This is a genomic window from Rhodococcus sp. NPDC019050 (assembly GCF_055664235.1).
Map to the genome: position 1 here is coordinate 287,000 of NZ_JBVOON010000003.1, position 56,489 is coordinate 343,488.

Annotated in this window: 59 protein-coding genes (2 of these 59 running past the window's edge); 20 read left to right on the top strand and 39 right to left on the bottom strand. The window is 67.2% G+C overall.

Annotated elements, in window-relative coordinates:
* The 6 genes from AC0B44_RS05930 to AC0B44_RS05955 all read right to left on the bottom strand — a co-directional run.
* On the bottom strand, window positions 1-70 hold the beginning of the coding sequence (locus tag AC0B44_RS05930) for a lipid-transfer protein (RefSeq protein WP_471901993.1). Its footprint begins 1,097 nt before the window's first position; only the first 70 of its 1,167 coding nucleotides appear in the window; its start codon is at window positions 68-70; its stop codon lies off the left edge, out of view.
* Window positions 67-471: a MaoC family dehydratase gene (locus AC0B44_RS05935; protein WP_471901994.1), complete on the bottom strand. Its 405-nt coding sequence runs from the start codon at window positions 469-471 to the stop codon at window positions 67-69. The genes AC0B44_RS05930 and AC0B44_RS05935 overlap by 4 nt, the downstream gene beginning before the upstream one ends.
* Complete coding sequence (locus AC0B44_RS05940) at window positions 468-1,481, bottom strand: bifunctional MaoC family dehydratase N-terminal/OB-fold nucleic acid binding domain-containing protein (protein WP_471901995.1); 1,014 nt, start codon at window positions 1,479-1,481, stop codon at window positions 468-470. The genes AC0B44_RS05935 and AC0B44_RS05940 overlap by 4 nt, the downstream gene beginning before the upstream one ends.
* Window positions 1,478-2,629, bottom strand: coding sequence for an acyl-CoA dehydrogenase family protein (locus tag AC0B44_RS05945; RefSeq protein ID WP_471901996.1), 1,152 nt, complete (start codon window positions 2,627-2,629; stop codon window positions 1,478-1,480). The genes AC0B44_RS05940 and AC0B44_RS05945 overlap by 4 nt, the downstream gene beginning before the upstream one ends.
* Window positions 2,614-3,663: an acyl-CoA dehydrogenase family protein gene (locus tag AC0B44_RS05950; RefSeq protein ID WP_471901997.1), complete on the bottom strand. Its 1,050-nt coding sequence runs from the start codon at window positions 3,661-3,663 to the stop codon at window positions 2,614-2,616. Before AC0B44_RS05950 ends, AC0B44_RS05945 begins: the two co-directional genes overlap by 16 nt.
* A 66-nt stretch (window positions 3,664-3,729) precedes the next feature.
* Window positions 3,730-5,865: an acyl-CoA dehydrogenase gene (locus tag AC0B44_RS05955; RefSeq protein WP_471901998.1), complete on the bottom strand. Its 2,136-nt coding sequence runs from the start codon at window positions 5,863-5,865 to the stop codon at window positions 3,730-3,732.
* A 91-nt stretch (window positions 5,866-5,956) separates the two neighbouring features.
* On the opposite strand from AC0B44_RS05955, the gene kstR reads away from it, so the two are divergent.
* Together kstR and otsB are read left to right on the top strand one after the other, a co-directional pair.
* Complete coding sequence (kstR, locus tag AC0B44_RS05960) at window positions 5,957-6,610, top strand: cholesterol catabolism transcriptional regulator KstR (protein WP_471901999.1); 654 nt, start codon at window positions 5,957-5,959, stop codon at window positions 6,608-6,610.
* Window positions 6,611-6,683: 73 nt separating this feature from the next.
* The gene (otsB, locus tag AC0B44_RS05965; RefSeq protein WP_471902000.1) at window positions 6,684-9,242 is read left to right on the top strand and encodes a trehalose-phosphatase; all 2,559 of its coding nucleotides are present in this window, start codon (window positions 6,684-6,686) and stop codon (window positions 9,240-9,242) included.
* Between the two features lie 7 nt (window positions 9,243-9,249).
* Here otsB and AC0B44_RS05970 read toward each other — a convergent pair whose 3' ends face one another.
* Window positions 9,250-10,356: a LacI family DNA-binding transcriptional regulator gene (locus tag AC0B44_RS05970; protein ID WP_471902001.1), complete on the bottom strand. Its 1,107-nt coding sequence runs from the start codon at window positions 10,354-10,356 to the stop codon at window positions 9,250-9,252.
* A gap of 198 nt (window positions 10,357-10,554) precedes the next feature.
* On the opposite strand from AC0B44_RS05970, the gene AC0B44_RS05975 reads away from it, so the two are divergent.
* From AC0B44_RS05975 to AC0B44_RS06010, 8 genes are all read left to right on the top strand, one after another.
* Entirely contained in the window at window positions 10,555-11,571 is a 1,017-nt protein-coding gene (locus AC0B44_RS05975; protein WP_471902072.1) for a metal ABC transporter solute-binding protein, Zn/Mn family, read from the top strand.
* Between the two features lie 26 nt (window positions 11,572-11,597).
* Entirely contained in the window at window positions 11,598-12,464 is an 867-nt protein-coding gene (locus tag AC0B44_RS05980) for a metal ABC transporter ATP-binding protein (RefSeq protein ID WP_471902002.1), read from the top strand.
* Window positions 12,461-13,351 carry a metal ABC transporter permease gene (locus tag AC0B44_RS05985; protein ID WP_471902003.1) on the top strand — a complete coding sequence of 297 codons (891 nt, stop codon included), beginning with the start codon at window positions 12,461-12,463 and terminating at the stop codon, window positions 13,349-13,351. Before AC0B44_RS05980 ends, AC0B44_RS05985 begins: the two co-directional genes overlap by 4 nt.
* A gap of 396 nt (window positions 13,352-13,747) precedes the next feature.
* Window positions 13,748-15,142: a S8 family peptidase gene (locus AC0B44_RS05990; protein WP_471902004.1), complete on the top strand. Its 1,395-nt coding sequence runs from the start codon at window positions 13,748-13,750 to the stop codon at window positions 15,140-15,142.
* A gap of 9 nt (window positions 15,143-15,151) precedes the next feature.
* The gene (locus AC0B44_RS05995; protein ID WP_471902005.1) at window positions 15,152-15,373 is read left to right on the top strand and encodes a hypothetical protein; all 222 of its coding nucleotides are present in this window, start codon (window positions 15,152-15,154) and stop codon (window positions 15,371-15,373) included.
* A 95-nt stretch (window positions 15,374-15,468) separates the two neighbouring features.
* On the top strand, window positions 15,469-16,227 hold the full coding sequence (locus AC0B44_RS06000) for a LamB/YcsF family protein (RefSeq protein WP_471902006.1): 759 nt from the start codon (window positions 15,469-15,471) through the stop codon (window positions 16,225-16,227).
* Window positions 16,228-16,237: 10 nt separating this feature from the next.
* Complete coding sequence (locus AC0B44_RS06005) at window positions 16,238-16,846, top strand: 5-oxoprolinase subunit B family protein (protein WP_471902007.1); 609 nt, start codon at window positions 16,238-16,240, stop codon at window positions 16,844-16,846.
* Window positions 16,847-16,927: 81 nt separating this feature from the next.
* Window positions 16,928-17,791, top strand: coding sequence for a 5-oxoprolinase subunit C family protein (locus tag AC0B44_RS06010; RefSeq protein ID WP_471902008.1), 864 nt, complete (start codon window positions 16,928-16,930; stop codon window positions 17,789-17,791).
* 22 nt (window positions 17,792-17,813) lie between these two features.
* Here AC0B44_RS06010 and AC0B44_RS06015 read toward each other — a convergent pair whose 3' ends face one another.
* Together AC0B44_RS06015 and AC0B44_RS06020 are read right to left on the bottom strand one after the other, a co-directional pair.
* Window positions 17,814-18,512 (bottom strand): ABC transporter ATP-binding protein, encoded by a 699-nt coding sequence (locus AC0B44_RS06015; RefSeq protein WP_471902009.1) that lies wholly within the window; start codon window positions 18,510-18,512, stop codon window positions 17,814-17,816.
* Window positions 18,509-19,636, bottom strand: coding sequence for an ABC transporter permease (locus tag AC0B44_RS06020; protein ID WP_471902010.1), 1,128 nt, complete (start codon window positions 19,634-19,636; stop codon window positions 18,509-18,511). The genes AC0B44_RS06015 and AC0B44_RS06020 overlap by 4 nt, the downstream gene beginning before the upstream one ends.
* A gap of 362 nt (window positions 19,637-19,998) precedes the next feature.
* On the opposite strand from AC0B44_RS06020, the gene AC0B44_RS06025 reads away from it, so the two are divergent.
* Entirely contained in the window at window positions 19,999-20,679 is a 681-nt protein-coding gene (locus AC0B44_RS06025; RefSeq protein ID WP_471902011.1) for a TetR/AcrR family transcriptional regulator, read from the top strand.
* 11 nt (window positions 20,680-20,690) lie between these two features.
* Here AC0B44_RS06025 and AC0B44_RS06030 read toward each other — a convergent pair whose 3' ends face one another.
* Window positions 20,691-21,731 (bottom strand): alpha/beta hydrolase, encoded by a 1,041-nt coding sequence (locus AC0B44_RS06030; protein ID WP_471902012.1) that lies wholly within the window; start codon window positions 21,729-21,731, stop codon window positions 20,691-20,693.
* A gap of 10 nt (window positions 21,732-21,741) precedes the next feature.
* Window positions 21,742-22,284, bottom strand: a complete 543-nt coding sequence (locus AC0B44_RS06035) for a hypothetical protein (RefSeq protein WP_471902013.1) — start codon at window positions 22,282-22,284, stop codon at window positions 21,742-21,744.
* Between the two features lie 168 nt (window positions 22,285-22,452).
* Between AC0B44_RS06035 and AC0B44_RS06040 the strand changes: the two genes are divergently transcribed.
* On the top strand, window positions 22,453-23,439 hold the full coding sequence (locus AC0B44_RS06040) for a lipase family alpha/beta hydrolase (RefSeq protein ID WP_471902073.1): 987 nt from the start codon (window positions 22,453-22,455) through the stop codon (window positions 23,437-23,439).
* A gap of 60 nt (window positions 23,440-23,499) precedes the next feature.
* Here the strand turns inward: AC0B44_RS06040 and rlmB are convergent, their stop codons facing one another.
* The 5 genes from rlmB to AC0B44_RS06065 are packed head-to-tail and all read right to left on the bottom strand — an operon-like array spanning window position 23,500 to window position 27,588.
* Window positions 23,500-24,468, bottom strand: a complete 969-nt coding sequence (gene rlmB / locus AC0B44_RS06045) for a 23S rRNA (guanosine(2251)-2'-O)-methyltransferase RlmB (RefSeq protein ID WP_471902014.1) — start codon at window positions 24,466-24,468, stop codon at window positions 23,500-23,502.
* The gene (gene cysS / locus AC0B44_RS06050) at window positions 24,468-25,862 is read right to left on the bottom strand and encodes a cysteine--tRNA ligase (protein WP_471902015.1); all 1,395 of its coding nucleotides are present in this window, start codon (window positions 25,860-25,862) and stop codon (window positions 24,468-24,470) included. Before cysS ends, rlmB begins: the two co-directional genes overlap by 1 nt.
* A gap of 11 nt (window positions 25,863-25,873) precedes the next feature.
* Complete coding sequence (gene ispF, locus AC0B44_RS06055) at window positions 25,874-26,350, bottom strand: 2-C-methyl-D-erythritol 2,4-cyclodiphosphate synthase (RefSeq protein WP_471902016.1); 477 nt, start codon at window positions 26,348-26,350, stop codon at window positions 25,874-25,876.
* 6 nt (window positions 26,351-26,356) lie between these two features.
* The gene (gene ispD, locus AC0B44_RS06060) at window positions 26,357-27,064 is read right to left on the bottom strand and encodes a 2-C-methyl-D-erythritol 4-phosphate cytidylyltransferase (RefSeq protein WP_471902017.1); all 708 of its coding nucleotides are present in this window, start codon (window positions 27,062-27,064) and stop codon (window positions 26,357-26,359) included.
* A 35-nt stretch (window positions 27,065-27,099) separates the two neighbouring features.
* Window positions 27,100-27,588, bottom strand: a complete 489-nt coding sequence (locus AC0B44_RS06065) for a CarD family transcriptional regulator (RefSeq protein ID WP_072702544.1) — start codon at window positions 27,586-27,588, stop codon at window positions 27,100-27,102.
* Window positions 27,589-27,864: 276 nt separating this feature from the next.
* Here AC0B44_RS06065 and AC0B44_RS06070 point away from each other — a divergent pair, with 276 nt between their 5' ends.
* The 3 genes from AC0B44_RS06070 to dinB all read left to right on the top strand — a co-directional run bounded on the left by AC0B44_RS06070 (window position 27,865) and on the right by dinB (window position 31,262).
* Complete coding sequence (locus tag AC0B44_RS06070) at window positions 27,865-28,479, top strand: copper chaperone PCu(A)C domain-containing protein (RefSeq protein ID WP_471902018.1); 615 nt, start codon at window positions 27,865-27,867, stop codon at window positions 28,477-28,479.
* Window positions 28,480-28,561: 82 nt separating this feature from the next.
* Complete coding sequence (gene radA / locus AC0B44_RS06075) at window positions 28,562-29,953, top strand: DNA repair protein RadA (protein ID WP_471902019.1); 1,392 nt, start codon at window positions 28,562-28,564, stop codon at window positions 29,951-29,953.
* Between the two features lie 34 nt (window positions 29,954-29,987).
* Window positions 29,988-31,262: a DNA polymerase IV gene (dinB, locus tag AC0B44_RS06080; RefSeq protein WP_471902020.1), complete on the top strand. Its 1,275-nt coding sequence runs from the start codon at window positions 29,988-29,990 to the stop codon at window positions 31,260-31,262.
* Window positions 31,263-31,285: 23 nt separating this feature from the next.
* Here dinB and AC0B44_RS06085 read toward each other — a convergent pair whose 3' ends face one another.
* The gene (locus tag AC0B44_RS06085) at window positions 31,286-31,849 is read right to left on the bottom strand and encodes a PaaI family thioesterase (RefSeq protein WP_471902021.1); all 564 of its coding nucleotides are present in this window, start codon (window positions 31,847-31,849) and stop codon (window positions 31,286-31,288) included.
* A 99-nt stretch (window positions 31,850-31,948) separates the two neighbouring features.
* Here AC0B44_RS06085 and disA point away from each other — a divergent pair, with 99 nt between their 5' ends.
* A complete protein-coding gene (disA, locus tag AC0B44_RS06090; RefSeq protein ID WP_471902022.1) occupies window positions 31,949-33,031 on the top strand; it encodes a DNA integrity scanning diadenylate cyclase DisA in 1,083 nt (360 codons plus the stop codon).
* Window positions 33,032-33,039: 8 nt separating this feature from the next.
* Here the strand turns inward: disA and AC0B44_RS06095 are convergent, their stop codons facing one another.
* Window positions 33,040-33,783 carry a hypothetical protein gene (locus AC0B44_RS06095; RefSeq protein WP_471902023.1) on the bottom strand — a complete coding sequence of 248 codons (744 nt, stop codon included), beginning with the start codon at window positions 33,781-33,783 and terminating at the stop codon, window positions 33,040-33,042.
* 57 nt (window positions 33,784-33,840) lie between these two features.
* Window positions 33,841-34,467: a carbonic anhydrase gene (locus AC0B44_RS06100; protein ID WP_471902024.1), complete on the bottom strand. Its 627-nt coding sequence runs from the start codon at window positions 34,465-34,467 to the stop codon at window positions 33,841-33,843.
* A 93-nt stretch (window positions 34,468-34,560) separates the two neighbouring features.
* On the opposite strand from AC0B44_RS06100, the gene AC0B44_RS06105 reads away from it, so the two are divergent.
* The gene (locus AC0B44_RS06105) at window positions 34,561-35,484 is read left to right on the top strand and encodes an HhH-GPD family protein (protein ID WP_471902025.1); all 924 of its coding nucleotides are present in this window, start codon (window positions 34,561-34,563) and stop codon (window positions 35,482-35,484) included.
* Here AC0B44_RS06105 and AC0B44_RS06110 read toward each other — a convergent pair.
* Window positions 35,468-36,205 (bottom strand): alpha/beta fold hydrolase, encoded by a 738-nt coding sequence (locus AC0B44_RS06110; protein ID WP_471902026.1) that lies wholly within the window; start codon window positions 36,203-36,205, stop codon window positions 35,468-35,470. The two genes, AC0B44_RS06105 and AC0B44_RS06110, sit on opposite strands and share 17 nt — an antisense overlap.
* A 33-nt stretch (window positions 36,206-36,238) precedes the next feature.
* On the opposite strand from AC0B44_RS06110, the gene AC0B44_RS06115 reads away from it, so the two are divergent.
* Window positions 36,239-36,544, top strand: coding sequence for an antibiotic biosynthesis monooxygenase family protein (locus AC0B44_RS06115; RefSeq protein WP_471902027.1), 306 nt, complete (start codon window positions 36,239-36,241; stop codon window positions 36,542-36,544).
* A complete protein-coding gene (locus AC0B44_RS06120) occupies window positions 36,544-37,056 on the top strand; it encodes a DUF1990 family protein (RefSeq protein WP_471902028.1) in 513 nt (170 codons plus the stop codon). Before AC0B44_RS06115 ends, AC0B44_RS06120 begins: the two co-directional genes overlap by 1 nt.
* On the opposite strand, the gene AC0B44_RS06125 is transcribed toward AC0B44_RS06120, so the two are convergent.
* Complete coding sequence (locus AC0B44_RS06125; protein WP_471902029.1) at window positions 37,032-37,733, bottom strand: DsbA family oxidoreductase; 702 nt, start codon at window positions 37,731-37,733, stop codon at window positions 37,032-37,034. The genes AC0B44_RS06120 and AC0B44_RS06125 overlap by 25 nt on opposite strands.
* Window positions 37,734-37,787: 54 nt before the next feature.
* On the bottom strand, window positions 37,788-38,228 hold the full coding sequence (locus AC0B44_RS06130; protein WP_471902030.1) for an OsmC family protein: 441 nt from the start codon (window positions 38,226-38,228) through the stop codon (window positions 37,788-37,790).
* A gap of 167 nt (window positions 38,229-38,395) precedes the next feature.
* On the opposite strand from AC0B44_RS06130, the gene AC0B44_RS06135 reads away from it, so the two are divergent.
* Window positions 38,396-38,998, top strand: a complete 603-nt coding sequence (locus AC0B44_RS06135) for a TIGR03086 family metal-binding protein (protein ID WP_471902031.1) — start codon at window positions 38,396-38,398, stop codon at window positions 38,996-38,998.
* Window positions 38,999-39,073: 75 nt separating this feature from the next.
* On the opposite strand, the gene AC0B44_RS06140 is transcribed toward AC0B44_RS06135, so the two are convergent.
* From AC0B44_RS06140 to hpt, 17 genes are all read right to left on the bottom strand, one after another.
* Window positions 39,074-41,614 (bottom strand): ATP-dependent Clp protease ATP-binding subunit, encoded by a 2,541-nt coding sequence (locus AC0B44_RS06140; RefSeq protein ID WP_471902032.1) that lies wholly within the window; start codon window positions 41,612-41,614, stop codon window positions 39,074-39,076.
* Between the two features lie 258 nt (window positions 41,615-41,872).
* On the bottom strand, window positions 41,873-43,303 hold the full coding sequence (locus AC0B44_RS06145; protein ID WP_471902033.1) for a phospholipase D-like domain-containing protein: 1,431 nt from the start codon (window positions 43,301-43,303) through the stop codon (window positions 41,873-41,875).
* Between the two features lie 153 nt (window positions 43,304-43,456).
* Window positions 43,457-43,816, bottom strand: coding sequence for a histone-like nucleoid-structuring protein Lsr2 (locus AC0B44_RS06150; RefSeq protein ID WP_471902034.1), 360 nt, complete (start codon window positions 43,814-43,816; stop codon window positions 43,457-43,459).
* Between the two features lie 100 nt (window positions 43,817-43,916).
* Window positions 43,917-45,428 carry a lysine--tRNA ligase gene (lysS, locus tag AC0B44_RS06155; RefSeq protein ID WP_471902035.1) on the bottom strand — a complete coding sequence of 504 codons (1,512 nt, stop codon included), beginning with the start codon at window positions 45,426-45,428 and terminating at the stop codon, window positions 43,917-43,919.
* 66 nt (window positions 45,429-45,494) lie between these two features.
* A complete protein-coding gene (locus AC0B44_RS06160; protein ID WP_471902036.1) occupies window positions 45,495-45,944 on the bottom strand; it encodes a rhodanese-like domain-containing protein in 450 nt (149 codons plus the stop codon).
* Between the two features lie 92 nt (window positions 45,945-46,036).
* Window positions 46,037-46,867, bottom strand: a complete 831-nt coding sequence (locus tag AC0B44_RS06165) for a type III pantothenate kinase (RefSeq protein ID WP_471902037.1) — start codon at window positions 46,865-46,867, stop codon at window positions 46,037-46,039.
* 2 nt (window positions 46,868-46,869) lie between these two features.
* A complete protein-coding gene (gene panD / locus AC0B44_RS06170; RefSeq protein ID WP_471902038.1) occupies window positions 46,870-47,307 on the bottom strand; it encodes an aspartate 1-decarboxylase in 438 nt (145 codons plus the stop codon).
* A gap of 37 nt (window positions 47,308-47,344) precedes the next feature.
* Window positions 47,345-48,283, bottom strand: a complete 939-nt coding sequence (panC, locus tag AC0B44_RS06175; protein WP_471902039.1) for a pantoate--beta-alanine ligase — start codon at window positions 48,281-48,283, stop codon at window positions 47,345-47,347.
* Window positions 48,276-49,211 carry a Rossmann-like and DUF2520 domain-containing protein gene (locus AC0B44_RS06180; protein WP_471902040.1) on the bottom strand — a complete coding sequence of 312 codons (936 nt, stop codon included), beginning with the start codon at window positions 49,209-49,211 and terminating at the stop codon, window positions 48,276-48,278. The genes panC and AC0B44_RS06180 overlap by 8 nt, the downstream gene beginning before the upstream one ends.
* Window positions 49,212-49,368: 157 nt before the next feature.
* On the bottom strand, window positions 49,369-50,277 hold the full coding sequence (locus AC0B44_RS06185) for a DUF6779 domain-containing protein (protein ID WP_471902041.1): 909 nt from the start codon (window positions 50,275-50,277) through the stop codon (window positions 49,369-49,371).
* A 99-nt stretch (window positions 50,278-50,376) separates the two neighbouring features.
* A complete protein-coding gene (locus AC0B44_RS06190) occupies window positions 50,377-50,850 on the bottom strand; it encodes a DUF3180 domain-containing protein (RefSeq protein ID WP_471902074.1) in 474 nt (157 codons plus the stop codon).
* Window positions 50,850-51,386, bottom strand: coding sequence for a 2-amino-4-hydroxy-6-hydroxymethyldihydropteridine diphosphokinase (folK, locus tag AC0B44_RS06195; protein ID WP_471902042.1), 537 nt, complete (start codon window positions 51,384-51,386; stop codon window positions 50,850-50,852). Before folK ends, AC0B44_RS06190 begins: the two co-directional genes overlap by 1 nt.
* A complete protein-coding gene (gene folB / locus AC0B44_RS06200; RefSeq protein WP_471902043.1) occupies window positions 51,383-51,751 on the bottom strand; it encodes a dihydroneopterin aldolase in 369 nt (122 codons plus the stop codon). The genes folK and folB overlap by 4 nt, the downstream gene beginning before the upstream one ends.
* Entirely contained in the window at window positions 51,748-52,569 is an 822-nt protein-coding gene (gene folP / locus AC0B44_RS06205) for a dihydropteroate synthase (protein WP_471902075.1), read from the bottom strand. Before folP ends, folB begins: the two co-directional genes overlap by 4 nt.
* Before the next feature lie 32 nt (window positions 52,570-52,601).
* Window positions 52,602-53,219 (bottom strand): GTP cyclohydrolase I FolE, encoded by a 618-nt coding sequence (gene folE / locus AC0B44_RS06210; protein WP_072702772.1) that lies wholly within the window; start codon window positions 53,217-53,219, stop codon window positions 52,602-52,604.
* A 74-nt stretch (window positions 53,220-53,293) separates the two neighbouring features.
* Window positions 53,294-55,741, bottom strand: a complete 2,448-nt coding sequence (ftsH, locus tag AC0B44_RS06215; protein WP_471902044.1) for an ATP-dependent zinc metalloprotease FtsH — start codon at window positions 55,739-55,741, stop codon at window positions 53,294-53,296.
* Between the two features lie 261 nt (window positions 55,742-56,002).
* A protein-coding gene (gene hpt / locus AC0B44_RS06220; RefSeq protein WP_471902045.1) for a hypoxanthine phosphoribosyltransferase crosses the window boundary here: on the bottom strand, window positions 56,003-56,489 show its 3' portion. 68 nt of this gene lie beyond the right edge of the window; the window shows 487 of its 555 coding nt (coding positions 69-555); the start codon falls outside the window, past its right edge — the gene reads right to left on this strand; the stop codon is at window positions 56,003-56,005.

The following is a 56,489-nucleotide window of genomic DNA, read 5'->3' on the forward strand; positions in this document are numbered from 1 at the left end:
GCCCGGAATCCTTCGAGAAGTCGGTGGCGCCGATGCCGGCGATCACCGCCTTGCGTGACAACTCGCTCATGCGGCGTCTCCGATCACGAAGGACGCCTTCGCGGTGATGTGGTCGCCGAGTGCGTTGCGCCCGACGACATCGACCGTGACGAGGCCGTCGTCGACAGCCGCGACCGTGCCGGTGAGAGTGAGGGTGTCGTACGCGTACCAGGGCACGCCGAGTCGCAGCGAAATCGACTTCACGATCGCACGCGGGCCCGCCCAGTCCGTCACGTAACGCTGAACGAGACCGGTGTCGGTGAGGATGTTGACGAAAATGTCCTTGGAACCGCGCTCCCGGGCCTTGTCACGGTCGTGGTGCACGTCCTGGAAGTCGCGGGTGGCCAGCGCAGTCGAGACGACGAACGTCGGGTCGGCGTGGATCGACAGTGGCGGAAGCGTATGTCCGACCGTCACCGCATCGATACTCACGAATCCTCCTCGAGGGGCTTCCAGGCGTACAGGGTCCACGGCGCTCCGCCGGTGTCGTCGTCGCCGGGGAAGTCGAGATATATTGCCTCGACCGGCATTCCGATCTTCACATCCTGCGGTGCGACTCCGCGGAGTTCCCCGAGCATGCGCACACCTTCGTCGAGTTCCACGAGCGCGACGACGAACGGGACCTGTCGGCCCGGCACCTTCGGCGCGTGGTGCACGACGAAACTGAACACACTCCCCCGGCCCGACGACACGATGTACTCGGTCGTCTCGTCCTTCTCGAGCCACAGGGCAGGAACGGGCGGGTGCTGCAGCGCGCCGTCGGGCCGACGCTGGATACGCAACTCGTGGGCGGCGACACCGTCCCAGAAGAACTGCGTGTCGCGCGACGCGGACGGCCGCATCAGCCGGGACGGGTCCAGATCCTCGGGCACCGTCACGCGCGGAGCATCCGCGTCCGAGCGACCGGGAGGGGCGAATTTCAGTATGCGGAACAACATTTCGGCGACGACTTCGTCGCCCACCCGCCACAGGTTGCGGGTGGTGAAGAACCAGCCCTCGCCGAGGCCGGTCTTCTTCGGCCCGACCACGTCCTCGAGGGTGGATTCGATGGTCACCTGTTCGCCCGGCCGCAGGTAGCGGTGGTAGATCTGGTCGCAGTTGGTCGCGACCACGGAGGTGTACCCGGCGTCGTCGAGGATCTGCGTCATCCGGCCGAGCGGGTCGTCCTTCTCCCGTTCGGCGCCGAGGCCGCGCATCGTCCATACCTGGGCCATGGCGGGCGGTGCGACGAGGCCGCCGTGTCCTGCCGCCACCGCAGCGGATTCGTCGGTGTAGATCGGGTTGTCGTCACCGATCGCTTCGAGCCAGTTCCGAATCATGGGCATATTGACCGGATCACGGCCGAGCCGGGGCGCGGAGGGGCCGTCGTTGCGCACGCGTTCGGCGGCGGCAAGGATCTCCGCCGCGCCGCTCGCCGGATCGGTGTTCGGCGTGCCCGTCATCGCGGCACCCGGGGCATACCCAGACCCGCCGTGGCGATGAGTTCGCGCATGACCTCGTTGACACCACCACCGAAAGTGATGACGACGTTCCGCTTGGCCATCATGTCGAGCCAGCGAAGCAGGTCGGCGGTGTCGGCATCGGCAGGATCGCCGTGCCGTCCGACGATCTCCTCCGCCAGGCGGCACACCCGTTGGATGCGTTCGGTGGCAAAGACTTTCGTGGCCGACGCGTCAGCGATGTCGACGGCATCGTTTTCGCTCGCCGCGACCTGCCAGTTGAGAAGTTCGTTGAGCCGATGCGTCGCGTGGATTTCGCCGAGTGCACGACGCACGTCGGGCTCGTCCAGCAGGTCGTGGCGTCGCACCCACGCGTGCAGTTGCTCGTAGATGCCCTCGACCCGGCCCGCGGGTCCGAGCATCACGCGCTCGTGGTTGAGCTGTGTGGTGATGAGCCGCCAGCCCTTGTTCTCCTCGCCCACCAGCATGTTCGCCGGCACACGCACGTCGTTGTAGTAGGTGGCGTTGACGTGGTGCGCGCCGTCGCAGGTGATGATCGGCGTCCAGCTGAAACCGGGATCGGTCGTGTCGACGATCAGGATGGAGATCCCGCGGTGCCGCGAGTCGGCAGAACCGGTGCGGGCCGCGAGCCAGATGAAATCGGCGTCGTGCCCGCCGGTGGTGAAGATCTTCTGGCCGTTGATCACGTAGTCGTCGCCGTCCCGGACCGCGGTGGTGCGCAACGCGGCGAGGTCGGTACCCGCATCGGGCTCGGAGTAGCCGATCGCGAAATGGACTTCACCGGCGAGGATCGCGGGGAGGAACTTCCGCTTCTGCTCGTCGGTTCCGTACACCTGCAGGGTCGGGCCGACGGTCTGCAGGGTGACACCGGGCAACGGCACGTCGGCGCGCATCGCTTCGTTGGCGAAGATCTGCTGCTCGACGTCGCCGAACCCGCGGCCACCGAATTCGACCGGCCAGCCGACCCCGAGCCATCCGTCCTTGCCCATCCGGCGGACCACCTCGCGATAGGTGGGTCCGTGCCGTTCGGTGCGCATGATCGCGGCTTCGTCGGCAGAGACGAGAGTGGAGAAATAGCTGCGCAGTTCGGCTTGCAGCGCACGCTGGTCGTCGGTCAGATCGATAAACACCGGGCCCCCACGAGGTCGAGACGGTACGAAGCGCCGCCGAGCAGGCGGGCGAGATCCTTGGCGGTCGACGAATACCTGTGCAGCGGATACGTCATGTCCACGCCGATGCCGCCGTGCAGGTGGTGCAGCACCCGCATGGCCGGGGGAAGTTCCGCGGCGATCCAGTACGCCGTGACATCGAGATCGCCTGCCGCGTCGAGCCCTTCGGAGACGCGCCACACCGAGGACAACGCGGCGACGTGGAGTGTCCGGGCGGTGACATAGACGTCTGCGATCTGCTGGGCGACGGCCTGGAAAGTGGCGAGCGGCTTTCCGAACTGGTGCCGCTCACTGACGTGATGTGCGGTGAGTTCGGTTGCGCCCGAGAGCAGTCCGTCCGAGTATGCGGCGATGCAGGCGAGCGCGAGCCGGTAGAGCGTCGCCACGGCATCGGCGCCGTCGGTGCCGTCTCCGAGCAGGATCCCCACCGCACCGTCGAGCCGCATGGAGAACTCGGGATCACCGACCGCAGAGGGACTGGCCCTCAGCGTGACGCCGTCCGCCGCCGGATCGACCGCGACGACACCGGCGTCCGTGGGCAACAGGACGAACCGCGCGCGATCGGCGTACGGCACGGCGACGAACGATCCGGTGACGGCATGGCCACCGTCGACGGCGGTCGCGGTGGCTCCGGGCCGGCCGGGAAACGGCCGGCCCGGCTCGGCGAGCGCAGCGGAGAGGACCGCGCCGCCGGAGACACCGTCGAGCAAGGTGTTCTGCTGGCTCTCGGTGGCGAGCGCGAGAACCGGGAGGATGCCGAACCCGATCGTCGTCAGCGCGGGGATCCGCGCCGCCGTACGACCGACCTCGGTGAGCACGGTGGCGGCCTCGGCGACACCGAGGCCCGATCCCCCGAGTCGCTCAGGCAGGGCCAGTGACAGCAGGTCGGCGCCGGCCATCGCCCTCCACAGGTCTTCGTCGCCCAGGTCGCGGGCGAGCAGGTCGGCCGCGACGCCGGCCACGTCGTCCTGCGTCTCGTCACGTGCGAAGTCCACCGTTACCACCTCTTGCTAGAACGTGTTCCAGTTGTAGCACTTCGCGGTGTCCCGCGGGAAGCGCACCTAGTCCCGGGGCAGCCCGAGAAGCCGTTCCGCCGCGACCGTGAGGAGGATCTGCTCCGTGCCACCGGCGATCGTCAGGCATCGGGTGTTGAGGAATTCACGGGTGAGCGCGCCCTCCACCCAGCCCGCCTCGCCGGCAAGGTCCATCGCGAGTTCGGCGGTGTTCTGCCGCTGACGCACCCCGACGAGTTTGCGCACGCTCGAAGCCGCACCCGGATCGTGCCCGCCCAGTTGCGCGAGCGTTGTGCGCAGGTCCAGCAGCGACCCGGCGGTCGCCTCGCCGATCTGGACGGCGATGCGGTCGTTCGCGACGGCGTCGCCGGGATCGGACAACTCCAGCAGTTCTTCGATCGCCGCGCCGAAGGACGACTTGCCGCCCATGGCGACCCGTTCGTTCGCGAGGGTGGTGCGGGCGAGTTTCCATCCGCCTCCGAGGGTGCCGACCACGCAGTCGTCCGGCACGAAAACCGAGTCGAGGAACACCTCGTTGAACAGGGCGTCACCGGTGATCTCCCGCAGCGGTGACACGGCGATGCCTTCGGACTTCATGTCGACGAGGAAATACGTGATGCCCTTGTGTTTCGGGGCGTCGCGATCGGTACGCGCCAGGCAGATGGCCCAGTCCGCCTCGTGCGCCAGGGACGTCCACACCTTCTGCCCACGCAGAACCCAGCCGCCGTCCACCTTCTCCGCGGTGGTCCGGAGGGCCGCGAGATCGGAACCGGCACCCGGTTCCGAGAACAACTGGCACCACAGGATGTCGCCACGCAACGTCGGCAACGCGAAACGTTCGCGCTGTTCCGGAGTACCGTGTTCGAGGATCGTCGGCACGGCCCACGACCCGATCACGAGATCGGGCCGGTCGATTCCCGCGTCGGTGAGTTCCTGCTGGATGAGGATCTGCTCGGCCGGACCCGCGCCGCGTCCGAACGGCGGCGGCCAGTGCGGGGCGAGATACCCGGATTCGGCGAGCGCGGCACGGCGCTCGGCGTCGGGCCGACCCGCGATATCGGCGATGTCGGCGCGGATCCGCGCGCGGTCGTCCTCGTGTTCCGACAGATCGATACCCAGATGCCGACGAGCGCCACCGCGAACCAACTCGGTGACACGGGCACGCCAGGTGGTCGAGCCGCCCAGCAACTGACGGGCGGCGACGGCACGGCGGAGGTAGAAGTGCGCGTCGTGCTCCCAGGTGAAGCCGATGCCGCCGAGGACCTGGATCGCGTCCTTGGCGGTGTCGACGGCTGCGTCGAGTGCGACGGCGGCCGCGACCGCCGCCGAAACGGGAAGTTCACCCGGGTCGGTGTCGTCCGCTCGGGCGGCGTCCCACGCGACCGCTCTGATCTTCTCTGTGCGACACAGCATTTCGGCACACAGATGTTTGACGGCCTGGAACGCACCGATGGGCTTGCCGAACTGTTCACGGATCTTTGCGTACTCGACGGCTGTGGTCAGCGCCCATCCGGCGACGCCGGCGAGTTCGGCTGCGGCGAGAGCGGCCGTGACGTCGCGTACGAAACCGGCGGGTACCTCGACGACACGGTCTGCCGTGACGGTGACCCCGTCGAGGCGCACGTGCGCGAGGGCACGCGACTTGTCGATCGTGTCCAGCGGCTCGACGGTCAGACCGGCAGCATCGGCGTCGACGAGCGCCCAGCGTTCGGTGTCGCCGGACAGTCGCACGAGCACCGCCACCCCGGGCTCGGCGGCGACGGCCGGGCCGGCGTCTCCGGTGAGGACGAACCCGTCGGTTGCGGGTTCTGCCGCGACGCTCGAATCCAGCGCGAGGGCGGTCGGCACCGCACCTTCCACGAGTTGCGCGGTGGTCTTGGCTGTCGCGTCCCCGGCGCGGCCGAAGACGAGTGCCGCGGCCGCGGTGGTCAGCACAGGCCCCGGCGCGAGTTCGTGCGCGGCCTGCTCGAGCATGACCGCGAGATCGACGGTGGTGGCCCCGAACCCACCCGAGGCCTCCGGAACAGCAACACCGAAGAGCCCGAGTTCGGCGAGCGACGACCAGCCGTCACGCCACGAACCGCCGGGCTCCCGTCGTATGGTTGCCAATGGAGTTGTGGCTCGTGACCAGGCCTGTACGGACGCCTGGACGGCCCGCTGCTCTTCGGTGGTGGCGATACTCACAGCGGGTCTCCGCCTCTCGGAATGACATGGTTACCTAGAACGTGTTCTAATATGACACCGGTTCAGAGTCAAGGCGTGAGGATATGAAGTTATGGCCACCCCGTCCCGCTCACGTTCCCACGGCAACGGAACGTTGACCGCCCTCACCGAGGACGATCTCAGTTCCAACGCCCAGAAGGAACGCCGTAAGCGGATACTCGACGCCACCCTCGCGCTGGCGTCGAAGGGCGGATACGAGGCGGTCCAGATGCGGGCCGTGGCCGAACGAGCCGACGTCGCCGTGGGCACGCTGTATCGGTACTTCCCCTCGAAAGTGCACCTTCTCGTCTCGGCCCTCGGCCGCGAGTTCGCACGGATCGAAGGCAAGGGCAAGATCCCGCCGGGACACAGCCCCCTCGAACGGATGCATCTCATCCTCGGCCTCATCACCAAGGCCATGCAGCGCGACCCCCTGCTCACCGAAGCGATGACCCGCGCGTTCATGTTCGCCGACGCGTCCGCGGCCGCCGAAGTGGACCAGGTCGGCAAGCTCATGGACCGGTTGTTCGCCAGAGCCATGAACGACGGCGAACCCAACGAGGAAGAACTCGCGATCGCCCGCGTGATCAGTGACGTGTGGTTGTCCAACCTCGTTGCGTGGCTGACCCGCAGATCGTCCGCGACGGACGTCGCGCGCCGCCTGGAACTGACGGTCGATCTGCTGCTCGGCGACGGCGCTCGTTCGCCCTCCGCCGCCGGCGCCTGATGTAACGGGAAACACGGTCCCGCGGGGCGTTCCGGCATCACCTCGTGGCTCTTCTTCGCTTACCTTGGTTCGAGTGAGTGCCCACGACCTACCGATCGACCTCCGACGAGCCCTCGTCGCCGCGGCGCGTACGCCGCGCCTGCTGGTGGCAACCGACTACGACGGCACCCTCGCGCCGATCGTCGCCGACCCCGGGCAGGCATATCCCCGGGCGGACGCCGTCCGTGCGCTGCGTGGACTGGCCGCACTCCCCTCGACTTCGGCCGCGGTCATCTCCGGCCGCTCCCTGAAAGATCTCGCCGCGCTGTCGCGGCTTCCCATCGAGGTGAAACTCGTCGGCAGCCACGGATCCGAGTTCGACATCGGGTTCATCAACGAGATCGACCCCGCCGCCAAGCAATTGCTGACCGTGCTCGTCGACGGCCTCGCGTCGGTCGCCGAGCGATTCGACGGCGTGCACATCGAGGTCAAGCCCGCGAGCGTCGCGATGCACGTACGTAATGCCTCCGCCGAAGACGCCGAGCGTGCGCTCGAGATCGTCCGTGGCGACCTCGCGCTGCGTCCGGGCGTCCAGGCGACCGAGGGCAAGTCGGTGATCGAATTGTCCGTGGTGCCCACGGACAAGGGCGCAGCGCTCGACATCATCCGGCACCAGGATGCGGCCACCGCGGCGGTCTTCTTCGGAGACGACGTCACCGACGAAAAGGCATTCGAGTCGCTGCACGGCCCCGACGTGGGCGTGAAGATCGGCGACGGCGACACCGCCGCGGAGTACCGGGTCTCCTCCACCGAGGACGTCAACTCGGCTCTCGCGCTTCTCCTCGAGGAGCGCCGGACGTGGCTGTCCGGTGCGAGCGCCTCTCCCATCGAGCGGCTCACCATGCTCGCGAGCCCCCGGTCCAAGGCGCTCGTCACCCCCGACGGCAGCATCACCTGGATGTGCCATCCGGAACCGGATTCGGCAGCGCTGTTCGCACACCTGCTGGGTGGGGAACCTGCCGGTCATTTCACCATCGGCCCGACTCGCGAGTCGCTGCCGCTGAGCCAGCGCTACGTGGATTCCACGATGACGGTCGTCACCCGCTGGGCGGCGCTCGCGGTGGTCGATTACCTGCCGCACGACGTCGAGCCCGGCCGGACCGACCTCACCCGTGTGATCACCGGACGGGCGACCGCACTGGTGACCTTCGCGCCCCGTCCCGAGTTCGGACAGGGTCAGGTGACCTTGGAGGTCACCGACGACGGAATCCGGGTGATGGGCTTCAACGAGCCCTATGTGCTGCGCTCCCCCGGTGTGCGGTGGGACATCAGCACCGACGGTGCGCACCAGTCCGCACACGCCGTGGTGGATCCCTCACAAGGGGATGTCGTTCTCGAATTGCGTTGCGGTACGGACGATCTGAGTGAACACCCGGTCCCCGAGCTGGAACGTCGCGCACAGGCGGAAGCGTACTGGCGCGACTGGGCGAACAGCCTCGAACTCCCCCCGCTCAAGCCGGATCTGATGAAGCGCTCGGCGCTGACCCTGCGCGGGCTGGTCCATGCACCGACCGGTTCGATCCTCGCGGCGGCGACCACGTCCCTGCCCGAAGAGATCGGCGGCGTCCGGAACTGGGACTACCGCTACTGCTGGTTGCGCGACGCGGCACTGACCGCTCAGGCACTGGTGCGGGTCGGATCGCTCGAAGAAGCCGAGAACTACCTCGATTGGGTGCATGGGGTCCTCGAGACCCTGCCCGGACCCGAGCGACTGCATCCGCTGTACACGCTGGCAGGCGGCGCACTGCCTCCGGAAGCGGTCCTCGACAGCCTGCCCGGCTATGCGGGTTCGCGCCCGGTGCGCGTCGGCAACGCGGCCAACCAGCAGGTCCAGCTCGACGTGTTCGGTCCGATCGTCGACCTGATCTCCGAACTCGCACATCGTCGCGAGGAGCGCGGCATCAGCCATGCGGAAGCGTTGACCGATCGCGATTGGGAACTGGTCTGCGCGATGGTTCTCGCGGTCGAGCGCCGCTGGTTCGAGCCGGACCACGGCATCTGGGAGATCCGCGACAACCCGCGGCACCACGTGTATTCGAAGGTCATGGGCTGGCTCACCGTCGACCGGGCACTGACTCTCGCGGAGAAGTTCGGCCGGCCCGCCGGTGAAGGCTGGGCCGACCTGCGCCGCGAGATCGCCGAAGAGGTCAAGGAGAAGGGCTGGAACGAAGACGTCCAGTCGCACACCGCGGCCTACGACGGCACCGATCTCGACGCGGCGACGCTGTTCATCGGCCTGACCGGGCTGGTGGACCCGGACGACAAGCGTTTCCACGCGACCGTCCAGGCCACCGAAGCGGAACTGCGCAGCGGGTCGACGGTGTACCGGTACCGGCACGACGACGGGCTTCCCGGCACCGAGGGCGGCTTCCACCTCTGCGCGGCCTGGCTCGTCGGGGCGTATCTCCTCGTCGGACAGCGCAACGACGCCGAGGCACTGTTCACGCAGCTCGTCGCGGCAGCGGGACCGACCGGTCTGCTCAGTGAGGAATACGACCCCGTGGCCGAACGCTCGCTGGGCAACCACCCGCAGGCCTACAGCCACATCGGACTGCTGCGGTGCGCCCAGTTGCTTTCGGAGCAGCCGCGCTGACGAGCGGTTATTCCGCGTACCACTCGCGCTCGACGGCGCCCGATGTCTTTCCGAACCAGAGTTGGGTGTCGAGCGTCTCGAGCGCGGGAACGCCGGAATGCGCCGGGGCGGCGAGCAGCAGTTCGCCGGCGCGGCGGCCCTTGTCCTTCTGGGGCTGACGCACGGTCGTGAGGCCCTCGCGCAGCGCTTCGTCGATCCCGTCGAAGCCGGCGATCGACAGGTGGCCCGGCACGTCGAGCCCGGTCCGGTCGGCCCACGCGAGGGCGCCGAGCGCAAGCACGTCGGTCGTGCACATCAGTGCGGTGATGCGGGGGTTGACGCTCATGATCTGCGCCGCGCCCGACAACCCGTTTTCCGAGGTGTGCGTGTAGCGCTCGACGACAGTGAGCGAGGCCGGGTCCAGCCCGCCCGCCCGCATCGCGTCCTGCACTCCGAGGATGCGCTCGCGCTGCACGTGGAATCCGCTGCTGTCGAGGGTCGACAGATCGACGACACCGTCGTGGCGCTCGCGCCCGAGTCGCATGGACACGATACCGATGTGCCGGTGGCCGAGTCCGATGAGATGTGCGGCGAGATCCCGCATCGCGCCCCGGTCGTCGATGCCCACGACAGGGGTGTGCTCGAAACCGCGCGGCTGGTCACAGGCGACGATCGGCAGATTCCGTTCGAGCACCGCGGCCAGGTACGGATCTTCGGGCGGTACGGAGTAGACGACGAACCCGTCCACCGACGACCGGTGCACGACCTGCGCGGCTTCGGTGTCGGCGCGTCCGGGTCCGGCGGGGATGAGGAGCAGGCCTTGTCCGGCCGCTTCACATGCCTCGGACAGACCGGACAGGAACCGCATCGCCGCCGGATCGCGGAACGAGTAGCTCAGGGCTTCGGTGAGGAGAACGCCGACGGCACCGGCCTTGCGGGTGCGCAGGGACCGCGCCATCGGGTCCGGCCCGGCGTAGCCGCGGCGCTTGGCTACATCGAGCACGCGCTGACGCAGTTCTGCGGAGAGTTGGTCGGGACGGTTGTACGCGTTCGAGACGGTCGTGCGGGAGATCTTCAGCTCGGCGGCGATCGAGGCCAGCGTCGCCTGTCGGCGGGGCTGACGGGACCTGGGCATGAGGGGACGGTAGTCCAGTAGGGGGTCGTCCCAGCGCTGTGGGTGTCGTCCCAGGCTCTGTGGGTGTCGTCACGCGCAGGCGGGGACGGGCAGATTTGCCTCCTCGATCCGCTAAAGTGGAACGGTAACGATTACCAATAGCGATTGGACGCGCCCTCCGTGGCCGTTCGTCGGCTCTCGATGCAGGAGAAGACCACAGTGCGTTCGTCCTCCCGTGCCGCGTTCGCGGCCGCCGCCGTGGCTGCTGCGACCACACTGGCCGCCTGCGGTACCGCGACCACCGGACCCGACGACGACACGCTGCGCGTCGTCGCCTCTACGAATGTGTGGGGCTCGGTCGCCCAGGCAGTGGCCGGTGATCGCCTCGAGGTGGAGTCCCTCATCACCGAACCGTCGGCCGACCCGCATTCCTACGAGGCGAGCCCGCTCGACGCGGCCGCGATCAGCGACGCCTCGCTCGTCGTCTACAACGGCGGCGGCTACGACCAGTTCGTCGAGGACATCGTCGAGTCCGGCGGCGGTGACCCCGCCACGGTCGACGCGTTCGCACTGTTCGAATCCGGTGAAGGGTCCGACCTTTCCACGGGCCACGACCACGGCGACGACGCTCACGACACCCACGAAGCCACCGAGACCCCCACCGCCGGCAGCACGGATCACTCGCACGACGGACATGACCACAGCGGCGTCAACGAGCACGTCTGGTACGACCTCCCGACGGCCGATGCGGTCGCGCACGCGGTCGCCGATCGCCTCTCCGAACTCGATCCGGAGGGCGCCGACACCTACCGGGCGAATGCCGCCGCGTTCCACGACAATCTGCACGCCGTCGCAGATCTCGTAGCGTCGATCGCCGCCGACCACGCGGGCACCCCTGTCGCACAAACCGAATCCATCGGCACCTATCTGGTGACGGCCGCCGGACTCCGCGACGCGGTGCCCGCCGACTTCGCGAATGCGATCGAGAACGGCACCGACCCCTCGCCCGCCGCGATCGCCGCCACCCGGCAACTTCTCCTCGACAAGCAGGTACGCGCACTGCTCTACAACCCGCAGACCGAGGACAAGGTGAGCCGCGAGATGCGCACCGTTGCAGAGACGTCGGGAATCCCCGTCGTCGAGGTTTCGGAAACCCTGCCCGAGGGTCTCGACTACATTCAGTGGCAGAACCGAACCGCCGAGGCGCTTGCTTCCGCACTCGACACCGAATCCTAACCACCCGCTCGAGAAGACGGACTCTGGTGAACTCTTCGATACCCGGCCGCACGCACGCGGTCGAACTCCGCGGCGCGCGCCTGGCATTCGGTGATCGTGTGCTCTGGGACAACCTCGACCTCACGATCGAACCGGGTGAGTTCGTGGCCGTCCTCGGCCCGAACGGCGCGGGCAAGACCTCCCTGCTGAAGGTTCTGCTCGGCCAGCTTCCGCTCAGCGCCGGCACCGCGACCATCGCGGGATCCCCGGTCCGCACCGGGAACTCGCACCTGGGCTACGTACCGCAACAGAAGACGCTCGACGAGGGAATTCCCCTTCGTGGCCGGGACCTCGTAGGACTCGGCGTCGACGGGCACCGATGGGGCACCGGGATCCGGTTCTGGAAGCAGCGGAAGGTCGCGGTCGACGCAGCGCTCGCACAGGTCGGCGCCGAGGCGTACGCGGGAGCTCCCGTGGGTGCCCTTTCGGGCGGGGAGCAGCAGCGTCTGCGCATCGCGCAGGCACTCGTCGGCGACCCTCACGTGCTCCTGTGCGACGAACCGCTGCTCAGCCTCGACCTCGCCAACCAGCACCTCGTCTCCTCGCTCATCGATCGGCGCCGGCGCGATCACGACACCGCCGTCCTATTCGTCACGCACGAGATCAATCCGATCCTCCCGCTCGTCGACCGTGTGCTCTACCTCGTCGACGGCCAGTTCCGCATCGGAACGCCTGCCGAAGTGATGACCTCGGAGGTGCTCTCGGACCTCTACCGCACCGACGTGGAGGTCCTCGAAATGCGTGGCCGCCTGGTCGTCGTCGGGACCGGGGACGCGATCGACGCGCTCGGCAGCGCCGGCGGTCTGCGCCCGGGCGAGGGCGTTCACCATCACGACCACGAGGACGGCGTATGAGCAGCAAGTTCACCGACGCGATGGGACGGCTGTTCGACTTCCGCACCACCGCCGACCTCCTGCAGTACGACTTCGTCCAGCAGTCGCTCGTCGCCGGGGCGATCCTCGGACTGCTGGCCGGAATCATCGGTCCGCTGATCATCAGCCGGCAGATGGCGTTCTCGGTTCACGGCACCTCCGAGTTGTCGCTGACGGGCGCGGCCGCAGCCCTGCTGCTCGGCGTCTCGGTCGGGCTCGGCGCGGTCGTCGGTGCCGTGGTTGCCGCCATCCTCTTCGGGATCCTGGGAACCCGTGCCCGCGAGCGGGATTCGGTGATCGGCGTCGTCATGGCGTTCGGGCTCGGTCTCGCGGTGTTGCTGCTGTGGGCGTACGACGGCCGCACCGGCGCGGCGTTCTCGCTGCTCACCGGTCAGATCGTCGCGCCCGGAGGAACGGGCATCACCCTCCTCGCGACCTGTGCGGTCGTGGTCATCGGCACGATCGTCCTCATCTACCGCCCGCTGCTGTTCGCGAGCACCGACCCGGAAGTGGCCGCGGCGCGAGGCGTCCCGGTGCGGCCCCTGTCGATCGTGTTCGCGGTACTCGTCGGCATCACCGCCGCGCTCGGCGTCCAGATCGTCGGCGCCCTTCTCGTGATGGCGCTGCTGATCACCCCCGCCGCTGCGGCCTCCCGCGTCGCGAGCGGGCCGCTGGCCGCGACCGTCCTGGCGGTGATCTTCGCCGAGATCTCCGCGGTCGGAGGCATCCTGCTCGCACTCGCGCCCGGAGTGCCCGTGTCCAGCTTCATCACGACCATCGCCTTCGTCATCTACCTGGTGTGCCGGATGATCGGATCGTCGCGGCAGCGACGAGGTGCCGGTCGGACTGCGCACAGCGCGGCGCACTGACCCGACTCCAGCCGGATACAGGACTGCACGGCGGCCTCGTCGAGACCTTCACACCCGCCGTCACCGGTACAGACGGTAATCCTGGGCTCGGGCACGGGGTCGTTGCGGTTGAGGCATCTCCGCGCAGTCGGATGCCCAAAGAGTCGATGAACCTCTTTCCATCGCCTTCGGTCCGGAGTAGCCAGGCGCCCGAGTCTCATCCTCCTTGGTGGGTGGCGACGCGGATCCCCGTACGCCCCCAGCGCTTCCCGGTCGCCCGATCCCTGGTAGATCCAAGCAATACAGGGTTTGTGAAATGACGATACGAGGCATGTGCACAATGCAAAATTCCTACCGGGCGGTCGCCTCACGTCTATAGTTTCGCGCTAGCTGCTACAGCTACACGAGGAGCAGAAGGTGCGCAAAATTCCTGTGTTGTTGGAAGTTTCACAGACCCAGAAAGAAGCATTCGGCTCCTTTGAAGCCGCCTTGGCCTCACCGACGGATGCGGTTGTGGCCAGCGAATCGGCAATCGACAAGCTCGCTGGTTTCGGCGTAGAGCTCGCGACCGATCTGCCGCCGGTACCGATGCTCGACAGGAATCCCGAAAGCCTGACGAGGCTGGAGGAGTTTTCCTCTTATGAAGAGAGTCCGGACCTCATCGCATCGACCGTCGTGATTGCAGCGGACGTCGACACCGGCCGGATCGGGGGATTGCAAGAGCACTCGGACGTTCGAGTATGGCCCAACTCGCCTATCGGGCTTGTTCGAGAATGTAGTTGCGGTTCCGATGCCGGCTTGCCTTCAGAAGCTTGGGAGTTGTTCGATCTGGCCTCCTCAGTCGGCGGGGTCGACTGCCGACCCTTTCAACCAGCCGTGACGATCGATGCGATTCGGACGCTTCTCGGCGTGAAACGCGTGTGGAGCGACGGGTTTCGGGGGCAGAACACGGTCGTGGGGATCATCGACGAAGGAGTAAACGGTTCCCAGTACCCTGTTGTCGGCGGGTTTTCGCGCCCTAACGCTCAGCTTCCCGGGACAGCTCCTATCACCAGTCACGGGTCCATGTGCGCTGCGGATGTGCTTGTCGCGGCACCAGCGGCAAAACTCTACGACTACCCGTTTCTGGGCATCCAGAATTCGGGTGGAGCCCTCCAGATGCTGCAGGCAGCATTGACTCAGCGTCGCACGGATGGAACGCCCCACGTGTTGAACAACAGCTGGGGATTCGTGGGGGTGCCCCCTCAGCAAGACGAACCGAATCACGAAGTCTGGGCGCTGAACCACCCCGTCCATCGCAAGGTGCGCGAGGTCGTCGCATCAGGAGCGACAGTGCTGTTCGCGGCGGGCAACTGTGGAGAGGAGTGCCCGTCGGGTAACTGTCACAGTTCAGGGATCGGTCCAGGGAGGTCGATCCATGGGTCGAACAGCCTCGAGGAGGTGATCACCGTTGCAGCCGTGAACAGCAGGCACCAGCGTATCGGGTATTCATCGCAAGGACCCGGCATGTTCGAGCAGGCCAAACCCGACCTTGCCGCATACAGTCACTTCTTCGGGAACTTCGGGCCGGGTCGCCCCGGTGGCGAGTCCCCGGAATCGCCTTATGACAACGGCACGTCTGCTGCCACACCGGTCGCGTCCGGTGTGGCAGCGCTGTTGCTCTCTGCGTTTCCGGGCACGAGTCCGGCGGTGGTCCGAAACGCCCTCGTTGCAGGTGCAATCGACCTTGGTTCGCCGGGGTTCGACCAATTCACCGGCCATGGGGTGATCAACGCGGCGGTCTCGTATGCGCATCTACTCTCCAGCCGGTAGCGTGGAAGTATGAAGTGGTTGGTTACGGTACGTGGCGGTGACAGCTTGTCGACCGTCAACGAGCGCCTCCACGATCTCAACTGCGAAATCGCTGACGACAGTACGCTCGTCCCTTTGTCCGGAGATGAAGTCACCATCTCGGTCGACGGCCCCAAGGACCTGCCCAAGTTGCTGAAAGACGACGAGTTGATCACCGGTGTGTTCAACAGCAGCGACATTTTTCTGTCCTAGGAGTCCCAGCTAGCGGCGCGAGTCCTCTTCGTGTTTTGACATCTCTTCCCGTCACCGACCGGATCGCGCATTGCCCCCGGCCCTAGACTTGTCCCGTGCCTCGCATCGACCTCAACAGCGACCTCGGGGAAAGCTACGGGCAGTGGCGACTCGGTGACGACGAGACCATGCTCGGGCTCGTCTCCAGCGCGAACATCGCCTGCGGGTTCCACGCGGGCGACCCCTCGACGTTGCTCGACACCTGCCGGGCCGCCGCGAAACGCGACGTGCGGATCGGTGCGCAGGTGGGATACCAGGACCTCGCCGGCTTCGGACGCAGATTCATCGATGTGACGCCCATCGAACTGACCGCCGAGGTGATCTATCAGATCGGTGCTCTCGAAGGCCTGGCCCGGGTAGCGGGTTCGTCGGTCAGCTACGTCAAACCACACGGCGCCCTGTACAACGCCGTGGTGCACCACCGGGAGCAGGCCCGCGCCGTGGTCGCCGCGGTCTGCGCATACGACGATTCACTACCGGTGCTGGGCCTTCCGGGTTCGGTGTTCCTCGAGGAGGCCGAGCGCGCCGGGCTGCCCGTGGTCACCGAGGTGTTCGCAGACCGCGCCTACACGCCCGAGGGCACGCTGGTGTCCCGCCGCGAACCCGGCGCGGTCCTCCGCGATCCCGACACTGTGGCGCGGCGCGTGCTGCGCATGGTGACCGAAGGTGTGATCACGGCCCACGACGGCACCGAGGTGTCCGTAGCCGCCCGGTCGGTGTGTATCCACGGCGACTCCCCCTCCGCCACCGCGATGGCGGTCGCCGTGCGCGCACTGCTCGACGCCGAGAACATCGGCATCGAAGCTTTCGTATGAGGCACGACAGATGAGGATCCTGCCCACCGGAGACGCCGCGCTCCTCGCCGAATTCGCTTCCCTCGACGAGGTCCTCGCGTACAACCGGGCGCTCGACGCGGGCCGCCCGCCCGGCGTCGTCGATCTCGTTGCGGGCGCCCGAACGCTGCTGGTGCGATTCGAACCCGAAGTGGTACAGGCCGATACCGTACGCCGATGGATCAGCGAGACCGCACCCGAAGCCGGGGGCGCCGTAGTTCCCGAGGAGGTCGTGATCCGAGTGCGGTACGACGGCCCCGATCTCGAGGAGGTCGGTGAGCGGACGGGGCTGGGCACCGAAGGGGTGATCGCGGCGCATACCGGCCGCGCGTGGTCCGTTGCGTTCGGCGGGTTCGCCCCCGGATTCGCCTACCTCGCCGGGGGTGACGATCGGCTGCGAGTACCCCGGCGGGAATCACCGCGCACCGCGGTGCCTGCGGGTGCGGTGGGCCTGGCCGGCGAGTTCTCCGGAATCTACCCCCGGCGGTCGCCGGGTGGCTGGCAACTGATCGGCACGACCGAGGCCGAATTGTGGCAACCGGAGCGAACTCCTCCCGCCTTGCTGCGGCCCGGTGTGCAGGTCCGCTTCATCGCCGTCTGACATCCGCCCGGATCGCAGGGTGATCGCGGCCTTTCCTCGCCGGGTGGCGCGCGACGTCGACACATACGCCAAAATGGGCCCGTGGCGTGGTTCGAAGTTGTCTCCCCCGGTGTTCTCACGACCGTGCAGGATCGCGGTCGGCACGGACACGGCGGGTGGGGCCTCACTGCATCCGGAGCCGCGGACCGGTCGGCGCACGACGCCGCGAACAGGCTCGTCGGCAACCGTCCCGGGGCGGCCACCCTCGAAGTCACGGCCGGCGGACTCGTCCTGCGCAGTGCGGGTTCGACGATCGTCGCAGTGACGGGCGCTCGTAGCGAGGTCACCGTCAACGCCCGACCTCGCGGTAACTGGGCCCGAATCCGCTTGCACAACAACGATCTCCTGTCGATCGGCGCACCGTCGATCGGGCTGCGATCGTATCTTGCGGTGCGCGGCGGCATCGAGGTTCCGGAAGTGCTCGGAAGCCGCTCCACCGACACCTTGTCGGGCACCGGACCCGCGCCGGTACGGACGGGCGACCGGCTACCGGTGGGTGTGCTCACCGGCGCCCTGCCCGCGGAGGATCAGTTTCCGCCGCCCGCGCCGATCGATGATCGGGTCGAACTGCGGGTCACTCCCGGGCCACGCGACGACTGGTTCACCGCCGCGTCGATGGAGGCGTTGCTACGGGAATCCTGGATTGTGACACCGGAACTGGACCGGGTGGGTGTCAGGTTGCGCGGAAAGGAGCCTCTCCACCGGTCGCGCCACGACGAACTACCGAGTGAAGGCATGGTGCCCGGGGCTCTGCAGGTGCCCCCGGAGGGACATCCGGTCCTGTTCCTGGCCGATCATCCCGTCACCGGGGGCTATCCGGTGATCGCGGTGGTCGTGCGCGCCGACCATCGACTTGCAGCACAATTACGACCGGGCTACCGGGTGAGGTTTCGCCTCACCCGATAGCCCGGCCGCACAGTTCTACAGATCAGAGGGCGTCTTTCGCCACGGGCGAAAGCTTGCCGTCGATCATCTCGAGGACACGATCGCAGTGGACGAGCACGTCGTGGTCGTGGGTGACCATGATGGTGGCGACTCCTGCGCTGTGGGTTTCGTCCGCCAGAAGCTGGACGACCTCATGGCTGCGGGCACGGTCCAATGCTGCCGTGGGCTCGTCCACGAGCAACACAACCGGATCGGTGACGAGTGCGCGAGCGATTCCGACGCGCTGGCGTTCGCCACCCGACAGCTGACCGGGCCGCTTGTTCGCGCGGTGTGTCATGCCGACGGACTCGAGCAGTTCATGCGGATCGCGACCCGGCCGTCCGGTGATCGTGGACATCAGCCGCAACTGGTCGAGCGCGGTGAGCGACGGCAGCAGGTTGGACGACTGGAACACGAAACCGATCTGGTTGCGGCGAATCTCGGCGAGCTGACGCTGCGGCGTGGCGGTCAGATCGATATCCCGGAGGACGACCGAACCGCTGGTGGGCTTCGTCAGCCCTCCCGCAACGGCAAGCAGGCTGGACTTACCGGCACCCGACGGGCCGACGATCGCGACGAGTTCGCCCGGGGCGACCTCGAGGTTCACGTCGTCGAGCGCGGTCACGGTGGTGTCGCCGTCGCCGAACTTCAGGCCGACGTTCTTCAGGCTGAGACCCGTTTTCGTGGTGGTGGTGGCGCTCATCGATTCTCTCCCAGCGCTGTCAGGGGGTTGATACGGGTGATGCGCACGATCGCGATTCCGGCACCGATCAGGCCGAGCACGATCAGCATGACGGCGCCCTGGAGGATCGGACCCGTCTGGAGGGAGAACGGCATACCCGTGCCTTGGAGTCCGGATCCGAGGCCGAGACCGATCAGGACACCGACGGCGACCGACCCGACGAGGATGACTGCGGCCTGGAGGATGCTGTCGCGCATCAGGTACCCGGTGGACGCACCCATCGCGCGGAGGACTGCGAGTTCACGCAGGCGCTGAACGGTCCAGATGCTGAAGAATGCGCCTACGACCAGAGCGGAGATCGCGTAGAGGAACGCGATGATCATGGACATGGTCATCGTCTCCGCGGTGTAACCGGGCGAGGAGTCGAACGACTCTTCGACGGTCTTAGTCGCGGTCCCTGCGGCGGCATCGCCGGCAGCCAGGTCGGGTGCGCCGTCCGTTCCACGGATAGCGACGACGCTCGCCTGCTCGTACTCGCGGGCGTCCGTCACCTCACCGGCGGGCGTACCGGCATTGATCTCCTGCCAGGTGGTCAGAGGCACGTACGCGACGTCCACGTGACCGAAGGTGCGCTTGTCTTCTGTGAAGCCGACGACCGAGAGTTCGGTTCCGAGTCGGTCGACGGTGACGGTGTCACCGACTTCGACTCCTTCGTCCCGAGCGGTCGAGCTGAGGATGATGTCGTTCGTGCCGCTCAACTGCGCGCCTTCGGCCGCAGCGGGCTCGAGGAACGAGCCCGGCGTGATGCCGAACAGCGTGAGGTCGATCGCCGTTCCGCTCCCGGCGTGAGCATTGACGATGGCGTTGCCCATCAGCTCTGCGTTCGCAACGTCCGGCCGGGCAGCCCAGACCTCGGCCTGGTCTGCAGTGACGACCGATCGGGAGAACGCGGAATCGGACTTGGTGCCCTCCTCGAACGCGAAGGCGTCGACCGGGGTCTGCTTGAGACCCGAGACGCCGTCGTCGACGAGACCGGAAGACAGGCCGGAAAGGATCACCATGAGCACCGAAATCAGTGCGATGACCGATCCCATGAGCAATACACGGGTACGCGCGAACACAAGTTCGCGCACGGCGAGAAACATAGACGAGCTCCTGAGAGTCGGATCGATCGGACTTCGGCGCCTGGGGGCAGGCGGGAACGGAACGCAAGCCCGATTTCAACAGAACAACGGCGACTCTGCCAGTAAGGTTTACCTACGACAGGACGTAGTTTCGATGCGGATTCCGCACTCCGAAAACCTGGCCTCACCTGGTGTTTCTTTCACATCTCCGATCGGATTTCGCGACCCGAAATTTAATGACGACTTGTCGTCAAAGTAACGCCGAGCCGGCCCTGAAGAGATCTCGAGAAGTCTCGGATGCGGCTCGCGTGCCGCCCATCGGACCCGTCGAGGTGTACTCTTCGAGCGGTCCCCGAATTCCACGACCGATCCCGGAGCATCGCGTGCCTATTCTCAATGCCGGGCACACCGTGGCCGAGCACAAGTCGGCCACCCGTACCCGCATCCTGAGCGCATTCGCCGAGGTACTGGCGCGTGAGGGGTGGGACGGGGCATCGGTCAGGGCGGTGGCTGCCGAGGCAGGCCTCACCCGAACGGTGATCTACAACTACTACGCTGACAAGACCGAGATGCTGCTCGCTTGGTCGGCGCACGAGATCGAACGTTTCCTCGATCTCCTCGCCGACAAACTCGCGGGCATGGACGATCCGAGGAAGATGCTCGAGACCGTCGTCGAATTGGTGCTCTTCGAGTTCGCCGGTCCGCATCCGGTGACGCCGCCGGTGATGAGCCTGATCCCCAACGCCACCAAGCTGGAGTTCACGTCGCAGCTCAACGAGCTTGAGGACGTGGTCTACCGGATCCTGGTCGAGGGTGAGCGCACCGGTGTCTTCCACCTGATCGACGCGCGGTCCGCAAGTCGCTGCATCCTCGGCTGCCTGGACCCCCACCGCCAGACTCTCGCCGAGGGCGGCGCGGTCGACGAAGTGGTCTCGCGGGTCGTTCCCTTCGTGATGGGGGCCGTCGGTGCGCTCGACCGAGAGTCGCCCGGCGAACCTCACGGCGAAGCGGGATGCGCGACGATATGTGATGCAGGCGAGGGAAACTCACCGACGGAGCCCTGACCGGACGCTGCTCAGTTCTCCGAGCGGGTCTGCGGCTTCTCCCCCGGGGTCTTCGCGCCTGTCACCCGACGCACGAAGGTGACCACTTCGGCGAGCGCGCGCCGCGCGGACGGCGAGATCCCGGGCAAACTCAGGTATCCGTGCACCGCGTTGGCGTACTCGGTCAACGTGACGTCACCGCCTTTGCCGCGGAGCGCCTCCGCGTAGAGGACACCGTTGTCGCGCAACGGGTCGTGTCCGGCGACCTGGATCAGTGCCGGAATCGCAGCGCCGGCCAGACCGCCGCGCAAGGGTGCGGCAGTGGGAGCGTACGGGTCCGCGCCGGCGAGATAGAGACGGACGAACGCCCGCATGCCGCGCGACGTCAGGACCGGCGCCTCGGCGTGCTCGCGCTCGGACGGAAAGACGTCCTCCATCTCGGTTCCCGGATAGATCAGCGCCTGCCCCGCCAATGCGGGCGCGCCGGCCTGCGCGGCCAGATCTGCAACAACCGCGGCGAGGTTGCCACCGGCGCTGTCGCCCGCGACCACGATCCGTGTCGGGTCGACGCCGAGTTCTGCGGCATGCTCGGCCACCCACAGAACCGACGACCAGCAGTCGAATACGGCTGCGGGGTAGGGATGTTCGGGCGCAAGACGATAATCGACCGACACGACGACGCACGGCGACTCCACCGCCATGTGGCTCGCCCACCACTCGTCCTGTTCGGGATTGCCGAGCACCCAGCCTCCGCCGTGGAAGAGCACGACGACGGGAAGAGGACCGGACCCCGAAGCCGGTGGGCGGTAGATGCGCACGCGCACGACGACGGGTCCGGCGGGCGGCTCCAATCCCGCGATCTCGGCGGGCGGCAACTCGACGGTGCGGTCGACGATGTGCGCGTTCCGGTGCGGCCGGCCCGCGACCCAACGCCCCACCGGGGACGAAAGCAACTTTTCCCGGCGGACACGTCGAGCAGGGATGGCCTCGGGCGGCTCGTCGGCTATGGAGGCGCCGGTCAACCCCTCGAACAGGGCAAAGATTCTGGTACGCAGCGGGAGCGGAGCGGGCACAGCCGCAACACTAGAGGACTGCGGTCGCTTCCGGAACGGCTCCGTGCTCCGGACGGTGGATCCCGCCGAGGCACGTACCCCGCACGGGACGCGTCGCCTCGGACCGGAAACGGTCGCTCACCTGGGAGACGGTCCGGACGACATTGTCCCGCACCGTGATCCATTCCTCTTCACCCGCACTCGAGTGCACCGAGACGACGCCGTCGACCACGTGATCGAACGTGAAGTGCGACAGTGCCTTCGGGAACCGGTCGCGGCGTCCCCGCAACACCCGCCGCATGCGAGCACGCGGCGACAGGAACGAATCGATCAGATAGGCCAGCCATTCGGCGTGCCGGAAGAACTGCTCGTCACCGTCCCACGCCAGAGCAGAACCGTCGTCCGTGGGAACCCACTGGCACCACGACATCGGACGGCCCCGCGACGGCAGACCGTCCCGTCCCGCGTTGTGCGGCCCGCTCGGGGGGCCGGCGAAGGCCCGAAGGAACTCGATCTCCCCGGCGTTCAGAGGCGGTGATACCTCGAACCGACCGTCGAATCGAGCGCTGTACATACGGTGCCTCCCCACGTCGACTGTTGTGCTTCTTTACCCCGTCCTGAGGGGTTCCACACCGATCGGTATGCCCGAATCTTCCGATTCCGGAGCGAAACCTCGTCCCTCTCGAGAATTTCTGTTAACTTCCTCACGACATCTACGGGCGGGGACAGGGGCAGGGACGTGATGCGTCGGATATTGGCCGCGGTCATGGGCACAGCGATCGTCGGGGCAGCGACGATGGCGGGAGGCGGCATCGCGCACGCCGAAGACACTGTGCCACAGCAGTATCCACTCGGTCCGACGTTTCTCGACGGCATCGGGATGGAACTCGCAAACCCGGGAGGATCTGCACCCGGCTCCAACGACTGGTCGTGTGAACCCTCCGAGGAGCACCCGGACCCGGTGGTCCTCGTGCACGGAACGGCCGGTAATCGACAGGACAACTGGGCCTACCTGTCTCCGCTGCTCGCCAACGAGGGTTACTGCGTCTTCGCGCTCACCTACGGCAACTATCCCGAACTGCCGTGGCCGTTCAGTGCGATCGGCGGCCTGAAACCCATGGAACAGAGCGCCGTCGAACTGGCCGCATTCGTCGACCGGGTTCTCGAGGCCACCGGGGCGGAGAAGGTGAGCCTCGTCGGTCATTCGCAGGGCACGCTCATGCCCACGTACTACCTCAATCGCTTGGGCGGCAACACCAAGGTGCGAAACCACATCTCCCTCGCACCGCTGTGGGACGGCAGCCACGCGTTCCTGCTCGAGGCGACCTTCTCGCTCTTCGGCCAGGCAGGCCTGCGCGACGAACTCGAACAACTCGTCGCGACCGTCGGCTGCGGGGCGTGCCCGCAGGTACTCGCCGGCTCCCAGTGGTTCCGGGACCTGCACGCCGACGGCGTGTACGCGCCCGAGGTCCGCTACACCAACATCATCACGCGATACGACGAACTGGTGCTCCCGCACACCAGCGGATACCGCGAAGCCGACAACGCCACGAACTTCGTGCTGCAGGACCACTGCGAGGCGGACTGGGCCGAACACGTCGCCATCGTCAACGATCCGGTGGCGGCGGCCGTCGTCCTCAACGCTCTCGACTCGGACCACCCGCGACCCGTGCCGTGTGTGTCGGTCCCGCCGTTCACGGGATGGTCGCCCACCGCACCCGCGCCGTAGAAACGACCGCGACCGCCGAGGTGATCGGCGGTCGCGGTGTCGTGTGTCGGTCGGGTGACGCTACGCGCGGCGCTGCCGGGCGATGTCGGCGAGCACGACGCCCGCGGCGACGGACGCGTTGAGCGACTCCACGTCGCCGGCCATCGGGATCGACAGCACCGCGTCGCAGGTTTCGCGCACGAGTCGAGACAGGCCCTTGCCCTCCGAGCCCACCACGACGACCACCGGATCGGTGCCGTCGAACTCGTCGAGCGTGGTGTCTCCACCGGCGTCGAGACCGACGACACGCACACCCTGTGCCTGCCAGTCCTTGAGCGTGCGGGTCAGGTTCGTGGCTCGCGCGACGGGCAAGCGTGCCGCAGCGCCCGCACTGGTACGCCAGGCAACAGCGGACACCGACGCCGAACGACGCTGCGGAATGACCACACCGTGACCGCCGAACGCGGCCACCGAGCGGATGACGGCACCGAGGTTGCGTGGATCCGAGATGTTGTCGAGCGCCACCAACAGCGGCTTCTCGTGGTGCTCCTTGGCCCGGGTCAGCAGGTCGTCGGGATGCACGTACCGGTACGGCGGCACCTGGAGACCGATGCCCTGGTGCATTCCGTTGGTGGACAGACGGTCGAGTTCGGCGCGCGACACCTCGAGGATCGAGATGCCCATGTCGGCCGCCCGTTGCACGGCTTCCTTGAGTCGCTCGTCCGCTTCCGCTCCCACCGCGACGTACAGCGCGGTCGCGGGAACCTCGGCGCGCAGGCACTCGACGACCGGGTTGCGGCCCAGCACCATCTCCGGTCCGTCCTCGGGCTTGCGGCCGGCCGGACGCCGTCCACCGCCACGAGAGGTGTCCGTCGCCTTCGCGGCGGCGCGGGATCGCCGCGCTGCGGCGTGGTACGGACGATCCTCGGCCTTGGGTGTCGCACCGCGCGGTTCCAGACCACGACGACGCTGACCGCCGGAGCCGACGACCTGCCCCTTCTTGGTTCCGCCCTTACGAATCGCGCCGCGGCGCTGGGAATTGCCTGCCATCACTGTCCTGCTTTCAGAGACCACTCGGGTCCGTTCGGCGTATCGGTCACTTCGATACCTGCCGCTGTCAACCGGTCGCGCACCTCGTCGGCGATCGCCCAGTTCTTGTCTGCTCGCGCATTCTGCCTGCGGACGAGATCCGCGGAGACGAGCACGTCGAGCGCTTCCAGGGCCGCCGATCGATCGGCGGTGGAGTCACTCCAGTGTGCATCGAGAGGGTCGACTCCGAGAATTCCGAGCATCGCGCGCACCTGCGACGCGATCCGGACTGCCTCGTCGAGATCACCGTTGTCGAGTGCCTTGTTGCCCTCGCTGCGGCGGCCGTGGATCTCGGCGAGTGCCTTGGGCACACCGAGATCGTCGTCGAGGGCGTCCGCGAAGGCGTCCGTCCACGTGCCGACCGGAACCTCCCCCGCGCGGTCGCGGGTCTTGAGGACGAACGATTCGAGTCCCCGGTAGGCGGCGGCCGCTTCCTGGAGCGCTGCCTCGGAGTACTCGAGCATCGAACGGTAGTGCGCGCTGCCGAGGTAGTACCGCAACTCCTGCGGCCGCACCTTGGTCAGCACGTTCGGCACCGACAGCACGTTGCCGAGCGACTTGGACATCTTCTCGCCGCCCATGGTCACCCAGCCGTTGTGCAGCCAGTACCGGGCGAAACCGTCGCCCGCCGCACGCGCCTGCGCAATTTCGTTCTCGTGATGCGGGAAGACGAGATCCATTCCCCCGCAATGAATGTCGAACGTGCCGCCCAGGTAGAACGTGGCCATCGCAGAGCATTCGAGATGCCATCCGGGACGGCCGCGTCCCCACGGTGTCGGCCACGAGGGCTCGCCCGGCTTCGCTGCCTTCCACAAGGTGAAGTCGCGCGGGTCGCGCTTGCCGAGCCCTGCGCTCTCACCCTGGTGCACGTCGTCGAGTTTGTGCCCGGACAGCGACCCGTACTCGGGGTAGCTCTTCACGTCGAAGTAGACGTTGCCGTCGGAGGGGTACGCATGGCCCGCCGCGATGAGTCGTTCCATCAGGTCGACCATCTGAGTGACGTGCCCGGTCGCGCGGGGCTCGATCGACGGCGGAAGCACACCGAGCGCGTCGTAGGCCCGGTTGAACGCCCGCTCGAAGGTGGCCGCCCACTCCCACCAGGGGCGCCCGGCTTCCGCGGCTTTGCGAAGGATCTTGTCCTCGATGTCTGTGACGTTTCTCACAAACGCGACATCCATACCCTGGGCCGCGAGCCATCTGCGTAGAACGTCGAATGCGACGCCACTGCGCACATGGCCGATATGGGGCTCGCCTTGAACGGTGGCACCACACAGGTACACCGAGGCATGGCCGGGGACGAGCGGCACGAATTCCCGCACATCCCGCGTTTCGGTGTCGTAAAGGCGCAAGGTCACGACCGTCGATCCTACCGGTCGTCGCTCTGCTGCAGGACGAGCGCAGTGGCGATCGCCGCCACACCCTCGCCTCGTCCGGTCAATCCGAGGCCGTCGGTGGTCGTCGCGGACACCGAGACGGGGGCACCCAGCACGTCGGACAGCACGAGCTGCGCCTCCTCGCGCCGAGGCCCGATCTTCGGGCGGTTGCCGATCACCTGGACTGCCGCGTTGCCGATCGTCCATCCGGATTCGGCGAGGAGGCGGCGCACCTCGGACAGCATGGCCGCACCCGATGCTCCTGCCATCTCGGGCCGGTCGGTGCCGAAGACGGTTCCCAGGTCGCCGAGGCCGGCGGCGGACAGCAACGCGTCGCACAGCGCATGGGCCGCGACGTCTCCGTCGGAATGCCCGGAGCATCCGTCGGCGCCCTCGAACAGCAGTCCGGCCATCCAGCACGGTCGGCCCGCCTCGACGGGATGCACGTCCGTTCCGATTCCGACACGCACTACGGTTCAGCGCTCCTCTACGGTTCTGGCCCCGGCCGCGAGCAGCGCTCGCGCCAGGATGAGATCCAACGGTGTGGTGATCTTGAAGGCCAGCGGGTCGCCCGCGACGGTGTCGACACGCTCCCCGAGCCGCTCGACGAGTCCGGCATCGTCGGTGGCATCACCGACGTCGGTGTTCGCGCGGGCAAGGAGTGCGACGTCGAAACCCTGCGGTGTCTGCACTGCGCGCAGGGTCGCGCGATCAGGGGTGCCGGTGACGGCACCTTCGGCATCGACGCTCTTGATGGTGTCGGTGACCGGCAGCACCGGTATCACCGCGTCGCTCCCGCGGCGCAGTTCCGCCACCACTCGGGTGAACATCTCTGGCGGGGTGAGCGCCCGGGCCGCATCGTGCACGAGCACGAAGCGCGCGCCCGGTGCGCAGGCGAGCCCGGCACGCACCGAATCGGCACGCTCCGCACCTCCCGCAACGACCGATACCCGCTCCGAAAAGGGGGCGCGCACCAGTTGCTCCGCCGGTGTCGCGGCGAGTTCCGGCGGGACCACGACGACCACGCGGTCGACCTCACCCGAGTCGAGCATCGATTCGACCGCTCGATCGAGCATGGTCCGGCCGTCCAGTTCGACGAACGCCTTGGGCAGTTCTTCACCCAGACGAACGCCGCGGCCGGCCGCCGGAATGATTCCGACGACCGGCCCGTTGCGATCGTTCACTTGCTGTGTTCGGGGTTCTTCACGCGGCTCGCCACTCAGGACGCGGCTGCGAGAACCTCGTCGAGCATGCTCGCGGCGCGGACATCGTCCGTGCCTTCCGCGAGAGCGAGTTCGCCGACAAGGATCTGACGAGCCTTGGCAAGCATTCGCTTCTCACCTGCGGAAAGGCCGCGGTCCTGCTCCCGGCGCCACAGGTCGCGGACAACTTCCGCGACCTTGTTGACGTCGCCGGAGGCCAACTTCTCGAGGTTGGCCTTGTACCGCCGCGACCAGTTGGTCGGCTCTTCGGTGTGCGGCGCGCGCAACACCTGAAAAACCTTGTCGAGGCCCTCTTGTCCAACAACGTCGCGAACTCCGACGTACTCTGCGTTATCTGCAGGAACTCGCACTGTGAGGTCGCCCTGCGCGACTTTCAGAACCAGATATTCCTTCTGCTCACCCTTGATGGTGCGCGTTTCGATAGCTTCGATCAGCGCCGCACCGTGGTGGGGGTATACGACGGTGTCTCCGACCTTGAAAATCATGTGTCCCGTGCCCCTTTCGATTCACCGAGTTTAACACGTGACTACCCCGTCCTCCCATCAACGGTGCAGGTCAGGGGCATCGATACGTGAGCGCAGGGGTTGACAGGCAGTCGGTTCCGTGCATTATGTGACGTGTGTCACCCTTAGGGAGTGGGCATGTCCGGGCTTTCGGGCGGCGACATCAAAAGTTACGAGTTCCGGCCCCGCCGTACACAGGTCGCTCGCTGACTACTACTCTGCCTAGTGGATTGCGAGCCTTACTCGATGGAGGAACCCGTGACTGCTCTCAAAGCGCCGACTCGGCGAGTCGTGACCGCCCTCGCCCTGGCGGCCGGAGCGACGCTCACGCTGTCGGCGTGCGGTGCCGGCCAGATCAGCCAGACCGCCATTCAGGTCGCGGCGATCAACGGCAACAACGCCGAGGTCGGATCGATCGCGCTGCGCAACGTGCACGTGATCTACCCGAACTCCGAGGAGTACAGCATCGAACCGGGTGGCACCGCGCTGCTCGGCTTCACGGTGGTGAACCTCGACCCGTACACCCCCGACGTGCTCACCGACATCTCCACCGAGTTCGCGGACTCCGTGAATGCGGACGAGATCGAGATTGCTCCGCAGTCGTCCGTCGTCGCCGGTGAGTCCACCGAGACGGCCGCCCTCGACGAGGCTCCTCAGCCCGCGCAGACCGAGGAGACCCCGCCCGACGCGCCGAGCATCACGACCGTCGAACTGGTCGGCCTGAACGAGCTCGTCCGGCCGGGACTGACCGTGCCCGTCACGTTCTCCTTCGCCGAAGCCGGTGACCTGACCGTCTCCGTGCCGATCGACGCAGGACCGATCCTTCCGCGCGACGAGTCCGACATGTCGCCCATCGTCGGCGAAGCGCACTAGCGTACCCACAGTCCGAAAGACCCCGGTCGAGCACTGCTCGACCGGGGTCTTTCCTGTCGGGGCGGGCCACTATCCTCCGGCGGTGGCAAAAACCAAGTCGCTCTACCGCTGTTCCGACTGCGCACACACCGTCGGGAAGTGGGTCGGCCGCTGCCCCGAATGCGGGACCTGGGGGTCCATGGACGAAGCCACCCCCCAGCCCACGGCCGTGGCGGCGCGTGCCGGAACCACCCTCGCGCGCGCCGGCGCGGCGGCGGTGCTGCCGTCCACCCCGGCCACCCCGCTGTCGCAGATCGACGGCAAGGCCACCTACGCGAAGTCGACGGGTGTCGACGAACTCGACCGCGTGCTCGGTGGCGGCATCGTGCCCGGTTCGGTCGTCCTTCTCGCCGGAGAACCGGGTGTCGGCAAATCGACCCTGCTCCTCGAAGTGGTCCATCGTTGGGCGCAGCGCGGCAGCGACGAGCGTGCCCTGTACGTCACCGGTGAGGAATCGGCGGGACAGGTGCGGTTGCGCGCCGACCGGACCGGTGCGGTGCACGACCGGGTGTTCCTCGCGGCGGAGTCCGACCTCGCGACGATCTTCGGGCATGTCGAGCAGGTCCGTCCGACGCTCCTCGTCGTCGACTCGGTGCAGACGATGCTCGCCGCCGACGTCGACGGCGTCACCGGCGGCGTCACCCAGGTCCGGGCGGTGACGAGCGCGTTGACCTCGCTCGCGAAGTCCAGCGGCGTTCCGGTGCTCCTGATCGGCCACGTCACGAAGGACGGTGCCGTCGCCGGGCCGAGGTCGCTCGAGCACCTCGTCGACGTGGTGCTGCACTTCGAAGGCGACAAGCACTCGACGCTGCGCATGGTCCGTGGAGTGAAGAACCGTTTCGGCGCCGCCGACGAGGTGGGCTGCTTCGAACTCACCGAGAACGGCATCGTCGGGGTCAGCGATCCGTCCGGGCTGTTCCTGCAGCACCGCGACGAAGCGGTTCCCGGCACGGCGGTCACCGTGACCATGGACGGAAAGCGGCCACTTCTCGGCGAAGTGCAGGCGCTGGTGGTGCCCACCCACAACCCGTCACCGCGCCGCGCCGTGAGCGGACTCGACTCGGCGCGGGTGGCCATGGTCCTCGCGGTGCTCGAGCGTCGCTGTGGGCTCGGCAAGCTCGGCAACTGCGACGTCTACGCGTCCACCGTCGGCGGTATGCGGATCACCGACCCGTCCGCCGACCTCGCACTGGCGCTCGCGGTCGCCTCCGCGGTGCGAGATCAGCCGGTACCCGCCGGCACCGTGCTGCTCGGAGAAGTCGGCCTCGCCGGCGAGGTGCGACGCGTCGCGGGTGCGGGGCGCAGGCTCGCCGAGGCAAACAGGCTGGGGTTCACCCGCGGGGTGGTCCCGCGCGGCGTCGAGGGCGTGCCGAAGGGGATGAAATCCACCGAGGTCACCAATGTCGGGCAGGCCCTGTCGACGCTGTCCCGCTGATCACGGGCATCGTGCCGCCCCCGCATGCGAACATATGTTCGTGTCCGATGAAGCCACGATCCTGCATGCCGACCTCGACGCGTTCTACGCGTCGGTCGAGCAGCGCGACGATCCGTGGCTGCGGGGAAAGCCCATCGTGGTCGGCGGCGGCGTGGTCCTCGCCGCCAGTTACGAGGCGAAGGCCTACGGAATCAAAACCGCGATGTCGGGCCGCGCGGCGCGAGCACTCTGCCCCGAGGTGATCTCCGTTCCGCCTCGCATGGAGGCCTACACGAAGGCGTCACGCGACGTGTTCGCCGTATTCGACGACACGACGCCGATCGTCGAGGGCATCTCCATCGACGAGGCCTTCCTCGACGTGTCGGGGGTGCGCCGCATCTCGGGCGAACCCGTCGAGATCGCTGCACGACTGAGGCGCGCAGTGGCCGACGAGGTCGGCCTGCCCATCACTGTCGGCATCGCCCGCACGAAGTTTCTCGCCAAGGTCGCGAGCGGTGTCGCGAAACCGGACGGACTGCTCCTCGTTCCGCCCGACGGCGAACTCGACTTCCTGCATCCCCTGCCGGTCGAACGACTGTGGGGCGTCGGCAAGGTCACCGCCGCGAGACTGCACGCCCACGGGTTGCGGAAGGTCGGCGACATCGCCCACCACTCCGAATCCGATCTCGTCGCCCTCCTCGGCGGGGCGTCGGGACGTCATCTGCACGCCCTCGCGCTCGGACACGATCCGCGCGCCGTCCGGCATCGCGGGCGTAGTTCGATGGGCGCCCAGCATGCCCTCGGCCGGGGACCACACAGCGCAGAGTCCGTGGAGGCGACGCTGCAACTACTCGTCGACCGGGTGTGCCGCCGCATGCGACGGGCACATCGCCTCGGGCGCACCGTCGTCCTGCGACTGCGGTTTGCCGATTACGCCCGCGTCACGCGGTCGCACACACTCGGTAGTCCCACGGCACGCACCGACCTGATCGGTGACGCCGCCCGCGAACTTCTCGCGTCGGCTCGCCCGCTCATCGCCGAGCGAGGCGTGACACTGGTGGGCATCGCCGTCACCAACCTCGACGGGGAGGGCACCGAGCAACTGGAGTTGCCTTTCGACGCCGAGGTGCCGACAGGCTCCCCGCGGCCGGACGCAGCGGCCGCCGAAACGCCGCGCCGACTCACGCATCCGCCGATCGACCGGCACGCACTCGATTCGGTTCTCGACCACCTGCACGGCAAGTTCGGCGCGGGCTCGGTGACGTCCGCGACGTTGCTCGGCCGCGACCATCGGCCCGGCGTACCGCTGCTGCCCGACGTGCAGGCGTGATGTCCGAGGTCGCGCCGGAGATGTCAGACGGCGGAAATGTCGTGGTCGCTTGCGGGCAGACCGTCGACGAAATCCTTCCCCTTGGCGAAGTGCTCGTGTCCGACCACGATGAACAACCCGTACGACGACCCCACGACGACGTCGGGATCTGCGAGCGGTCCGTCGACGATCCGCGCCTCCGAACGGGTGTAGACCTTGCGACGCACCGTGCCTTCGACACGGGACCGCAGTTCGAGCACCGCACCGAGGGGAATGGGACGCGCGAAATCGATGCCCAGATGCGCGGTGACCACAGCCGACCTGAGCGCAGCGTTGCACGCCATTCCCTGCGCTTCGTCGAACGCCGTCATCAAGATGCCGCCGTGGATGAATCCCGGCCCGCCCTGGTAGCGCTTGGCGACCTCGAACCGGCCGATCACCTCGAGACCCTCGCCGGTGGTGAACTCCATACCGAGACCGGTGGGCTGGTCGTCTCCACATCCGAAGCACTTGGACCAGTGCTGGGGAACGGTGGCGCCCGGGCCGGGGTGGTCCGCGGGAAGTTCGGGTACAACGAGGTCGTCGGGCAAGATCCAGGTACTGCTCATGAACAAGTAATGTAGTTGCGCGGTCACGGGAGCCTTTTTCTTCCCTCCCCAGAATGTGACCACGACCGCAGGGTCCGGGACACGGAAGGAATCTGCCACATGACCGAGTCGGCGCGGTCCGCGACGCTGAGCGACACCATCGCCCGACTCGCGCCCGGTACCGCCCTCCGCGACGGACTGGAACGCATCCTGCGCGGCCGGACGGGTGGACTGATCGTTCTCGGATTCGACGAGAAGGTCGCGGCGCTCTGCGACGGCGGGTTCGAACTGGACGTCGAATTCGCCCCGACCCGGATGCGAGAGCTGTCGAAGATGGACGGGGCCGTCGTGGTCTCCACCGACGGCACTCGTATCGTCCGCGCCAACGTCCAGCTCGTGCCCGACCCGAGCATCCCGACGGTCGAGTCAGGTACCCGGCACCGAGCAGCGGAGCGCACGGCCATCGAAACGGGCTATCCCGTCGTGTCGGTGAGCCAGTCGATGAGCATCGTCAGCGTGTACGTCGCGGGGCGCCGCCACGTGATCAACGATTCCGCGACGATCCTCTCGCGCGCGAACCAGGCCGTCTCCACCCTCGAACGCTACAAAGCGCGGCTCGACGACGTCACGCGGCAACTGTCGGTGGTGGAGATCGAGGACATCGTCACGCTCCGCGACGCCCTCACCGTGGCGCAGCGGCTCGAGATGATGCACCGTCTGTCGGTGGAGATCGAGCAGGACGTGCTCGAACTCGGCACGGACGGCAGGCAGTTGGCGCTGCAGCTCGAGGAACTCGTCGGCGACAATCAGCTCGCCCGTCAGCTGATCGTCCGCGACTACCTGTCGGGCGACGACGCCCCCTCGACACTCGATGTCGAACGGGCGATGGACCGTCTCGCCGGTCTCAGCGACCCCGACCTGCTGGACCTGACCACCCTCTCGCGGGCGTTCGGTTATCCCAACACCATCGAGGCGCTGGACGCGCCCATGAGCCCCCGTGGCTACCGGGTGCTGCACCGCGTGCCGCGATTGCAGTCGCAGCAGATTCACCGCCTCGTGGCCGCGTTCGGCACGTTGCAGGGCTTGCTCGCCGCGACCGCGGCGGATCTGCAGGCGGTCGACGGCATCGGTGCACTCTGGGCGCGGTACATCCGCGAGGGACTCTCACGGCTGGCCGAATCGGCCATCAATCACTACGACTGACGCCCGGTTCAGGGCGTGATGTTGAACGGCTCCGGCGTGCTGCGCAGACCGCCGAGCTGACCCACCACCGTGTAGGCCCCCGGGCCGACGGGTTCGCGCGGCGTCTCGCATCCCGGCTCGGACGTCGAGGCGGACCACTTGACGGAGTAGGCGGCCTGATCGCCCGGTTCCAGGGTGCGCATATCGGTGGTCGGCTCCGCGAAGCAGTCGGTGTTCGACCAGAGCCGCTCGTTCCCGTCGAGGCTGTACACGAGCACCTGCTGAAGCCCGGCTCCGAGGTCGCGGTCGCACTTGGTGGTGCCGATGTTGGTGATGACGATCGTGAACCCGGGTTCGGTACCGACCTGGTAGTTCGGCTCGTCGGCGGTGACGCGCACCGCGAGCGACTGGTCGGGGCATTGACCGGGCGGAGCCGTCTCCGACGATGCCGCCGTGCCGGACGGCGTGGTCTCGGATTCGCCTTCCGACGCCGAGGTGGTGGAACCGGACGTCTCACCGCCCGAGTCCGACGACCCGCTCGACGAGCCCGTGCTCTCGCTGCCCGCGCTCTCCGCGGAACTTTCGGGCGCACTCGTGCTCGAGGTCAGCGTGGACGCGGCTGCGGCGGGTTCCGGCTCGGCATCACCGCCGCCGCCGGTCAGGGCGACGACGAGCCACACGACCAGCGCCAGCACGACCACCAGGACGGTGATCGCGAGGATGCGTCGTCGCCGGTAGATCTCGGGGGGCAGCGGGCCGGTTGGTTCGAACACGCCTCACACGGTAAGTGCCGGGCCGGACCCGCTGCGGCATAGCGCCCGGCGTGTCGCTCAGTCCGAGGTCACACCGATGTCACCGATGTGCCCCTGCAACTGGACGTGACCGTCGTCCAGCTTGTAGGTGACGCCGACGATCGCGCACCGTCCGTCGGCAACTCGTTCGGCGATGATCCGGGACCGGTCGGTGAGGAGCAGGCCCGTTTCGACCACGTGGCGACCCTCGAGTTCGTCGACCGTGGACAGGCCGTCCGCGCGGCCCATCAGGATCGACGGAGCGACCCGCTCGATGATGCTGCGGATGTGCCCGCGGGGAACCTCGCCGGTGTCGAGTGCTGTCAAGGTGGCACCGACGGCGCCGCAGCTGTCGTGACCGAGCACCACGATCAGCGGAACCCCGAGCACCTCGACTGCGTATTCGATCGAGCCGAGAACCGAGCTGTCGATGACGTGGCCGGCAGTCCGGACGACGAACATGTCACCGAGGCCCTGGTCGAAGATGATCTCGGCAGCGACACGGGAGTCACCGCAACCGAACAACACTGCGGTGGGATGCTGTCCGTTGACCAGTTCGGCCCGTCGGTCGATCCCCTGGCTCGGGTGCAGCGGGGTACCGGAAACGAACCGCTGATTACCCTCGGTCAGAGCTTTCCACGCGGAGATCGGGTTTGAATTGGGCATAAGGGCATTATTCACCCGGGACCTTCGCGACCCTCACGCAGTGGTCCCACTGCCGTGCACAAAGGTCCCGTATCCGGGACAGGAGGAGAAGAAATGCCTGTTGACGCCACATCGCTGGTGCGTTGGTACGCCGCGGAAGCACGCGACCTGCCGTGGCGCCGCGACGGTGTGACGGGCTGGCAGATCCTCATGTCCGAGGTGATGTTGCAGCAGACCCCGGTCGTGCGGGTCGCGCCGATCTGGGAGGAGTGGGTACGCCGCTGGCCGGTGCCGTCGGCGATGGCGGCGTCGAGTCAGGCCGACGTTCTGCGCGCGTGGGGAAAGCTCGGATACCCGCGTCGCGCGTTGCGCCTGCACGAATGCGCGGGGGTGCTCGCCGCGGAGCACGGCGACCGGGTCCCCGAGGACGTGGATGTGCTTCTCACGCTGCCGGGTGTGGGCGCCTACACCGCGCGGGCGGTCGCGTGCTTCGCCTACGGCCGGCGTGTTCCTGTGGTCGACACCAACGTCCGCCGAGTCGTGGCGCGCGCCGAGCACGGCCGGGCCGAACCGGGGAATCCGTCCACCACGCGGGATCTCGCCGATGTCGAAGCCATGCTTCCGCGTGCCCGCACACGTGCGGCGACGTTCTCCGCTGCCCTGATGGAACTCGGCGCGACGATCTGCACCGCGCGTACCCCCGACTGCGGCCGGTGCCCGCTCCCGGAATGCGCCTGGGTGCAGGCGGGCCGCCCGGCCCACGACGGTCCCGCGAAACGCGTGCAGAAGTTCGCCGGCACCGACCGTCAGGTGCGTGGACGCCTGATGGCCGTTCTCCGGGACAGCACGGGGCCGGTGGAACGTCCGGTGCTCGACAGTGTGTGGCTCACCGACCCCGGCCAGCGTGACCGGGCACTGCACTCACTTCTCGTCGACGGACTCGTCGAACAGACCGACGACGGCCTGTTCGCCCTTGCGGGGGAAGCGGGGCCCCGCCAGGTTGTTCCGAGCGCGGTGGGGATCACGACAGAGTCGTGAGAAACCGTTCGACGACCGCGCGGTACTCGTCGGGCCGGTCGTCGTGCACGAGGTGTCCCGCACCCGCGATGCGGACGTAGTCGGTTCCCGGCCGCGTCGCCATCTCCCGCATCTGCCCGGGCGGCGTGATCGTGAACTCCCCTTCGACGAGCAAGGCAGGCACGGTCAGTCCCGTCCACTGGTCCCAGAAGTGCCGTCGTCCCCACTCTTCCGAGATGTCGCGGAAGGTCGCGACGTCACCGTGCAGGTACCAGCCGTCCGCGCGACGCTCGAACGAATCGAGGAAGTAGCGTCCGGCGACCGGGCCGAAGAAGTCGATCACCGCGTCGTCGTCGGGGAACGGCTGCGGCCACTGCGACACCATCGCCGCCCAGTTCTCGGCGGTACGGCCGCGGAAATCGGGTGCCATATCTTCGAGGACGAGCGCAGTGACCTTTCCGGGATGCGCTGCGGCCAGACACCACGCGTGCAGCGCGCCCATCGAATGCCCGATCACGACGAACGGTCCGGTGTCGTCGGGAAGGTGCGCAGCCACATCGGCGACGAACGCTTCGGTGCACAGATCCGCCGGCGCCGGGCGACCGTGGCCCGCCGCGTCGAACGAGTACACGTGCCCGTGCTCCCGGAGCCACGGCACCTGGCGACGCCATGTCCGCGCGCTGCCCATCAGACCGTGCAACAACAGGATCGGCCGTCCGCTACCACCTTCGTCATGCAACACAGTCGCCCAAGGTAGCGGAGTAGTCTCGCGCTCATGGCAGTCGTGAAGATCAACGCAATCGAAATCCCCGAAGGCGCCGGACCCGAGCTGGAGAAGCGCTTCGCCAATCGCGCGCACACGGTGGAGAACTCCCCCGGATTCCTGGGCTTCCAGTTGCTGCGTCCCACTGCGGGCGAGAACCGCTACTTCGTGGTGACCCAGTGGGAAACCGAGGAAGATTTCGCGGCGTGGCGTGACGGTGGCGCCCGCGCCGCGCACGCCGGCGAAGCGAAGAGCCCCGTCGCGTCCGGAGCGTCGCTGCTGGAGTTCGAAGTCGTACTGGACGTCAAGAAGTCCTGATGACCGGGCCCGGAGGCTCCGGGCGCGGGTTGACGTATCCGGAGGTCGGCGCGTCGCTGGGCGTGCTACCTCCCGGATACCACCACCTCGACGTGGAGCGTGAACTCGGCAGCGGCCCTGCCGTGTTCGACACCGCCGTTGCCCGGTTGTTCGCGTGGGACATGCACCGCGCAGCGGGGATTCATGTCGCCCGAGGTACGCCTGCGGCGGCGGTGGGCGCCGAGGTGCAACTCGGATTCGGCGTCGGTCCGCTGCGGCTGACCGCAGGGTGCCGGGTGGTCGAGGTCGTCGACACCCCGCAGCGTCGCGGATTCACCTACGGCACCCTCGCCGGGCATCCGGAGGTCGGAGAAGAGAGCTTCCTCGTCGAACACCGCGCCGACGGGCGGGTGGTCGGGCGGGTGATCGCATTCTCCCGGCCCGGCCGCTGGTTCACGCGGCTCGCCGGCCCGGTGGGACTTCTCCTGCAGCGCCGGACTGCTCGCCGTTATCTGGCGGCGCTCGGCGACTGATCCTCGCCTGCACGCGCGTCCGCGTCGTCGATCGCGCGTTGCAACAGCATGTGGAAGACGTTCTCGGGTTGTGCTCCCGACACTGCGACCGCCCGGTCGGCGACGAAGAACGGGACGCCGGTGACACCGAGGTCGCGTGCCTCGCGCAGATCCGCGCGCACCGCATCCGAGGCTGCTCCGGATTCGAGATCGGCGCGGACGGCGTCCGCGTCCAGACCCACCGACGAGGCGATACGCATCAGGGTCTCCCGGTCGTCGACGACCTCGCCTTCGACGAAATGCGCCCGGAACAGCGCCTCGAGCAGCGCGTCGCGCTGCGCACCGGCGAGATGCAGCAACCTGTGTGCGTCGAACGTGTTCGCCGAGATCACCGTGTCGAAGTCGATGTCCAGGCCGACGTCGGCGGCCGCTGCGGAGACCTGGGAGAACATCTGCCGGACCTGCTCGACGGGCATGCCCTTCATCTTCGCGAGCGCCTCGGACTCGGGTGTGCGGTTCCCTACCGGCGTGTCCGGCGCCAACTGGTACGAACGCCACGTGACGCGGACACGGTCACGGTGCTCGAACGTGCCGAGTGCCGCAGTGAACCGGCGCTTGCCGATGTAGCACCAGGGACAGGCGATATCCGACCACACTTCGACGTGGACGGTGGACGGAGCAGCGTGTGGAAGGGTCACGCACCCATCCAACACGCTCGCCCCGCCCGGTGTTCCCTCAGGAGTCGTCTTCCCTCAGGACTCGAGGGCGGCGTCCAGCGAGATGTCCACTCCGGTCAGAGCCTTGCTCACCGGGCAACCCGCCTTCGCGTCCTCGGCTGCCTTCGTGAAACCGTCGGCGTCGAGTCCGTCGACCTCGCCGCGCACCTTCAAAGTGATACCTGTGAGCCGGAAACCGCCGGCCGGGTCCGGTCCGAGCGACACATCGGCGCTGACATCGAGGCTTTGTGGGGTTCCGCCTGCTTCCGCGATGAGTGCGGACAACTGCATGGCGTAGCACGCCGAGTGGGCGGCAGCGATCAGTTCTTCGGGGCTGGTGGTGCCGTCGGCGTTCTCCGCCGACCGCTTCGGGAACGAGACGTCGAACGTGCCGCGTCCCGAACTCGTCAGTTCCACCTGTCCGGAGCCTTTTTGAAGATCACCGTTCCAAGCGGTTCGCGCGGTCCTTGTGGGCATCGTGTAGTCCTTCCTGTCGTTGTCGGCTTCCTCGGTCGCGTACCCGTCCCCGGCCGAACCCACACCCGCGCGCCTCGCCGGCAACACGTGGGCCGGAAGGTCTCGATACGGCATCGCTCGTCGGATTCACGACAAGACCCGTCGCCCACACCGCCGATGCTGCTTGCATGACCACACCCCAGCACGACCCTCGTCCTCTGTTCCGCGGCGCGCTCGGGTGGGCGGGCGACCTGTTCGCGTGTGTCCGGCCCGACCAGCTGACCGATCCCACCCCGTGCACCGAATTCGACGTCCGGACCCTTCTCGGTCATCTCGCCTCGACCATCGACCGCGGGCGGGTCATCGGTGAGGGTGGGGATGTGCACACGGTTCCCGAGTCCCTCTCCTCGTCCGACGACGATTGGCCCGGCACATTGGACGCCGTCACCGAGCGGTACTGGAAGGTGTGGAGTGACGACGCACTCCTGGACACGTCCGTCACGGCACCGTGGGGGACATTCCCGGGCCGGGCCGCGGTGCTCGTCTCGCTCAACGAGGTACTCGTGCACGGCTGGGACCTCGCTGCCGCCACCGGACAGGACACGGAGGCGGACCCGCAACTGGCCCAGGCTGCCTACGAGGTCATGCAGCGAGTCCTCCCCGCGTCGCCGCGGGAGGGCCTGCCGTTCGGGCCGGTTGTCGACGCGGCACCGGATGCGGGACCGACCGAGCGGCTCGCGAACTGGTGCGGCCGGGTGACCGAGCCGTGGATGCGCCGCACCGGCACCTGACGACACGACCACCTCGACGCCCGAGGGGCGGCACCCTTGCGGGTACCGCCCCTCGGCGTTGTTTCCGGTTCGATGTCAGGCTTCCGGATCCCCTTCGGGAGTCTTCGCCATGACGACCGCCGGGGTGTCGGGCACTTCGGCCGGCTTCTCGCTCGGCGTGAACGTGAACTTCGCGTTCTCGCCGGCGCCTTCGCCGTCCCAGTTGTCGACGTCGACGAGCACGATCTGGCCGGGGCCGATCTCGCCGAACAGGATCTTCTCGGAGAGCTGATCCTCGATCTCGCGCTGAATGGTGCGACGGAGCGGACGAGCGCCGAGAACCGGATCGAAACCGCGCTTCGCGAGCAGCGACTTCGCCTTCTCCGTGAGCTCGATGCCCATGTCCTTGTTCTTCAGCTGCACCTCCACGCGTCCGATCATCAGATCGACCATCTGGATGATCTGATCCTTCGTCAGCTGGTGGAAGACGATGATGTCGTCGATACGGTTGAGGAACTCCGGCCGGAAGTGCTTCTTGAGCTCGTCGTTGACCTTGTTCTTCATCCGCTCGTAGTTGGACCCGCTGTCGCTGCCGTGGGTGAAGCCCAGGCCGACAGCCTTCGAGATGTCCGACGTACCGAGGTTCGACGTGAAGATCAGCACCGTGTTCTTGAAGTCCACCGTGCGTCCCTGACCGTCGGTGAGACGGCCGTCTTCGAGGACCTGCAGGAGCGTGTTGTAGATCTCCTGGTGGGCCTTCTCGATCTCGTCGAAGAGAACCACGGAGAACGGCTTGCGGCGCACCTTCTCGGTGAGCTGGCCGCCCTCTTCGTACCCGACGTAGCCGGGAGGGGCACCGAACAGACGCGACGCGGTGAACCGGTCGTGGAACTCGCCCATGTCGATCTGGATGAGCGCGTCGTCCTCGCCGAACAGGAAGTTCGCCAGCGCCTTGGACAGCTCGGTCTTACCGACACCCGACGGTCCGGCGAAGATGAACGAGCCGGACGGACGCTTCGGATCCTTCAGGCCGGCACGCGTACGACGGATCGCCTTCGCGACGGCCTTGACGGCATCCTCCTGGCCGATGATCCGCCTGTGCAGCTCGTCCTCCATGCGGAGCAGACGGGTGGTCTCCTCCTCGGTGAGCTTGAACACGGGGATACCGGTCCAGTTCGCGAGAACTTCCGCGATCTGCTCCTCGTCGACCTCTGCGATCACGTCGAGGTCGCCCGCACGCCACTGCTTCTCACGCTCGGCACGCTGCGCGACGAGCTGCTTCTCCTTGTCGCGCAGGCTCGCGGCCTTCTCGAAGTCCTGCGCGTCGATCGCCGATTCCTTCTCGCGACGGGCGTCGGCGATCCGGTCGTCGAATTCGCGCAGGTCCGGCGGTGCGGTCATCCGGCGGATGCGCATGCGCGCGCCCGCCTCGTCGATGAGGTCGATCGCCTTGTCCGGCAGGAACCGGTCGTTGATGTAGCGGTCCGCGAGGGTCGACGCCGCAACGAGCGCCTTGTCGGTGATCGAGACGCGGTGGTGCGCCTCGTACCGGTCGCGGAGACCCTTGAGGATCTCGATGGTGTGCTCGACGGTCGGTTCGCCGACCTGCACCGGCTGGAAGCGGCGTTCCAGAGCGGCGTCCTTCTCGATGTACTTGCGGTACTCGTCGAGAGTGGTCGCGCCGATGGTCTGCAGCTCACCGCGGGCCAGCTTCGGCTTCAGGATCGACGCGGCGTCGATCGCGCCTTCGGCTGCACCTGCGCCGACGAGCGTGTGCAGCTCGTCGATGAACAGGATGATGTCGCCGCGGCTGTTGATTTCCTTGAGCACCTTCTTCAGGCGCTCCTCGAAATCACCGCGGTAACGGCTGCCGGCCACCAGGGACCCGAGGTCGAGCGTGTAGAGCTGCTTGTCCTTGAGGGTCTCGGGAACCTCACCGTTGACGATGGCCTGCGCGAGGCCCTCGACGACGGCCGTCTTACCGACACCGGGCTCGCCGATCAGCACCGGGTTGTTCTTGGTGCGGCGCGAGAGCACCTGCATGACCCGCTCGATTTCCTTGGCCCGTCCGATGACCGGATCGAGCTTGCCTTCGAGCGCGGCCTGCGTCAGGTTGCGGCCGAACTGATCCAGGACGAGCGACGTCGACGGGGTGCCGGACTCGCCGCGGCTCGTGCCGGACTCCGCGGGTTCCTTGCCCTGGTAACCGGACAGCAGCTGGATGACCTGCTGCCGGACGCGGTTGAGGTCGGCTCCGAGCTTGACGAGGACCTGAGCGGCCACGCCTTCGCCCTCACGGATGAGGCCGAGGAGGATGTGCTCGGTGCCGATGTAGTTGTGGCCCAGCTGCAGCGCTTCGCGCAGGCTCAGCTCGAGGACCTTCTTGGCACGGGGGGTGAACGGAATATGCCCGGACGGTGCCTGCTGGCCCTGGCCGATTATCTCTTCGACCTGGCTACGGACGCCTTCGAGGGAGATCCCCAACGACTCGAGAGACTTCGCCGCCACACCCTCACCCTCGTGGATGAGGCCGAGGAGGATGTGCTCCGTGCCGATGTAGTTGTGGTTGAGCATCCTGGCCTCTTCTTGAGCCAGGACAACGACGCGCCGCGCGCGATCGGTGAACCTTTCGAACATCGCACTCCCTCACACTCTCCGGCCGCAGAATCCGATACGAGATCGTCCCGGATCTCTGCTGCCGCTCTTCGCTCCGGCACTCGAGTCGTTCATCGGAACCGGTGAAGGTTCCACGTTCCCACTGCCCACTCTAGTTGGCGTGGTATCGACCCGCTCTCCCTCTACCCTTCGTGGGTACTGGAAAACCCGGCTAATGGGTGTAACGCTGCACGTGGCGGATACGTTTCCGCAAGCTGTACGCCACAAGCGAACAGGTCGTCAGCCTGCGAGGACGCGTTGCAACCGCCGCCCGATGCTCTCGGGGGCCCGCTCGGGGTCGGCGAGGCTGCTCTCGGCGAGCACGCTGTCCTCACCATCGACGATACCGGGTTCGAACGGGCGCAGGGAGCGGCCGGGTCCCCGGAAGCGTTCGACCGCCGCAAGCAACGAACCACCATCCGCGGTGGCCTCCGCGATCTGCGCCACGTCCACGCCGAGGTGTTCCGCGAGCAACGTGTTGCGCAGGTCGACGGCCGCCCTGCCTACCCGATCCCCCGGTTCTGCCGCTTCGATCGCGAGGTCGCACTCGGTGTCGAACCCCATGGAGCGGTTGTTGAGGTTCGAGGAGCCGATCCGCAGCAGGTTCTCGTCCATCACGACGACCTTGGCATGCACGTAGATCGGATTACCGCCCTCGGTGACCGGATAGTAGGCGCCGAATTGGCCGTGCACGTCGGCGTCCCACAGGAGGTGGAGCAGGGCCCGTCGTGCGCCGTCCATCGCCTTCTGCTCGAGCCATCCGTCCGCGTTACGCGGGATGACGAGCACGATCTCCGGCCCGTCCGGTTCCTGCAACCGCGCTGCGAGAGCCTCAGCGAGGGTGCGCGACGCCAGGTACTGACTCTCCAGGTAGAGGGTGTGGCGGGTCTTCTCGATGATGGCGAGGTACAGGGCTTCGATCTCGTGCACGCCCTCTTGATCGCCGTACTTCGGCAGCGTCCGTGCGATCGAGACATCGACGTCACGCACGGTTGGCTCGAGTCCGTCGGGCCAGATCGGCTCGGTTCCGTCCACGGGTCCGAGTTCGACGCCGGTGGCGGCCTTCCACCTGGCTCTCGCCAGTTCGCCCAGCGCCCGGGCAGCCTCGCCGTCCACCGCTGTGGTGACGTCGTGCCACGGGCCGTAGCGCTTGCCGCTCGGCTCACGGCGGTACCGGCTCCGGTCGGCATGGTCGGAGGTGTCCCAGCGGTCGACCGTCATGTCGATACCGCCGCAGAACGCGATCGTGTCGTCGACGACGATGATCTTCTGATGGTGTGCGGCACCGACCGGGTGTGCCCCGTCGATTTCGAGGTGCAGGCGGGAATCGGTGAACCAATCCAGCACGAACACGGGGGTCATACCTCGCCCGAGCGCGCTGAACGCACCGATATTCCACTTGAGCAGATAGATCTCGAGGTCGGGACGACGCTCCGGAAGCCACTTCAACAGCGCACCGAGCTTGTTCGGGCCCTCGAGGGTCTTACCGTTCGGCTCGAATTGGATCCTGGTGTCGAAATCCCACCCGATGAGCATGATGCGTTTCTTCGCATCGAGCATGGCTGATTTTACGTGATGAAAATACGTGGCGGCGTCGACGATCGAAGTAAGATTGTCGGCACGCGCGGTACGCCAACACGTTTTTCCTGGCTCGAGCACTCTGTCAACCATCCTGCGGATGCTACTCCGGCGTGGATGAGGCCCCCCGAAATGTGTTCCGGAAAACAAGTGATGCTCGCTGGTCACAGCCGGCGACCGTGATGCAATCGGGGGCGCCGCCACATCGTGACGACGCCCCCGTGGCATCACTACCGGGTCGAATTCCTAGTGGGCCTGGTTGTAGGCCTCTACGATTTCGGCGGAGATCCGGCCACGTGCGGAGACGGGCCAATCGTTGTTCCGTGCCCATTCACGAATGGCGGCAGTCTGTTCGCGATCCGAACCCGCACGTGCGGGCTTTCGCGTCGCGGGTGCGGCCGACGGGCCGACCTTGGCACGCTTGCGGCCCCCGACCTTTCGTGCGTGCTCGATCCAGAATTCCAACTGGTCGCGCAACTTGGCAGCATTTTCTTCCGACAGGTCGATCTCGTAGGTAACTCCATCGAGTCCGAACTCCACCGATTCATCTGCGGCCGTTTCCTGGTCCACATCGTCGATGAGAGTGACGGTGACCTTCTTTGCCATGTGTTGAGAATCCTCTCGAATGAAGAAAGCGGTCCCCCCCGGGACACGACCACGATACCCCGGAATTAACCCGTGGCAATACGAAACTCGGCGTGCGGAATTAACGCGTGGTCGGACGAACAATCGGAAACAGGATTGTTTCCCGGATTCCGAGGCCGGTGAGCGCCATCAGCAGACGGTCGATTCCCATTCCCGTGCCGGTCGTGGGCGGCATTCCCTGTTCCATGGCGGCGAGGAAATCCTCGTCGAGAACCATCGCCTCGTCGTCACCTGCGGACGCGAGTCGCGCCTGGTCGACGAAACGTTCACGCTGGATCACCGGGTCGACGAGTTCCGAGTAGCCCGTGGCGAGTTCGAAGCCGCGAACGTAGAGGTCCCATTTCTCGGTGACACCCTTGACCGAGCGATGGTCACGCGTGAGAGGGGACGTCTCCACCGGGAAATCGCGCACGAATGTGGGCGTGTACAACTGGTCGCCGCACATGTGCTCCCAGAGTTCCTCGACAAGCTTGCCGTGGCCCCAGCCCTTGCCCTCGGGAACCGCGAGATCGACGCGTTCGGCGAGCGCCTTCAATTCCTCGACGGTGGTATCCGGAGTCACCTCGACACCGATCGCCTGCGACAAAGACGGGTACATTTCGAGGGTCTTCCATTCACCCCCGAAGTCGTATTCGCTGCCGTCGGCCAATGTCACGACGTGGCTGCCGAAGACGGCCATCGCAACTTCCTGGACGACCTCGCGGATCATCTTCGCCGAATCGTCGTAGGTGCCGTATGCCTCGTAGGTTTCCAGCATCGAGAATTCGGGAGAGTGCGTGGAGTCCGCGCCTTCGTTGCGGAAATTCCGGTTGATCTCGAAGACCTTCTCGATCCCGCCCACGACGCACCGCTTGAGGAACAACTCGGGAGCGATACGCAGATACAGATCGATGTCGAGCGCGTTCGAATGGGTGACGAACGGACGGGCCGCAGCACCACCGTGCAGCGTCTGGAGCATCGGCGTCTCGACCTCGAGGAAATCGCGGCGTTCGAGAGCATTCCGCAGTTCACGCACCACCGCGACACGCATCCGCGCATTCTTGCGCGCATCCGCCCGGACGATGAGGTCGACGTAACGCTGACGAACGCGTGTCTCCTCGTTCATTTCCTTGTGCGCGACCGGCAGCGGACGCAGTGCCTTCGACGCCATGTTCCAGGAGTCGGCCATGACGCTGAGTTCACCGCGGCGCGAACTGATGACCTCACCGTGGACGAAGACGAAATCACCGAGGTCGGTCTCGGCCTTCCACGCGGCCAGAGCGTCCTCGCCGACACCGGCAAGGCTGATCATGACCTGGAGCTGGGTGCCGTCGCCCTCCTGCAAAGTCGCGAAGCAGAGCTTGCCGGTGTTACGGAGGAAGATGATGCGTCCGGCCACGCCCACGTGCTCGCCGGTCGTGGCGTCGGGTTCGAGGTCGGGATACGCGGCCCGGATCTGCGCCAAGGTGTGCGTCCGCGGCACGACGACCGGATAAGCATCCTTACCCTCCGCCAAGAGCCGTTCGCGCTTGTCGCGGCGGACCCGGATCTGCTCGGGGGTGTCGTCGGGCTGCTGAACGCTGGCATCACTCACGGGTAATCAGACTATCCGAAAGCCCAGGACGATAATCCCCCAGCTACCGCAGCGGATGCACAAGCATCAGTGCGCGGTGACCCGCGCCACGTCTTCGGCGACGTGCTGTGCCGCGGTCACGGCGTCGACGAGATCTGCCGACTTGACGGCGGCGTAACCGCCCACGAGCGTCGTCACGCGGCGCAGCCCACGTCGGTGCAGGTCACGGACGACGCGTTGCGTTTCACCGCCGTGGGCGGACACGAGGATCCATTCCCTGTCGCGGTCGGTGGCCAGCGCGAGGCGTTCCGGATGCGTGGGATCAAGGCGCGCGGGCAGGAGTTCGGCACCGATCGCCAGCGCGCCGGGCAACGTGCCCTGTACGGCTCGCTCACCGCTCTCGCGGATGTCGACGACGACGGCACCGCGGGCGACCGCAGCGGCGAGTTCACTCGGGTAGGTGCGCTCGACGGCCAGTGGGTGACGAGCGACCGGAGCGGAGGACAGAAAAACAGAATCGAGAAGCGCAGCGCGCATGAGAGATCTCCCAGGAAAGTGTCGACAGTCGAGGCAGGCGTCAGCCTCGACAACACTCCTGGGCGCTCATGCAGCGGATCACGAAAGCATCTTTACACAGAACCGCGTCCTGCGGAACCCGTGGCACGTGTAGCGCGTCTCACCTGGTTCCGTTCGAAGACCAGACGCAGCCCTTCGAGGGTGAGGTCGGGTTCGTGATGCTCGAGGGTGCGGGATTCGGGCATGATCAGCGGTGCGCTGTCGCCGGTACCGATCACCGCGACGTCCTCGGCCCCGAAGCCCGGTACTTCCGCGCAGACCCGCCGCACCAGACCGTCGACCATGCCGGCGAAACCGAAGACGGCACCGGACTGCATGCATTCGACGGTGTTCTTGCCGAGAACGCCGCGGGGCCTGATCAACTCGACCTTCCGGAGCGCCGCCGACTGCGATGCCAGCGCGTCCATCGCGATTTCCACGCCGGGCGCGATGGCACCCCCGAGGAACTCTCCCTTGGCCGACACCACGTCGACACACGTCGAGGTGCCGAAATCCACGATGACGCACGGGGACCCGTAGAAGTGATGGGCCGCAAGGCTGTTGACGATCCGGTCCGCGCCGACTTCCTTGGGGTTGTCGACAAGCAACGGCACCCCGGTCCGTACCCCGGGTTCGACGACCACGTGCGGCACCTCCGACCAGTACCGGCCGAGCATGATCCTCAGCTCACGCAGGACCGACGGGACGGTGGACAACGCGGCGACGCCGGTGATCCGGTCCACGTCGTCTCCGAGCAGGCCGCGGAAGAGGAGTGCCAGTTCGTCTGCCGTCATTCTCGGGTCGGTGCGAACTCGACGGTCGCACAGCAACTTCGAATGCGTTCCACTGCCCGTGAAGACGCCCAGAACGATGTTGGTGTTCCGGACGTCGACGGCGAGGAGCATGTCTACACCAGGGACGGTGCGTCGAGTGTGGACAGCATCCGGGGAGTGATGAGACCGGATCCCTCGGGGGCGTGCGCCGGATCGTTACCGAGTTCGACCGGGCGGTTGTCGGCGTCGACGAACACGACGCTCGGGCTGTAGTCCTTGCACTCCTGCTCGTTCATCACGCCGTAGGCGATGAGGATGACGAGATCGCCCGGGCTGACGAGACGTGCTGCGGCACCGTTGATTCCGATCACGCCCGACCCGCGTTCACCGGCGATGACGTATGTCTCGAGCCGATTGCCGTTGTCGATGTCGACGATGCAGACCTGTTCACCCTCGAGCAGGTCCGCGGCGTCCATCAGATCCTGATCGACGGTCACGGAACCGACGTAGTGCAGATCCGCGTGGGTCACCGTGGCGCGGTGGATCTTCGACTTCATCATGGTGCGGAACATGTTCGTCCTCGGTTTCCTTCTCGTTTCGCGAACTCGGTCAGCGGGTCAACAGGTCGTCGGCGACGGTGGGATCGACCTGACCGACCGCGCGTTCGAGGAATCCGGTACCCACTGCGACCCCGACGTTGTCGATCAGGCGGGTGGTACCGAGTCGTGCAGCGACGAGCAACCGGCCGTCGCCTCGTTCGGGTGCGGGTCCGAGGTCGGCGCCGCGTACCTCGAGGTAGTCCACCTCGATTTCGGGAGCGGAGGCGAGCACGTCACGCGCTGCCGCCAGGATGGCGTCCGGGCCGCCGGCGGCCGCATGCGCTCCGGCGACGAGCGCTGCCGACAGTGTGGTCGCGATCTCGCGCTGTTCCGGCGAGAGGTAGCGGTTGCGCGAGGACAGGGCGAGCCCGTCGGCCTCGCGAACGGTCGGCACGCCCAGGATGCGGACGTCGAAGTTCAGGTCGGTGACCATCTGCCGGATCAAGGCGAGTTGCTGGTAATCCTTCTCCCCGAAGTAGGCGGAGTTGGGTGCGACGATCTGCAGCAGCTTGGCGACGACGGTGAGCATGCCTGCGAAGTGGCCCGGGCGCACGGCGCCTTCGAGTTCGGCACCGAGCGGACCCGGGTGGACGGTGGTGCGCGGTCCGTTCGGGTACATCGCCGCAGCCGACGGCGCGAACACCAGCTCCACACCGGCCTCACGGAGCAGCTCGAGATCTGCGTCGAGGGTCCGGGGGTACGCGTCGAGATCCTCACCGGGGCCGAACTGGAGGGGATTGACGAAGATGGAGACGACCACGACCGCGCCCGTCAGCTTCGCCTGCTGCACCAACTCCAAGTGCCCGGAATGCAGGGCTCCCATCGTGGGTACGAGTGCGACCGTGCGGCCGACGCTGCGCAGCGCCCTGGTGACCTTCCGCAGGCCCTCGGGTTCGTGGTGCACGGTGGTCTCTCCACGCACGTAACCGCCCTGTCGTGCTTCACTCACCGTGATCAGCCCTTTCGAGAATTTCCATCAGTTCCGGCTTCGAACCGGTTCGCTGCGCAGATCGCAACGACAAAGCGCGATAACCCGCCGCTATCTGCGGATCGGCGTCCTCGAGCACCTCGAGGTGCTTGGCGACCGTCTCCGCATCTCCGCGCGCAACCGGACCGGTGAGTGCGGACGGTCCCCGTCGCAACACGTTGTCCAGGGCAGCGGTGAGCAGTGGTTGGAGGACTCGTTCGGCGACTCCACCGGGCGCACCGTCGACGAGTTGCTGGCCGAGCAATTCCTCGCCGGCGAGCGCGACCCGTAATGCTTCGAGCGCGTCGGCGACCAAGGTGACCAGATGGTTGCTGCCGTGGGCGAGCGCTGCGTGGTAGAGCGGGCGCATCTGCTCGGACACCCGCACCGGTTCGCCACCGATCTCGAGGACCAGCGCCTGCGCGATGGCGTAACCGATCTCGTCGGCGGCGGTGATTCCGAAGCACGTCGACGCCAGACGCGAGGTGTCCTCGTCGTGTCCGGTGAAGGTCATCGCGGGGTGTACCGCGAGCGGCACCGCACCCAGTTCGGCGAGTGGCGCAAGAATGCCGATGCCGTGTGCACCGGAGACGTGCAGGACGATCGTGCCCGGCTTGACCGCCCCGGTCGTCGCCAATCCGGCGACGAGCGATCCGAGTTCGGAGTCGGGAACCGCGAGGAGAAGCAGGTTGCAGCGGCCGGCGACCTCGTCGACCGGCAGGATCTCGGAATCGGGCAGGCGGATGCTCGCGCGATGCTTCGAGACGTCGGACACCGCCGAACAGGCGACGACGACATGGCCGACACGTTCGAACGCCGCACCCAGCGCGGTGCCCACGCGACCTGCGGAAACAACACCGACCGACAGTCGGGCAGGCGCAGGCGCATTTGTGATCCCGAAGGAAGTCACGGGAGTCCTCTCATTCGTTCCAGTCCCGCTCAGCGGGTACCGGACGTTCGATCGACAATAGCGCGCTGCGCTCGGCACCCGCCACGACGGGCGAGAGTGATCTGCACCTCACCCGCCGGTGAGCAGGCGGTACGGCAGGTGCTGTGGCGGAGCAGGATCAGCGTTCGGCCGAGAGCGCGGCGAGGATCTCCGCAACGCTCCGCCCCTCCGAGTGGGCACCTTCCGCGCGGCGACGACTGCGGCGTCCGGAGGGAGCCTCCGCGGGCGTCTCGTCTGCCGGGTTCTCGGGTGCTGGGCTTTCGGGTGCTGGGCTTTCGGGTGCTGAACTCCGGGGAGCAGGTGCTTCGGGGACAGGGCTTCCGAAGACACGGCGTTCGGACGCGCGGGTCCGAGCGTCGCGGGTTTCGGACGCTCGGTTTTCGGACGCTCGAGTTTCGGAAGCACGGGCGTCGGAGACACGGGTTTCGGCAGGCGTCTCCCGCGCGGCGGCGCGTTCCTCGGGCGAGACGGTCGTGGTTTCCGCCGTCAGCGGTTCGTCGTCGGGCGAGGCGAACGCCGGGCCCGACGGACGCGGCGCGGTGACGCGTGTCATGGCGTCCAGTGCGCTAACGCGTTCGGCTTGCCCTCCGAGGGCCACGTTGTCGTCGGGCAGACGACCGTCGAACAGCACCTCGAGATTGTGCCGAAGCGACGCGAGTTCCCGTCGCAGCGCCGCCATCTCCTCGGCGTCGATACGAAGGTCGGACCGGACCCGTTCCTCGACCGTCAGTTCGTACTCGCGGCGCGCGGAGATCTCGCGTTCCAGTTGGAGGTCGTAGACCGTCTTGAGGTCGTCGATCTTGGCCTTGTCCAGCGCCGACTCGCGTCGATATTTGGTCATCGCGATAGCTCCGACGGTCGCTGCCCACAACGCCACGACCACCGCGATACGCAATGCCTGCACGCTGTCACTGAGGACCAGCAGCAGCGACGCGACCATGGCCAACGCGAGCAAACCGGCCACGATCGTCGATCCGGTACTGCGCCACGGACGACGATTTCTGTTCTCTCGTCCCGGGGAAACCATACTTACCAGGGTACGTGTCTTCCCAGGTAGGACGGTCGAAGCCCCACCTGCGCGGACGAAAACCGTTCGGCCGCACGGACGGTCCGGTCGCGGCCCCGCTCAGGCCGCGGGTTCGCTGGGATCGTCGGGGTCCTCCGGTGCCTTGCAACAGTATTCGAGCCACAGCGCAGCAGCCACAAGAGCCACACCGGCAACGGCCCCGACGACCGCTCCGGAGGTGTCCTCCATCGCGGCCCGCACCTCGGCTCGCTCGGGAAGCAGGAAGACGAGGAACCCGACCCAGACACCTGTGCTCGCGGCTCCGACGAGCGCCGACGCCTTCGCCAGCGCGACCGATCGGGCGACGGTGATCGGGTGGATCCGGCCGGGTCCCTCACCGATCTCGCTCTTGCCGACCCGGGAGCGGATGACGAACGCCAGGATCACTTCGATGATCGCCGCCACGTACAGCGACGCCCCGGCGTACACGGGGATCGCCGGCAGCGAGCCGTACAGAGTGCGGACCAGCAGCCAGGCGATCACCGCCGCCAGCAATGCCAGCGCCAGCAGGTCGCGAACCCGGGTCGGTTTCATCACTCGTGATCCCCCGCGCCGGCGGTTGCCAAGTCCAGATCCGTGCGGCTCACACCGTCACGCTCCGCCACGTCCAGGTCCGCGAGCCAGTCGCCGATCCGTCGCGTCTCTCCCGCTGCGGTGAGCGTCGCCTCGGGATCTACATCGAGCCACGGCACGAGCACGAACGCACGCTGGTGCGCGCGCGGGTGCGGCAACGTCAACTCCGGGTCGTCGCTGCGCACTTCCCCGTCGCCGGCATCGCAGGAGACGACGTCCACGTCGAGACTGCGCGGACCCCACCGCTCGAGGCGCACCCGCTCGGCGGCCTCTTCGAGTTCCCGGCCGAAGCGCAACCACTCGTACGGCCCGAAAGCCGCGTCTTCCGCGACGACCACCGCGTTGAGGAAATCCTGCTGCTCGACCCCGCCCCACGGCGCCGTCGAATACACCGCGGAGACGGCGACAACGCGCGATCCGAGCGCCTCGACCACGGACCGCAGGTGCGCGACGCGGTCGCCGACATTGGATCCGATCGAGAGCACGGCCCGGCTCACGGTGCGCTCCGGGTCCGATCGACCACGACGGCGACATCCGAGAACGTCAGGGGAATCGGCGCCGACGGCTTGTGCAAAGTGACCTCGACCCGCGACACCCGCGGATCGGCGAGGACGCCGTCGGCGATCTCCCCGGCCACCGTCTCGATGAGATCGCGGCCCGGACCCGCAACGACGGCGGCGGCGCGTTCGGCGAGCTCACCGTAGTGCAGGGTGTCGCTCAGATCATCGCTCGCCGCAGCGGGCGCAAGATCGAGCCAGGCGATGATGTCGACGAGGAAATCCTGCCCGTCGCGCTTCTCGTGGTCGAACACGCCGTGATTGCCGCGGACCCGTAGTCCGCGCAGTTCGATCCGGTCGCTCATACGTGCATCCTCTCCGCCCCGCCCCGCTGCCATGCCCGAACCACCGCCAGCGCGTCGCGCGACGCCTGCACGTCGTGCACACGCACCCCCCACGCCCCGTGGGTCGCGGCGAGCGCCGACACCACGGCCGTCGCGACCTCACGACCCGCGGGTGGACGCACAGTGCCGTCGGGGGCCGCCAGCAGGGATCCGAGGAACCGTTTGCGGGAGGCACCGATCAGCACAGGGAAACCGAGTGCATTGAGTTCCGGCAGTCCGTGCAGCAACTGCCAGTTGTGGTCGGGTTCCTTCACGAACCCGAGTCCGGGATCGAGGATGATGTTCGAAGGGTCCACACCTGCGGCGACAGCGACGTCGACCTGGGTGAGCAGTTCGTCGCGTACCTCGGCGACCACGTCGTCGTAGTGCGACGAACCCCCCGCGTGGACGAATCCGTCCGTGGGCCGCCAGTGCATGAGGATCCACGGCACACCTGCCGACGCGACCACCGACGCCATGTCGCTGTCGGCGCGTCCACCGGACACGTCGTTGACGATCGTCACGCCCGCCGAGATCGCGGCTTCGGCGACCGACGCGCGCATCGTGTCGACGCTCGTGCGGACCCCTTCGGCCGTGAGAGCCTCGATGACCGGCGTGACCCGATCCGCCTCGACCTCGGGATCGATCCGCACCGCACCGGGGCGCGTCGATTCGCCGCCGACATCGACGATGTCGACACCGAGTTCACGGAGTTCGAGTCCCCGGGCGATCGCGGAGTCGCGGTCGAGATAGCGTCCGCCGTCCGAGAACGAATCGCTGGTCACGTTGAGTACGCCCATGACGATGGGCCGGTGTTCCGCCGAAATGACGCTCACCGGCGCAGGATGAGGTCCAGGGCCTCGGCGCGCGACGCCGAACTGGTCTGGAGCAGGCCACGCACGGCCGAGGTGGTCGTGCTGGCACCCGGCTTCCGGATCCCCCGCATCGCCATGCAGAGGTGTTCTGCCTCGACGACGACGATCACGCCGCGCGGTTCGAGTTTGCGGACCAGCGCGTCGGCGATCTGACTGGTGAGTCGTTCCTGCACCTGCGGGCGCTTCGCGTAGAGGTCGACCACGCGCGCCAGTTTGGACAGGCCGGTCACTCGACCGGTCGGGCCGGGAATGTAGCCGACGTGCGCGACACCGTGGAACGAGACCAGGTGGTGCTCACACGTCGAGTACATCGGGATGTCGCGCACGAGCACGAGTTCGCGATGCCCCTCGTCGAACGTCGTGTTGAGAACCTCGTCGGGGTTGGTGAACAGACCCGCGAAGACCTCACGGTATGCCCGTGCGACCCGCGCCGGGGTGTCGCGTAGACCCTCGCGCTCGGGGTCCTCGCCGACTGCGATGAGCAGTTCGCGTACGGCGGCTTCCGCCCGGGCCTGGTCGAAGACCCGGCCCGCCTCCACGCTCAGCGTCTGCGACACCACGTCGTCGTCGTCCATACCGGAACCCGCTGCGGTACTCACGTGATCAACCGACACCCGCCAGTCCTCCACTCTTGAAGTTGCTCGTCGTCTCAACGCTGGCCGGACGGCCCATCCCACGGCTGGGTGGGTGGCGGTTCGGGGGCGGGGTGCCCCTCGTCCCGTGGTTCATCGGAGTTCTCGGAGCCCGTTCGGGTCCAGTCGGGGTAGCCACCCCGGAAGGTCCCGCGCTCGTCCTGCTGTTCCTCCGGCGGCCAGCCCGGGGCCGACCATCCTGCCGGAGCACCGTAGTCGGGCCGGGTCGCGTGACGGGGGCCGCCCGGGTACGGCGCCGGCGGGAAGCCGGGCAGCGGCTCGGACGACGGAATCGGCTGCGGAGCGCCGTACCCGTTGCCGGGTCCCGACGGCTGGTACTGCGGCTGGGCCGGCTGGGCACCGGGGTACCGCGGCTGCTCCTGCTGCGGCGCACCCGGGTACTGCGGCTGCGGCATGCCGGGCTGCCGGTCGTCGCCGTGCTGCGGCCTGCCGTTGCCGGGGCCGGAATGCTGCGGCTGAGGCTGCTGGGGCTGCTGCGGCGGCTTCGTCAGGTTCGGCTGCTCTGCCGGCCACGGCTCGCCACGCTCTTCTGCGAGCTCGCGCGGAGTCTTGATCGGCGGCTTGTCGGACGGGATGCGATCACCGAAATCGTTGAACGTGGTGATGCGCGGGCGCTTGTGGACGTCGGCGAGGATCCGCTCGAGGTCCTTGCGCGTGAGCGTCTCGTGCTCGAGCAACTCGGCGGCGAGCACGTCGAGTACGTCGCGGTACTCGTTGAGAATCGACCATGCTTCGGTGTGCGCAGCCTCGATGAGATTGCGAACCTCTTCGTCGATCTCCCGGGCCACCTCGTGCGAGTAGTCCGTCTGCGTCCCCATGGACCGGCCGAGGAACGGGTCGCCCTGTTCCTGTCCGTAGTGCACGGCACCGAGCTTCGCGCTCATGCCGTACTCGGTGACCATCGCACGCGCGATCTTCGTCGCCTGATCGATGTCCGACGAAGCACCGGTGGTGGGCTCGCGGAAGATCAGTTCTTCGGCTGCGCGGCCACCCATCGCCATGACCAGGCGCGCGATCATCTCGGACCGGGTCATCAGGCCCTTGTCGTCCTCGGGCACGGTCATGGCGTGTCCGCCCGTGCGACCACGCGCGAGGATCGTGACCTTGTACACCGGCTCGATGTCGGGCATCGCCCACGCGGCGAGGGTGTGACCGCCCTCGTGGTACGCGGTGATCTTCTTTTCGTATTCGCTGATGATGCGGCTCTTGCGACGCGGTCCACCGATCACACGGTCCACCGCCTCCTCGAGGGTGGCCTCGGTGATGACCGTGCCGTTCTCGCGGGCGGTAAGCAGCGCTGCCTCGTTCACGACGTTCGCCAGGTCGGCACCGGACATGCCCACGGTGCGCTTGGCGAGACCGCCGAGGTCGGCGTTCGGGTCGATCGGCTTGCCCTTGGAGTGCACTGCGAGGATCGCGCGGCGACCGGCGAGATCCGGATTGCTCACCGGGATCTGGCGGTCGAAGCGTCCGGGCCGCAGCAACGCGGGGTCGAGGATGTCGGGCCGGTTGGTGGCAGCCATGACGATGATGCCGGAGCGGTCGCCGAAGCCGTCCATCTCCACGAGAAGCTGGTTGAGTGTCTGTTCGCGCTCGTCGTGGCCACCGCCGAGGCCCGCACCGCGCTGACGGCCGACGGCGTCGATCTCGTCGACGAAGATGATGCAGGGCGCGTTCTGCTTGGCCTGCTCGAACAGGTCGCGCACGCGGGATGCGCCGACACCGACGAACATCTCGACGAAGTCGGAACCGGAGATCGTGAAGAACGGCACGCCCGCTTCGCCCGCGACAGCGCGCGCGAGCAGCGTCTTACCCGTGCCGGGAGGGCCGTACAGCAGCACGCCCTTGGGGATCTTGGCGCCGAGAGCCTGGTACCGGCTCGGGTTCTGCAGGAAGTCCTTGATCTCGTAGAGCTCTTCGACCGCCTCGTTCGCACCCGCGACGTCGTTGAACGTCGTCTTGGGCATGTCCTTGGTCAGCTGCTTGGCACGGGACTTGCCGAATCCCATCATGCCGCCGCGACCACCGCCCTGCATGCGGCTCATGACGAGGAAGAAGACCACGAGCAAGATCGCCATCGGCACCACGAACAACAGGATCGAGGTGAGCCAGCTTTCCTGGGTGACCTGCGTGTTGTACTTCGGAACGCCGGAGTCACCGATCAGATCGAAGATCTGCTCGGACGCCGACGCCGGGTACTTCGCGATGATCTCGGTGCTGCCCTCGGTCGCGTCGTCGCCGTTGTTGAGCCACAGACGAAGCTGCTGCTCACGGTCGTCGATGCGCGCCTCGCTGACGTTCTTCGCCTCGAGCTGCGAGATGGCGACAGACGTGTCCACCTTGGTGAAGCCGCGCGTGTCGTCGCCGAAATAGCTGAAGGCGTAGATGACCAACAGGATGCCGGCGACAATCGCCAGATTACGGAACACTGTCTTGCGGTTCATACAGGTTCGGCCCGGCCGGCCGGTCCTTTCGATAGTGACGTCATCGGTGTCGTGTCGAGGGCGCTACGCCCGGGTGCGGTTGCGGCGTCTGTATGCGGTGACCAACCGGGCACCGCAAGGTTACCGCGTGACGACGAACCGCCGCCCAGTCGCAGCAGACCGTTCCAACGGACAACGAACCGGTGCCGCGGCGAGTTCCCGCCCGCAGCGAGCTGTGCGCAGCTCACAGCATGATGTGCAGTTGTCCCGTACGACCGGTTTCTAGCTGCTGTACACCTTGGGGTGGAGCGTGCCGATGTACGGCAGGTCCCGGTAGCGCTCGTCGTAGTCGAGGCCGTAACCGACGACGAACTCGTTGGGGATGTCGAATCCGACGTCCTTGACCTCGACGTCGATCTTCTGGGCGTCGGGCTTGCGCAGCAGGGTCACCACCTCGAGCGACGCGGGGTTGCGCGTCGACAGGTTGCGGATGAGCCAGGACAGGGTCAGACCCGAGTCGATGATGTCCTCGACGATCAGGACGTTGCGACCGGCGATGTCCTTGTCGAGGTCCTTGAGGATGCGCACCACGCCCGAGGACGAGGTCGACGAACCGTACGAGCTGACGGCCATGAATTCCATCTGCGCCGGAATCGGCAGCGCCCGAGCGAAATCGGTCATGAAGAAGATCGCGCCCTTGAGCACACCGATGAGCAACAGGTCGCCTTCCGGCGATCCCTCGGGGTATCGCTCCGCGATCGAAGCCGCC

Excerpts from the sequence above, each read along its gene's own strand:
- AC0B44_RS06130 (WP_471902030.1), bottom strand. The coding sequence starts at position 38,228 with ATGCCCACAAGGACCGCGCGAACCGCTTGGAACGGTGATCTTCAAAAA.
- AC0B44_RS06100 (WP_471902024.1), bottom strand. The coding sequence starts at position 34,467 with ATGCCCAATTCAAACCCGATCTCCGCGTGGAAAGCTCTGACCGAGGGT.
- AC0B44_RS05995 (WP_471902005.1), top strand. The coding sequence starts at position 15,152 with ATGAAGTGGTTGGTTACGGTACGTGGCGGTGACAGCTTGTCGACCGTC.
- AC0B44_RS05970 (WP_471902001.1), bottom strand. The coding sequence starts at position 10,356 with ATGCCCAGGTCCCGTCAGCCCCGCCGACAGGCGACGCTGGCCTCGATC.
- AC0B44_RS06145 (WP_471902033.1), bottom strand. The coding sequence starts at position 43,303 with ATGGTTGACAGAGTGCTCGAGCCAGGAAAAACGTGTTGGCGTACCGCG.
- AC0B44_RS06150 (WP_471902034.1), bottom strand. The coding sequence starts at position 43,816 with ATGGCAAAGAAGGTCACCGTCACTCTCATCGACGATGTGGACCAGGAA.
- AC0B44_RS06165 (WP_471902037.1), bottom strand. The coding sequence starts at position 46,867 with ATGCTCCTCGCCGTCGACGTCCGGAACACCAACATCGTTCTGGGCGTC.
- kstR (WP_471901999.1), top strand. The coding sequence starts at position 5,957 with ATGGCCACCCCGTCCCGCTCACGTTCCCACGGCAACGGAACGTTGACC.
- AC0B44_RS06185 (WP_471902041.1), bottom strand. The coding sequence starts at position 50,277 with ATGGTTTCCCCGGGACGAGAGAACAGAAATCGTCGTCCGTGGCGCAGT.
- AC0B44_RS06105 (WP_471902025.1), top strand. The coding sequence starts at position 34,561 with ATGCCTGTTGACGCCACATCGCTGGTGCGTTGGTACGCCGCGGAAGCA.
- panD (WP_471902038.1), bottom strand. The coding sequence starts at position 47,307 with ATGTTCCGCACCATGATGAAGTCGAAGATCCACCGCGCCACGGTGACC.
- rlmB (WP_471902014.1), bottom strand. The coding sequence starts at position 24,468 with ATGGCAGGCAATTCCCAGCGCCGCGGCGCGATTCGTAAGGGCGGAACC.
- AC0B44_RS05985 (WP_471902003.1), top strand. The coding sequence starts at position 12,461 with ATGAGCAGCAAGTTCACCGACGCGATGGGACGGCTGTTCGACTTCCGC.
- AC0B44_RS06160 (WP_471902036.1), bottom strand. The coding sequence starts at position 45,944 with ATGCGCGCTGCGCTTCTCGATTCTGTTTTTCTGTCCTCCGCTCCGGTC.
- dinB (WP_471902020.1), top strand. The coding sequence starts at position 29,988 with ATGTTCGTGTCCGATGAAGCCACGATCCTGCATGCCGACCTCGACGCG.
- AC0B44_RS06190 (WP_471902074.1), bottom strand. The coding sequence starts at position 50,850 with ATGAAACCGACCCGGGTTCGCGACCTGCTGGCGCTGGCATTGCTGGCG.
- folE (WP_072702772.1), bottom strand. The coding sequence starts at position 53,219 with ATGGACGACGACGACGTGGTGTCGCAGACGCTGAGCGTGGAGGCGGGC.
- AC0B44_RS06005 (WP_471902007.1), top strand. The coding sequence starts at position 16,238 with ATGAGGATCCTGCCCACCGGAGACGCCGCGCTCCTCGCCGAATTCGCT.
- folP (WP_471902075.1), bottom strand. The coding sequence starts at position 52,569 with ATGGGCGTACTCAACGTGACCAGCGATTCGTTCTCGGACGGCGGACGC.
- folB (WP_471902043.1), bottom strand. The coding sequence starts at position 51,751 with ATGAGCGACCGGATCGAACTGCGCGGACTACGGGTCCGCGGCAATCAC.
- ftsH (WP_471902044.1), bottom strand. The coding sequence starts at position 55,741 with ATGAACCGCAAGACAGTGTTCCGTAATCTGGCGATTGTCGCCGGCATC.
- AC0B44_RS06035 (WP_471902013.1), bottom strand. The coding sequence starts at position 22,284 with ATGTACAGCGCTCGATTCGACGGTCGGTTCGAGGTATCACCGCCTCTG.
- disA (WP_471902022.1), top strand. The coding sequence starts at position 31,949 with ATGACCGAGTCGGCGCGGTCCGCGACGCTGAGCGACACCATCGCCCGA.
- AC0B44_RS06020 (WP_471902010.1), bottom strand. The coding sequence starts at position 19,636 with ATGTTTCTCGCCGTGCGCGAACTTGTGTTCGCGCGTACCCGTGTATTG.
- AC0B44_RS06015 (WP_471902009.1), bottom strand. The coding sequence starts at position 18,512 with ATGAGCGCCACCACCACCACGAAAACGGGTCTCAGCCTGAAGAACGTC.
- AC0B44_RS06120 (WP_471902028.1), top strand. The coding sequence starts at position 36,544 with ATGACCGGGCCCGGAGGCTCCGGGCGCGGGTTGACGTATCCGGAGGTC.
- AC0B44_RS05940 (WP_471901995.1), bottom strand. The coding sequence starts at position 1,481 with ATGACGGGCACGCCGAACACCGATCCGGCGAGCGGCGCGGCGGAGATC.
- AC0B44_RS06140 (WP_471902032.1), bottom strand. The coding sequence starts at position 41,614 with ATGTTCGAAAGGTTCACCGATCGCGCGCGGCGCGTCGTTGTCCTGGCT.
- AC0B44_RS06065 (WP_072702544.1), bottom strand. The coding sequence starts at position 27,588 with ATGATTTTCAAGGTCGGAGACACCGTCGTATACCCCCACCACGGTGCG.
- AC0B44_RS06085 (WP_471902021.1), bottom strand. The coding sequence starts at position 31,849 with ATGAGCAGTACCTGGATCTTGCCCGACGACCTCGTTGTACCCGAACTT.
- AC0B44_RS06135 (WP_471902031.1), top strand. The coding sequence starts at position 38,396 with ATGACCACACCCCAGCACGACCCTCGTCCTCTGTTCCGCGGCGCGCTC.
- AC0B44_RS06115 (WP_471902027.1), top strand. The coding sequence starts at position 36,239 with ATGGCAGTCGTGAAGATCAACGCAATCGAAATCCCCGAAGGCGCCGGA.
- AC0B44_RS06040 (WP_471902073.1), top strand. The coding sequence starts at position 22,453 with ATGCGTCGGATATTGGCCGCGGTCATGGGCACAGCGATCGTCGGGGCA.